The organism is Limnoraphis robusta BA-68 BA1, assembly GCF_034932365.1.
In the GTDB taxonomy this organism is placed as follows: domain Bacteria; phylum Cyanobacteriota; class Cyanobacteriia; order Cyanobacteriales; family Microcoleaceae; genus Capilliphycus; species Capilliphycus robustus.
Map to the genome: position 1 here is coordinate 1 of NZ_JAYGHR010000097.1, position 45,137 is coordinate 45,137.

A 45,137-nucleotide genomic window follows, 5' to 3' on the forward strand; every position below is an offset into this window, starting at 1 on the left:
TCTGCTTTAATGCTAATCGGTCTGAACCGGGAAACTATACCGGAAAAGTAGTCGGTTTAGACTTGGGTTTAAACTATTTCTACAAAGACACTAACGACAATGCAGCCATCTATCCCAAGTATTTAAGATCATCTGAAAAGCGAATTAAAAAGCTACAGCGACGACTATCTAGGAAGTTTGTCAAGGGTAAAAAGCCTCAATCAAATAACTACCACAAAGCAAGAAAAAGACTAGGAAAAGCACATTTGAAGGTTCAACGCCAACGCAAAGACTGGGCTGTAAAACTGGCTCGGTGCGTGGTGGCATCTAACGATGTCGTGGTGTACGAAGACCTCAAGATACAAAACATGGTCAAGAACCATCATTTAGCTAAGTCGATTTCCGATGCAGGTTGGTATCAATTCACTCAATGGTTAGACTATTTTGGAAAAGTTTGGGACAAAGCAGTGATTTCTGTTAGCCCACATTTCACTTCTGCCGATTGTTCTAACTGTGGTTTTCGGGTGAAGAAATCACTCAGCACCCGGACTCACAAATGCCCTAAATGTCAGACAGAAATTTGTCGAGATACTAATGCGGCATTAAATATTTTCAAGAAGGGCATGAGCATTTTAGGGGCTGAGTATAACAGTACCGAAGGGCATTCGGAAACTGCCTCGTTCGAGGAAACGCTTGGGGAGATTCCACCTCTGTTAATGAGGAGACATCCGACTTAATAAGTGGTGTTGATGAACCAAGAATTAGCAATAGCTAAGAATCCCCTTTCTTTAGAAATGGGGAGTATGTCAATAATCGCATGATTGCAGTTTAACCCACAACCGATGATCGAAGTCGAAAATCTGTGTAAGATCTATGGTTCAACCCCCGCCCTTCAGGATGTCTCATTTTCCGTGGAAGCCGGAGAAATCTTAGGATTCTTAGGCCCCAACGGAGCCGGAAAAACCACCACACTGCGAATTCTCTCCGGCTACCTCCCGGCTACCAGTGGCACCGCCAAAGTTGCAGGCTACGACGTTCACGAACAATCTCTGGCTGTGCGTCAACGGATTGGTTATCTCCCCGAAAACCCGCCGTTGTACCCGGAAATGAGCGTGGAGAGTTTCTTGTTCTTTGTCGCCCGGATCAAACGAGTCGTTGCAGGCGATCGCAAACAAAACGTCGAAGCCGCCCTAAAAAAATGTGGACTGTGGGAACGGCGAAAATCCCTGATTCGCAAACTCTCCAAAGGCTACCGTCAACGAGTTGGCATTGCTCAAGCCTTGGTACATGATCCACCTGTGATTGTTTTGGATGAACCCACCGTTGGCTTAGACCCGCGCCAAATCATCGAAGTCCGCAACCTCATTAAAAGCCTAGCTGGAAATCACACCATTGTATTATCGACTCATATTTTGCCAGAAGTCAGCATGACTTGTAATCGGGTAACGATTATTAACCGAGGCCAAGTGGTGGCAACCGGAACACCAGAAACCCTGATGGAAGAACTCACCGCCGGATCAGGCTATGAACTCGAACTCGATAGCGCAATAGATCCCGAAAAGTTAATCCTCCTCGAACAAATTCCCGGTGTGCGATCGCTACAATATCTTCCCGAACAACTCGAAGACCGCAGACAAATCCAAATTTTCTGTGAACCCAATACCGAACCCGGGCCAGAAATAGTCGCCGCTTGTGTCTCCTACGGGTTGAACCTCTATGAAATGCGCCGCACTCGCGCTAGCCTAGAAGATGTCTTCCTCGAACTCACCACCCAACAAGTTGCGGCATCACAGGAGAGTCTAGAACCGGAAGCGATATCTGAACCTATAGACGAAAAAGCCGATGCAGTAGACAATAATCAACTAGACGATGAACCCGACTCAACCCCTTAACGAACGATTATGCTTGTCACCCTCAGCAACCTGATGGCAATCTATCGCAAAGAACTCCAAAGTTACTTTGCCTCACCTCTGGCTTATGCGATCGCTGGAGTGTTTTGGGTGTTGACGGGATATTTCTTTGTTGCCGTTTTGTTAGGGCCGGATGGTCTAATTCAACAAGTCGCCCTGCGCGATCAGTATGGCATTACTGACCCTCCCATTGACTTACCCTACGAATTTCTACAAGTCTTTTTGCGGTTAATGGGTTCAATGTCGTTATTTGTTCTGCCGATGTTGTCAATGGGACTCTACGCCGAAGAACGCAAACGGGGAACGTTGGAACTTTTGGCAACATCTCCGGTGACAAATTGGGTGGTGGCAACGGGAAAATTACTCGGGGTTCTCACCTTTTACACGACGATGATATTACCCTTAATGGCATTAGAAGCCGTCGCCCTAAGTGTGGCGGAACCGCCGATGTCTCCGGCTATTTTCCTGACTGCCCATGCGGGATTAATTTTACTGGCGGCTGGGGTGCTATCGTTGGGAATGTTCATTTCTTCGTTAACAGAAAGTACAATTTTATCGGCGATCCTCACGTTTGCGTTAGTGTTGTTTTTGTGGGTGATGGATCTGATTGGTAATAGTTTGGGTGGCAACTTCGGCAGTGCTTTAGCCCATTTGTCGCTGATTTCCAACTACACGAACTTGATTCGAGGCGTTTTAGATAGCAGTAGTATTATTTTATTTGGCAGTTATATTATTTTAGGCGTATTTCTCACCGCTCAGTCCATTGATGCCTTGCGCTTCCAGCGTTATTAAACCATGAAAAACAAAACAGCCGTCAGTTGGAAGTTCTTAAAATACACCTTTTGGCTAGGCCCTATCCTGATTATTATGGGCTTATCAGCCGGGTTTGTTTCGGGAAGTTGGCAACCTGTTCCCTTGGGTTTAATGATTGCGGGAGTGGTGATTATTGGGTTGTGGTTTTTGTTTCGCGTCTATTTTCGTCAAGGCGATAGTCTCAAACATCCCTACTGGAGTCGTCGTTCTACACAAGCCGGAACCAATGCTTTTGCGGCGACGGTTTCTGCATTCGTCATTGTTGGGTTAATAAACTTTCTTGCCCTTCGTCATGCAGTCCGTCTCGACTTAACCGAAAACCAACAATTTACCCTTGCCCCGCAAACACAAACGCTGTTAACAAATTTAGAACAACCTGTTAAAGTATTAGTGTTTGATCGCGGTCAAAATCCCCAAGCTAAAGAACTGTTAGATCGCTATAGCCGCCTCGCCCCCGAAAAATTTAGTTATGAATTTATCGATCCCCAAATGCAACCCGGAGTCGCCCAAGAATATGGGGTGAGTGAGTTTGGGGAAGTTTATATTGAGTCGGGAAAGCAACGCCAGTCTCTCCCAAAAGAAGGTTTAGAAGTTCTCAATGAAGTCAAACTGACGAACGGTATTGAACAATTAAGCAGTAGCCGTACTCCGAAAGTTTATTTCCTTGAAGGTCACGGTGAACGTCCGTTAACGGAAGGACAAGGCGGTTTACAAAATGCAGTTAATGCTCTGGCTGAGAAGAATTTTATCATTGAACCGCTCAGTTTAACGCAACAAGCGACGATTCCTGAAGATGCGGATGTGATTGTCGTTGCAGGGCCACAACGTCAACTGTTTAAAGGGGAAGTTGAAGCCTTAGAGACGTATTTAGATCAAGGCGGTAGTGTATTATTAATGATAGACCCGAAAACCGATCCGGGATTAAATCAATTCTTAGAAAAATGGGGCGTTAAAATTGATGATCGCCTCGCTATTGATGCAACCGGAAGCGGTCGGTTAGTTGGACTCGGGCCTACTGTTCCGATTGTACGCGAATATGGGGAACATCCGATTACTCAAGCGTTTAATAATGGCATTTCTTTTTATCCTTTAGCCCGTCCTGTGGAAACTCGCACGATAGAAGGGATAACAGAAAGTCCTCTGATTTGGACAGAAGCTGAAAGTTGGGCGGAAACAAACCTAGCCAGTCGCGAGTTAGAATTTAATCCCGATAGCGATCGCAAAGGGCCGTTATCCTTGGGAGTAGCGTTAACCAAACCTGCATCCGAACCCACTCCAGCCGCGCCTAAACCCACACCAACCCCTACTCCTGAAGCAGTCACCCCAGAAAAGCCAACAGAAGCGACACCAACCCCTACTCCTGAAGCAGTCACCCCAGAAGCTTCTGAAACCCCAGAAGAAACCGCCCCCTCAGAAGCAAGGTTAGTCGTGTTGGGAAATTCTCAATTTGCGACAAATGGTTGGTTTGAACAGCAACTCAATGGGGATGTGTTCATCAACACGGTGACTTGGTTAAGTAAACCCGATCAAGGTACCCTGTCTGTTCGTCCTAGACCTGTTACGAACCGTCGAATAGCGATGACACCCGTTTTAGGGCGTTCAATCAGTTGGGTTGCTATCATTATCTTACCGCTCTTTGGGTTTGTCACCGCAGCAATTTTATGGTGGCGACGAAGATAGAACAATTATCGCCAAGTAGCAGCGCCCCGAGTCCCAAACCGCAACGGCACCCAAACCAAAAACGGATAAACAATAAAAGCAGTTGACATACTCCCCGCATTAAAATGACGGGGATTCTGAACTCAAACAACAGTTGCAGCGAATACCTGTCTTATACCGTCTAATTCAAGAGTCGATGCCCCAACTCTCTTGATATTTAAAGAGGCATTTTCATCACGTCCGTTAACACTTGAACAGGACGGACAACGCCATTCTCTAATATTTAATTCCAGTTTTTTCAGAACATGACCACAGTGGAAACAAGTCTTAGAAGAAGGATACCACTGGTCAATAAAGACGATTAATTTACCTTTTTTCAGGCTAACCCATTTCAGTATTTCAATAAATTCACCGAAGGCTAAGTCACCTATTTTTCGCCCCCAAAGCCTTTGCATTCCTTTTAGGTTTAAAGTCTCGAAGCAGAGTACATCAAACAGGTCGGTGAGTTGATGAGCAAGTTTCCAGAACCAGTCACGGCGGCGGTTTACAACTTTCTCATACTGGCGAACAAGATGCTTTCTCGCTTTCTCCCAGTTATTAGAACCTTTCCGTTTTTTAGACAAACTTCGAGACGCTTTCTTAACATCGTTGATGGCTTGCTTGAAAAACTGCGGCGATTGTATTGAGAACCCTTCTGAACAGGTTAAAAACGTCTTTATCCCGAAATCAAATCCCGCGATTTTACCCGTCGAAACAGATGAAGAACAAGGAAGAACGGATTCACTTATCTGTTGGCAGCCAAGATCTGTGCGACCCACAGACAACTTAATCCGTTTTTCGATTTCATATCCGTTTTTAGTCTCTGACTTGATTTCAGCGTGGTTACTGTTATCGACAACAACCAATAAAAACATCTCACCAAGAGGTGTTCTCTTTACCGTTACAGTTTTGACTTTTCCCTCAATCGGTTGAGAATCCCAGAATTGATAGACTTTACTACCAATCTTGATTCTGTTACCACTGAAAAATTTGTATCCAGCTTGTTTTAGAGTGAATGATTTGTACTTCTTAACCTTCTTGAAATTAGGCGGTCTAACTCCTTTCTTGTTGTGTTTGAAGAATAATTGATAGGCTTTTTCAATGCGCTGACAAATATCTTGAACAGCTTGAGAACCTACTAATTGCCAAAACTTGTTACGTTTTCTTAATTTGGAAATATGCTTTTGAAGATCTGCACAGTTCAAGTGTTTGCCCCATATCCGGTAGTACCGTTTATGCAAGGCAACACAGTGATTATAGATAACTCCTGCTGCATTGATAGTGAGCTTGAGATATCTATTTCGCTTGTGTTGATAGAACTTAAACTTAAGTGTCTTCATAGTTTTATGATGATAACATGAACTGTAGGCTATTACAATCTATTAACATGAAATCGACATATAGACACTTTAACCACGCCGTCGGAAATGCTACTGTGCATTTGGCGCAATTCCTTGCCGCCGAAAGAGGTTATTCTATAGAAACGAACCATTAAAGCTGAGATGTATAGAGGTTTTACAGTCGGTCGAAGAACGATAATAAATGGGCTATCAAAGCAATAGAGGTCGCTTCAGATAATCTTCACCTTCTTGTAGAATATGATCCACACCATTCAATTGCTCAAGTTGTTGAAGCTTTTCAGGGTAGAACGTCTCGATTTCTTAGACAAGAATTCCCAGAATTGTTAAAACTGCCTAGCTTGTGGACTCACTCTTATATGTTTGATACTACTGGGAAAATAAGCAGCAAAAGAATACTTGAATATATCATTGTCTTGCCAAGTCAATTAATGATGCGGGTTGGTATCAATTCAGAAAATGGTTAGAGTATTTTGGAAGCAAGTTCGGTCGGGTAACAGTTGCTGTTAACCCTGCTTATACCTCCCAAACCTGCTCTAATTGTGGTGCGATTGTTAAAAAATCTCTATCAACTCGAACTCATATTTGTCAGTGTGGGTGCGAGTTAGACAGGGATCATAATGCCGCAATTAATATTCTGAATTCAGCTTTGAGTACGCTAGGGCATAGCGGAACTTGGATCTTAGATCAAAACGCTACCCTTCGGGAACGCCTGCGGCGAACAGGAGATTTGTCCTCTACTGTGATAGGAGAAATCCTGCCTCAGCAAGTCGAGTCGTAGAATGAAGAATCCCCGTCGTTTACGACGTGGGAGTGTCAAAAATTGTTATACTCTCTCCTATGGGATCTCTCAATGATTCTAGCTCAACTGTCAGTTCCGTCAATTCGGTTCAACTTGTATACAGTCACAGCCGAAAATTTGATCAATAGCAATGAGCAGAGAGCGTGTTTACAACTTCTTTGTGTCTTTGTGTCTTTGTGGTTAAATCAGGCTTGATCCTTGTCAAGATACCAGCCCTCACTGCGTATATTGTCAACACCTTAACCCCCACGAACCCTTTTATTTTAAATTCCGCAAAACTATAATGAAGTTTCAACGATCTACTTTAATTTTAATGCTGATAGCCCTGGGTTTAGGCGGATATGTTTATCTTTTTGAAGTGCAACAAACCGCTCAAAAACAAGAAATTCAAGCGATAGAAAAGCAAATTTTTTCGTTTTCCCGAGATGATGTCAAATTCTTAACCGTAAAAACCCCCGAACAAACGGTAATAGTTGAACGAATTTCTGACAGTGAAAACCCCCAAGAATCGCCCTGGAAACTGACCCAACCTGTTCAAACCCCAGCTAACCAAGCAACGGTAGATTTTTTATTAAATCAGTTAGTAACCGATCAAAGTATTCCTGAAGAACCCAATATCGGCTTGCGTCGTCTGACAATTTCCCCAGAAGAATTACCCCAATATGGTTTAGATAATCCCCAACAAATCGTCGAAGTTAAACTAAAAAACGAAGAAATATATCAACTGATTATCGGCAAAAAAGACTTTAGTGGTCGTTCAATTTATGGGAAAACTAATACATCCGAAACTGAAGAAAACCTCTCGATTTTAGTGATTCCCGAAGGGATTATGTCCGCCATTGTTCGCCCCTTAGACGAGTGGAAACTTGCTGAAACTCAACCCCAAGAAACCGAAGTCAAATCTCCACCTGAAAACTTACAAACCCCACCTCAAACGCCCGTTGAAGCGACGCCTGTACCCCAAACCAATCCTTCAGAACCCAATAACCCAAATCAAACGGTACCGCCCCCTTCTACGGCTGCACCTGAACCCCAAACCCCAACTCAAACCCCAACTCAAAACCCCTCTGCCAACCCGGAATCTGCCGAAACTGAAAATCAGCCCTAATTAAACAATTCCACACATTGATTAAACCAATTTTCAGCACCGTCACTGATTTGATTGGGACTAAAAGAATGAGAATATTCTTCGATATTTAAAGCTTGATTAGAAACATTCATTTCCCAACCACTCACCCCTTGATCTCCGATGACGGGATAAGCGTAGGTGAGATTTTCAATTTTACGAGTTGCTGACTGATAACTTCCTTGAAAACAAGCCCCAATATCCGAATCTTGGAGATAAACCAACCCTCGAACTTGGTCATTTTTATCCCGCAAATAAACAATATATTCCGCCCCAATTTCACTGGGTGAGGGGGTTTGACCCCGGAAATTAACTTGAGACGTTTCTCGTTGAAGTAAAGGTGTTTTTACAGGAGTTGCGAAAGACATCTCAGGAACAACAATCAAACTTAAGACTGTTGTCGCCAGAGTCGCAAAGATGCTAGAAGAATAAAGTTTTAACTTCATATTAATGTCCCCGATGAGTGGTGACATCTATAACAACAACTTGGGAATGAGCAATTCCTGAGAGGAAATTAGAAAAGACGGTAAACCCATCCCTTCGGCGGGTTGGAGAGAGTGAGAACCGGGAAAACGGGGTGAAACCCATCAGAAACAGACATAATTACGGAACCCGCCCCTACAAATGTTCACTGAATATGGTATCCTCCAGTTCAGATTGCAAATTTGCTCATAACCATCTTTTCCTAGAGGATTTTAGATGAAACGCAAACATTTGGTTTGGCAGGGAATGACGTTGTTAGTTGGTACAATGTTCTTCGGAACAGCTTTAGCCCGAGAACTGTCCGAACAAGAAAAAACAGTCGTTTGCAGACTCAAAGAGGTGGTGAACGAAGCAGGGAGAGACGGTTATGAGTTGATCTTCTGGCCGGTGGTTCGTAAAGGGCCTCCGAAAATTAGCGCTCCTCTAACGGTTAAACTAGATCCATCCGTTGAGTATCTGTTTGTGGGCTACTGCGATGAAAATTGCAGTGATGTTCAACTCAAAATCTCTAACCTGTCTGGAGACGAACTCGGTTCTGAACAGGATACCTTATCCGTGCTAACCTTTGAACCGCCCTACACCGATGACTACGAGTTAAGTTTGCGAATGACAGACTGTAGCACCGAAGAAGGATGTGTCTTCGGTTTGGGAATTTTAGCGCCCAAAGGTGCGGCTGTCCCCTTCGCCTCTCGTTTACCGCCAGAGTTAGCCCAGTTTGAGGTCTGTAAGCCTTAATTTGACCGAGAATCAAAGAGCGCAAGCCCCTAAATTCTATTTATGGGGATAAGCCCAAGTGCGAATTTATTCGCCGTCAGACTTCCTTCTGATTTTGAATGTATTGCTTAACTATTTCTAGTGGCGCTCCACCAACAGTAGCAACGAAGTAGGAGTTAGTCCAAAGAGTTGGAAGCCTTGATTTGAGCTGCGGAAATTCCAGCCTTAAGTAACGGGAGGTTGCGCCTTTAAACCTTTTAACAGCCTTGTGAATGCCAAACTGGGGGTCTACCTCAATGAGCAAATGTACGTGGTCTGGCATTATCTCCATCTCAAGGATGTCTACCTGTATTTCTTTGGCTATTTGCTCAAGTAATTCCTTGAGTCGAGTATCCACACCATCAATCAATACTGGGCGTCTATACTTGGGAGTCCAAACAATGTGATATTTGCACGAATAAACGACGTTCCTATTCGACTTAAAATTCTTCATAAAACTCCGGAAAAATAGATAGCCTTGATGTGTATAATTAATTATACAGATATAAGCTATCTAACCAGGAGGTGATTCAAGAGTGTTGGTGCTGGAGTATAAAGCAGTCGTGAAGAAGGCACAGCGCATAGCTATTGATGAAGCTATTCGTACCTCACAGTTTGTTAGAAACAAAGTGCTGAGATACTGGATGGATAATCGAGGTGTCGGCAAAAAAGAGATGTACCAGTACAACACTCAGTTACGTGCAGAGTACACATTCGTTGCAGAACTCAACTCCCATGCTTGTCAAGCATCTGTTGAGAATGTAGAACGTGCAATCAATCGATTTTTCGACAATTGCAAGAAAAAGAAGCCTGGGAAGAAAGGGTACCCTCGGTTCAAGAAAAATACCCGTTCGGTTGAGTACAAGGTTTCTGGCTGGAAATTGCATTCATCCAAGCGTCGTATTAATTTCACCGACAAAAAAGGTATTGGTGAACTCAAGTTGTTAGGAAAGTGGGATATTCACACATTCCCCGTAGATCTAATCAAGCGAGTTCGCATTGTACGAAAAGCTGATGGCTACTATGTGCAATTTTGCGTCAAGGTTGATAATCAGCAAGATGCACCAAATACTAATACAGAAGTCGGTATTGATGTTGGACTAGAATACTTTTATTCCGACTCTTCCGGCAATCACGAGGAAAATCCTCGGTTTTTACGCAAAGCCGAGAAGAATATCAAGCGCTCTCAGCGTCAAATTTACAAGAAAAAGAAGGGGTCAAGCGGACGGAAAAAAGCTCGTGGTGTTTATGGACGCAAGCATTTAAGAGTAACTCGACAAAGAGAAGAACACGCTAAGAGACTGGCGCGTAACTTATGCCTAGCAAACGCTAAGGTTGTCTTGGAAGACTTAAATGTAAGCGGACTGGTGAGAAATCACAAGCTAGCCAAAAGTATTAATGATGTTTCTTGGTATCAATTTCGTTGCTGGCTTGAATACTTTGGGCAGAAATTTGGTAGAGAAGTAGTCGCAGTTCCACCGCATTTCACTAGCCAAGAATGCAGTAAATGTGGTGCTAAAGTTCAGAAAACTTTAAGCACTCGCACTCATTCTTGTCCACATTGCGGATACGTTGAACATCGGGACGTGAATGCTGCCAAAGTAATCTTAAGTCGTGCAAACGCTACGGGTGGGCAACCCGGAAGTAACGCTAGTGGAGTTGTTGTCTCTATCTCTGTTGGTCGCAAGACCTGCAAAGGCAAGCAACGACAGTGAAGCTAGAATCCCCGCGATTCTATCGCTGGGGAGTGTCAAGATCCTTGAAACAATAATACAACTCCTGCGATCGCAATCATTGCCCCTAATATTGCTCTGAGGCTCACTCTATCTCCCAGACTCGCCGCAATCGGTAAAACAAACAGAGGACTGGTAGAACTGAGCGCTTGAGCAATCCCCGCAGCCGTGAATTTCAAAGCCGTTTGTTGCAACCAAATTCCCAAGTATGTGCCTAAAAAAGTTGCCAGTCCGATGACTAAAAATGTTCGTCGAGACTGCAAGGGTTTTAAGATTAAATCAAAGTTTTGGCGGTGAATTAACAGCCATAAAAATAAGATAACGGTTCCACCCGATAACCGTAATAAGGTACTCCACAACGGGCTAATTTCAGTTTGCGTCAGGGCGACGTGCGATAAAATGACACCCACCGCTTGACAGATTTCTGCTAATAACCCAAACAACAACCCGCGTCGTAAATGAGTTGAACCGACAACACCATCTCCGACTCGTTCAGTTACCACCCAAGCCACGCCTAAAACGGTTAAAATAATCCCAAACCAAGCCGAAAGCGGGAGTCGTTCTTGTAGGAAAATAAACGCTAAAATTGCCGTTAGGGGCGGGGCTAACGTTTCCATCAACAGCGCTCGTCTTGGCCCCAAACATTTCAACGTAGTAAAATAAGCACTGTCTCCGATGGCAATTCCAATGATACCACTCAGCAGTAATAAACCGACGGTTGTTAATTCAATATCAGGGAATAGACTGCCTCGCAGGATAATCGTTAACAGAAAGAATAGAATCGCCATCACGCCTTTAATTAAGTTTAATCCAATGGCGGAAATTTTCTGTCCGGCTTGACTATAAACTACCGAAGATAGCGACCACAAAAAAGCTGCCAATAAAGCTGCAAATTCACCCCGAAAGTTTGTTAAAAGAGAAAGTTGAATCATCTAAAATGCTTGAACACAATTAACGCATGATAACAGGTTCAGAGAAAATTGGTTAGACCACAAAGAGACAAAGACACAAAGATTTTATCTTGGTGATCTCCCTGTGGAGCGTGTTTTTTATTCTTTTAATTTAGGGTTTTAGATAAAATTTTTCAATTATTCTCTATCTCTATCTTTTTATAGAGGATTTTCCAAAAAACTGAGTTAAAATGAAAGAGTCACTGTTGTTTCTGAACGCAATACGGATGGTAAACTATCAAGAAATAGAACCAAAAATACCAGCTTTAATTGAGCAGAAGAAACAGGTAAAACAGTTTGAAAAGAGCTTAAAAGATATCTATTTTATTAGTGGATTGGGTGCAGATAGACGGGTATTTAAACGATTAAAAGTAGAAGGATATCAGCCTGTTTATGTTAATTGGTTAGAACCTAAAAAGGGGGAGTCAATTGAAGATTATGCTCAACGTTTAACGTCTCAAATTAAATCAGATCATCCTATTTTAGTGGGTCTTTCTTTTGGGGGTATTGTTGCGGTAGAAATTGCTAAACAGATTAAAGTTGAGAAAGTGATTCTTGTTTCTAGCACGAAAACTCAGTCGGAAATTCCACCTTATTTTAAAGTTTTTAGAGGGTTTCCAATTCATCGAATCTTTCCGTTTAAGAGTTTATTTTGGGCATTGTATTGGATACTGTTTTGGTTTTTTAGTATAGAAACCGTTGAGGAACGTCGGTTATTGAGAGCAATTTTGCGAGATACAGATGCAGGTTTTATGAAATGGGCAATTCACAAAGTTGTGACTTGGAAAAATAAAACAATTCCTGATAATTTGTATCAGATTCATGGGCTAAATGATCGCATTTTTCCCAAGCGTTTTATTGACGCGAATTGCTGGAAAGAAGGGGGGCATTTTATGATTTTGAATAAAGCGGTTGAAATCTCGAAACTGTTAGAAGAGATTATTAACCGCAAACCGATCATCCCTAACAATTAGAACAAATCTCATTAAAGCGGCTGTATTTCTATCCAAATTCCGGTTTCTTCTGTTCCTGAAACATATTCAACGGTTAAGCGGGGAAGACAACTTAAACGATCATCCATTAACACCCCCGCCCCGTTTAAAGTGAGTGCATCTAAACAAGCACCCGCCATGTTATCTAAATCAGAATTGGTGCGATGATTCCCAAAAAAACGAATGGCAACTGCCGCTTTTTGTAGGGGAAATTTATGCTTAGATCGCAACTGAGACATCTGACGATATAGCTCGATTTCCGCTCGATTTCGCCATTCTCGATAACGATTGGGCATATAGGTGCCATTTGAGGTGACACGGGGACGAGCCTTTGGAACAACCGCTCCGGGAATACAAAACCGAATGATATCCGCAGTAGAATGAAGCTGAGAATTCGCTTGAATGGGTGTAAAATCAACATCAATAACGGATTCAATCTCAGGGGTAGCTGGGGCGGGTGACTGTTGAAGGCTAATACTTTGAGGAACAGCTTCAGCAGAGGGTTCTAAATGTTTAATTTCCTCTGGTGCGATCGCTTCTGGAACAACAGTCAATTCAGAAAGCAGACGAGGAGAAGGAAGCCAACTCTCGGGTTTTGGGGGTAATACGGGCTGTTCAATATAGTCTTGAACTTGAGAATATTTACCCGCCATTCCCATATACATCTGAGCCGTTTGTTCTGTGAGATTACACTGCGTCTTCAGCCAATTTCCCCACTCAGTCGCAGAAATTACAGTTCGAGCTTTGATCAACACAGCCCCGGCATTGCAAGCATGAATCAGTGAGGTTTTGGGAGATTGAATGCAAAGCTGATGTTCTTGATGAATGCGAGTCGCCAATTGATCAAGTTGATCGGGTTTTGGGAGAGTCAAAATAGAATCCGTGAGCAAGTTTAGTGGGCTGTTCACATTAAAAGAAAACTCTATCCCTAAAGAAATAACATCTGAGATTTAATTGCGGAATGCAACGATGAATTTTAGGTGTTTGAATCATCCATCCAATATTGCAAATTTTGAGTTTCGAGATTAGACTTCACCAATACACCGGGTTCACTTTGAATCGGTAGAACATCTAGCTTATCGGTTTGAGCGCAATATTTCAAGTCATCATAGCATTTTAACCCAGCAAGACGCCTGCCATGACTGGCTGAGTTCAGCAGTTGATAGAGTTGATCTTGCCACTGCAAATAAAGTGAAATCGCCCCATAAACTTCGTCATTGCCTGCGACATCATCGACAGGATAACCCATTTCTGTGATCAAACTATTGGCAATTGCGCCTGCACAAACCGTATCCTCTAAAGAATAGCTTCCTTCCCAACCTGAACCCAAAATCCAAACCGTTTCAGGCTTTTTCGTCATCAGATACTCAACAACGGCTTGTCGATTAACCAAAGCAGACGTGATCACCACCGGAGCATTTTGAACCCGTTGTAAAGCCCGAGTGCCGTTGGTTGTGGTCATAAATAATCGTTTTCCGTTGACCATTTCCGGCGTGCAGTCGAGGGGAGAATTTCCCAAATCACAGCCTGCGACTTTCTGGCCTCCGCGTTCACCGACTCTCACGCGCTTGTCAGCCGGCCATTGTTCGCTGACTTGCATTAACACTTCTATGTCGCTAAAAACCTGCACCGCTTCAGCCCCAGCATTCAGCGCCGTTGCAATTGTTGTTGTTGCCCGTAGAACATCGACGACAATCGCGCATTCAGGCATATCTGTCGGGGTAAGTTCGGGAGTGTGATAAACAAACAGCTTCACAGTGATGACCGTTATAAGTAAACTTGCCGATTATCTATTTTAGGGTTTTTTGACCGAGTTTAACTTTTATTTTTGAATGGTTCTATGAAATCCTTAAATTTGCCTTTAGGGGTTGACCATTTGGAATTTTCCATTTACAATAGAGTAAATAGTAAAATCAGGCTAGTCATGTCATACCTAAAGCGATGGGAATCCCCACGCCGCCAGGGAAGAAACGATAAAGGAAAAGGCGGTTCAGCTCGAGCAAAACAACTGAAGAAACGGCAGCAAGTTCTGCGAAACAAACTAAAGCCCGACCAGGGCAATCCAAGCAAACCAGAACAGCTAGGGAAGGGAAAATCAGAAAATCCCTTCCCTTTATTTTTGGGATTATATTTAGGAATCAACCTGAATATTCGGACAGATAGTCTGCGCCGCTTGTTGAAATGAAGGTTGATCTTGCCATTGATCAAGTAACTCAACTAACTCCCCTTTGAGGGTTTCTAAAGCGGCAATTTGCTGATTAATCGCATCAACCTTCGCTTCTAAACAGTGCTTCACCTCCCCACAAGGCAACTCACCCTGATCGCGAATCTCTAAAATTTCTCGAATTTCACTCAAACTCAACCCCAAAGATTTAGCCCGTTTAACAAAACTCAACCGCGTTAAAACAGAGGAATTAAACAGGCGATATCCAGACTCAGATCGTTCAACCGTCGGAATGAGTAAACCAATCTCTTCATAATAACGGATGGTTTTAACCGATAAACCCGTTTGACTGGAAACTTCACCAATTTTGAGGAGTTGATTGTGGGTTGTAGAAACCATGAGAACAAATTTTAAAACTCACCAGCCAAGTTGCCAATTCTCCTTTTATATTAGTAAGGCGGACGCTTCTGTTTGGGAGTCAACATCGGCAGAGGAGCTCGAGAAGAACTCGGAGGAAGATAATATTCTGGTGCGGCTTCTGGTGACTCGACTTGAGAACCTTGGCTTTGCCACCATCGAAGCAAAACTGCAATACCAACTGTTCCCACTCCAAAACCCAATAGTGACCAAGTTGCGCCGACTCCGCCAATCACAGCATCAACCGCTCCCACGGTAATCATAAAACTGACAACTGGCTCTCTACGATAAGCGGACTTAAACATCCGTAGCCATAATGCGTTCATCTGTGCTGATTCTACTCTCTATTATCGTTATTTTCTTTAACTTTTGATGGGCATCCGCAATAAAGTCTACTAGCCGACTTGCTGAAATTCATCTCAACTGATTCAAACTTCCCTTGGAGGTTGTCAAAGCAACTTCCCCCGTCTGAGTAGAGGAAGTTGCCCCTAGATTAACTCAAGCCGAGCCAGGATAGCAACCCTTGTCCGGTAAAATATTCAACAGCGAGTGTGATGACAAAACCGACCATCGCGGCGCGGCCATTTAAACGTTCCGCATAACGATTAAATCCAAATTTCGGTTCTTCTAAGTTGGGGGTAGTTGTCGGTTGTGTTTGTGTCATAGATGTTTGATTGTCCTGCACGGGTCTTACTTTAATTGTAATCCTTCTCAAAAGAAACGTTCTCAGTTGACTTGTGCTGAGAGTCTCCGCCATAGTATACATGAAGCGGACGATCACATCACTATCTAAATTGGAGGTTTTGATTTATGGCAACCGACTCAGCAACGCTTCTCGCTCTTGATTTTGATGGGGTTGTCTGTGATGGTATGATTGAATATTTTCAGACAGCATGGCGAACCTATTGTCGTATTTGGTCGCCTTCTGATCCCGTACCGACAAATGATCTCGCCCAAAAATTCTATCGGACTCGCCCAGTCATCGAAACAGGTTGGGAAATGCCTATATTGGTGCGAGAATTGGTCAAGGGAACGTCTGAAACCGAGATTTTGCAAGATTGGCCGACGATTGCTAAACAGACGATTACCGAAGAAAATTTAGATCCGAAAACGTTATCGACTCAACTCGATAGTATCCGTGATCAATGGATTTTCGAGGATTTACCCAGTTGGTTGTCTTTACATCGGTTTTATCCAGGAGTGATTGAACGGGTCAAGTTATTTTTAGAGTCTTCTTTACAGCTTTATATTATCACAACGAAAGAAGAACGGTTTGTGCGATCGCTTCTCGAACAAGGAGGGGTGAATATGGCAGAAGGGACGATTTTTGGCAAAGGGGAAAAACGTCCTAAATATGAAATTTTGCGAGAGTTATTGGCAACAATTAAACCGACTCCTAATATTTGGTTTGTTGAAGATCGACTCAATACCTTACTGACGGTTCAACAACAACCCGATTTGGGCGATGTGCGTTTATTTCTGGCAGACTGGGGTTACAATACTCAAACGGAACGAGATTCTGTCAGCGAATATCCGCGTATTCAGCTTTTATCTTTGTCTGAGTTTATAGAAGACTTTTCGGCTTGGGGATAACAAAACCTCAGAAGTTGCCTGAAAGATCAATTTTGTTCTATGATTAAACTCATTACCTGTTTTCAAGTCCTCTGAAAACCTATGCTTGATCTGACAAAACTCGCCCTACAAATGCAGGGAATGAGTCAACACATGAGTCGGGAAGTCGAAGCCGCCCGTAAACGCTTAGAGGTGGCTGAAAGCTTATTTGAAGCGGCTAAACCCCATCAAAGTGAGTTAGTTGCTCATCAGGAAAATTTAGGAAATCGTATTTTATTTAATGCAGCAAAGCCTGTGGAACCGATAGATACTTGTTCCTATATTCCCGTTCCCCCAAAAGTTCATACGGTATTCGCTACAGATGGTTCTCAAATTTCACCCAGCGCTCACGAAATTGCCTATTGTTATTTGTTAAATGTTGGTCGGATTATTTTATATTATGGTCAGAGTCGTCATCCGGTTTTAGATAGTGTTCCCGAAATTTATTATCAACCAGAAGATTTATATATTTCTCGTCAATGGGGAATTAGAACTGAAGAATGGATGGGCTATCGGAGAATGGTTTCAGAAGCCGTTATTTTAGCAGAAATTGGAGAGCATTTATTAAAAACATCAAGTCAATTAACCACCCCAACCTTAGCAATGGTAGATGGTTCTTTAACTTATTGGTTTCTTGAACAACTTCCCTGGGAAGCCCGCAATTTAATCTTAGAACCGATATTAGACGCTTGGGAGAGTTTACGGTTAGCCGGAATTCCGATATTAGGATATGTGAGTGCTTCTCGCAGTAGTGAAACGGTGTCTTTTTTGCGGTTAGAAGCTTGTCCTCACCCCGAACCCAACTGTATTAAATATTGTCCGACGGTGGGAATTATTGATAGCCAAGGTTTTTCTAAAAAAGCACCCTGTCAAGGGGTTGAACCGTTGCGAGATACAGTGGTTTGGGCGTCTAAATTACAACCCGGTCAACGTAGTCCGTTATGGCGATCGCAAGCTAAAATATTAGATCTGTATGATGGTCATCAAGTCTATTTTTGTTATGTGAATGTCGGAACAGAAATCGCCAGAATTGAAATTCCCGCTTGGGTGGCTGAAAATTCCGAACAGTTAGAATTAGCATTAGGAATGATGATCGCCCAAGTTAAAAAAGGCTATGGTTATCCCGTAGCGTTAGCAGAAGCCCACAACCAAGCTGTTGTCAAAGGAGGCGATCGCACTCGTTTTTTTGCAATGTTAGAACAGCAAATGATTAAAGCTGGAATGAAAAATATTGGAACCTCTTATAAAGAAGCCAGAAAACGGGGAAGTATTGCTTAACTTCGTGATGCGAGAATCACATAGTCATCAAGTGTATAGCTAGAATTGTACTTAACGCCTAAATACTCTCTCATTAATTTTCCCATGTAGGTTTGAGGGGGTAAGTTAGATCTAGCAAATTTAGCAAACTCACTCCCCTTCATTGTACTTCTTTGAGGGGTAGAAGTCAAATATTTGTACCAAACTAGATTTAACTCCATTTCCCGAAGCATTTTTTCAACTAACTCTTGTTCTTGAATGGGATCTTCACAGCAGTTTAAGTTATTAATTTTCCAGAGTTTTTTATCTTGAATGATCAGTAAAACATAACCTCCGGGTTTTAGGCAAGATTTGAATATATCTTTGTATTTGAGATAAGCAGAGTTTCGGCTTTCAACTTCATAAAACCAACAATGAGAAATCACAATAAAATCAAAAAAGTCTTTAGGGATTTTTTCAAAGTTCGCGTTTTCGTCAAATATATCCGTTGTATCAAAACGAAAATAAGCATTCGTTGCATTTGACTGTTGCTCAATATATCTTCGCCAAAATTGCAAACCTCTGTACTGAAATATATCTTGTTTTTCTAGGGAATAGTAAGCTACCTGAATCGGAGAAAATGGAGTATAAAGATAGCTACTTCGTAAGAATAAATCTAAACCATAAGCCATTGTTCCTGGGCCAGCAGCAATATCTAAAATGTTGAGATGTATCGGTAACAATCCAGATTTATAGATTAAAAACCAAGCTAAATAACTACAGTATACATTTTCTAGAAAATAACGAATAAAGTAAATATGGGGACTGAGTTCATAGCTATAGCTTGGATCTTTTCCTCCTTTTAAACTATTCAGATCTTGCATGGCGTCCTTTAACATCGATTCAAAATTATTTCTTTTTCGACGAAGTTGTTCAAACTCACCTTGAATAAAGTTAGCGAGACTAAGTTCAAAATTATCAAATATTTCGTGAACAATTCCTGTACATTGAAGCAATCCTGCATCATGTTCAATTAATTTTAATTTTTGCCAAATATCATTGATAAAATATTGTTCTTTAGATAAAAAGAGTTGATTCTTTCCTGGGATATAATCAAGATAACTTGATTGATTTAACTGTTTAAGCGTTTCTTCTAATTCTTGCTTTAACTGCTTGATATTTTTGTTTTGTTGATTGATTTTATAATGTAAGTTTAACTTGTCTCGATAAAGCTTTTCTTGCCAAGAAAGCTGTTCTCCTGATCGTTTAGCTTCTCGAATTATTTGTCGAGCTAAATCTTCATTACCTTGCTTTAAAGCCGCACAAAATTTTCGTTTTCGCCACCAACTCTTCAAAAAATTAATCATAGCCAAATCCTGCTTTTCCTTCAAAAACCTCTACATCACAAAGCAGAGCTTTTAACTTGTCAATAAAACTATTATACTTGTCCGGTTCATTGTCATACCACCATTTATATTTTTCTTTAAGGTTGACAGCTTCTTGACGGGTGCTTGCGGCTATAACTGATTCTTTTCTCGCAGCATGAAACGCTTGAATGACGACTCGATCAACGATTTCTAGTTGATAAATAAACTTGGCTTCATCTTCTTCTAAAATAGGAAGTAGGGGTGTAATTGTTACTGAAAATCTAGTTTGATATTGTTGATTGCTGGGAATATTATATCGAAGTTTTCCAATCGCTTTAAGTCGGGCTGGAATACTGGGTGTTCGAGGTTCAAAATCTTTCCGAACTGACTCACTTCCTGTCGGAATACTCATGTTAATTCGTAAGGATTTAAACTGTTGGAGTAAATCTATATCTCTGACAATCATTGGACTACGAGTTTGAATCACTAAAATGGGTTGATAGCGAATCATTACCGATAATAAACCTCTAGTCAGTTGAGTTTTAGATTCTAGAGGTTGATAAGGATCTGTGACGCTACTCATATAAATTGTTGGCGGTTTATTCGGATGACGTTTATACCATTTTTCTAACTCTTTTTCTATCAGTTGAACCGCATTTTGTTTAACAATTACCCAATTTCCCCAATCCTGACGCATCTGATTATTGGGACTAAATGCTGCGGCATAACAGTAACTACACCCATATTGACAGCCTCGATAGGGATTAAGAGTAAAGTCATAAGAGCCAATATATCCTGTTGCTTTATTGAGTATCGTTTTAGAATTTTGGTTAGAAACAGTTGCATTGCCAAACTTTTCTTTGACGAGAGGAGTATCTTGTTGAATCAATTTTTCTTGATTGTCCACTGTTTTCCTCCTCAAAATCATTAGCTATACTCCCTTTTAGATTAGCATAATATTTCTTCTTGGGTATCAAGTCAATCGTGACATTTTTTTTAGATTGTAAATAATTTTAATTAAACCTCAAGATAATTTCTTGAGCTTTTTATGGTATACTCAAAACAATTCCTCGAGTCAATACAAACATCTTGATTAAGGTTGATGTCAAAATGGCTGATAGTTTAGTTTACTGATTTTGTCAAATTGTGATGTTTATTGTTACTGAAAGTCTGAATATTTGGCAACAAATCGCTTTAGTTGCAGTTTGGTTAGGCGTTATTTTACTCCTTGCTGAAGGTTTAAATCGTTTGATGTCTGTGGAGGCGGAAGTCTCCCGAAAAGTGGTTCATATTGGCACGGGAAATGTTATTCTACTGGCATGGTGGCTGAATATTCCCGCTTGGATTGGCATTTCAGCAGGGGTAATTTCTGGGATTATCGCTCTAATTTCTTATAAATTTCCGATTTTACCGAGTATTAATAGTGTCGGACGCAAAAGTTTAGGAACGTTTTTTTATGCGGTGAGTATTGGTGTTTTAATCGGCTGTTTCTGGCCCATAAATCAACCTCAATATGCTGCTTTAGGGATTTTAGTGATGACTTGGGGTGATGGACTTGCGGCTGTCATCGGTCAGAATTTCGGACGACATCGCTATGAAATTTGGGGAATTCAAAAAAGTTGGGAAGGTTCTCTAACCATGTGCTTAGTGAGTTATCTTGTTTCTAGCTTAATTTTATTCACAGTACAAGGAAATATTTGGCAAACTTGGGTTATTTCTGTGATTGTTGCAGTTATGGCTACAGCAATGGAAGCGTTTTCTAAATTAGGCATTGATAACCTAACGGTTCCTCTCAGTAGTGCGGCGTTAGCTTTTTTTCTGAATCAATATTGGCCGGGATAATCGAGAATTTAAACCCAATTCTTTAACCAAGCTCAAATAATCGTTGTAATAGGATGTAGGGTGTACCCCAAAATCAGCTTTCCCGGTTAACTCAGCTTTTGCACAGAGTCAGGCTGAATCAGGCGTTTTTGACCCCGACCAAAGGCATATACTACAAATACTGGAAAAATCAGCCGCGTCCATAGCCCAAAAGTACCATGAATCCCTTCAAGAGAGTAAATCTCGCTTATGCAGGTGCTAAGAAACAGAAACCCAAATCGTGAGGTTTGGGAATCCCCTTCGTTTACGGAGGGGAGGATGTCAAAATCCATCAGGTTAAAGATTTTTGGATTAAATTGGAAATATGAGATTAAACAGGGCATAATCTTTAGGTATCTTTGCTATCTCGACCGTTGAATTCAGTCAATACAGGTTTTTGAGGGGGTGAAGTCGGAAAGGAAAAAGGGGGAATCTCACGGGGAACCCTGGGCTGATGTGGCATCCATCTCGATACCTAAGTGTTTAGCTAACAGATTTCACGAATTGATCGTGATAGCTTCAGAAAAAGGGTTAGCCCGTCTCGCTTGTTTGACTTCCAACTTCAAGTACAGACTCCAGCAGATTTCTTGCTCGGGGAGATGACGTATCCATCGGAAAAGTGCAGATGAACTTGTCTTTAAAACAACTCACAGTATACTTGGCTCTACTCTCAATCGGTGGTGGCACAGGATGGTTAGGAAATCGCTACCTGCAAGCGAGAAACCTGACTCACAACTCCCCCGCAGTTCCCGTGGTTCGTCAGTTACCTGTGAACACAGAGCCTTTGGTTGCAGAAAATCGAGTCGTTGAACGCAGTAGTTCAAACTTTATTGCGGAAGCTGCCGAAAAGGTCGGCCCGGCGGTTGTGCGAATTGACGCGGCTCGTCAACTCTCCAGAAATGAGCCAGGATCTCTGAATAATCCCCTGTTTAAACGGTTTTTTGGTGATCAACTCCCGCAGTCTGATGAACGGGTACGACGGGGAACGGGTTCAGGCTTTATTGTTGCGGCCGATGGTCGCCTGATTACGAATGCTCATGTGGTTGATGGCGCAAATACGGTACTGGTTACTCTCAAAGATGGTCGCACTTTTGAAGGCAAAGTTAAAGGGGTTGATGATTTAACCGATGTAGCGGCGATTAAAATTGATGTCAAAGATTTACCGATTGCTCCGATGGGTAGCTCTGAGCGGATTGTTCCGGGACAGTGGGCAATTGCCATCGGCAATCCTTTAGGATTGGATAATACTGTTACAGTTGGGATTATTAGTGCGACTGGTCGAACGAGTTCTCAAGTGGGGATTCCCAACAAGCGAGTCCGCTTTATTCAAACGGATGCGGCGATTAATCCGGGGAATTCGGGTGGGCCGTTATTGAATGATAAAGGACAAGTGATTGGGGTGAATACAGCAATTCGAGCCAATGCACAGGGGTTAGGATTTGCCATTCCGATTGAAACGGCTGTCAGAATTGCTAATCAGTTATTTGAAAAAGGCAAAGCGGATCATCCATTCCTTGGAGTTCAAATGGTCGAGTTGACTCCGAAAATTAAAGAAGAAATGAGTGAACAGCTTGAAGTGAAGTTGATCAAAGACCGAGGGGTATTGATTGTGAGGGTTGTGGAAGATTCTCCTGCGGCTAAAGCCGGGATTTTAAAAGGAGATATCCTGCAAAAAGTTAGCGGTATTGCGGTTACAACACCTGCTCAAGTTCAAGAAGAAGTCCATCAGAAGGCCGTTGGCGAGGAATTAGCGCTCGAAATTAACCGAGAAGGTCAAGTTCAAAACCTCAAACTCAAAACCACTGTTTTTCCCGAATCAGCTTTGTCTGGAGATTGAAGGATGGGCAGATTTCAAACGTTAGAGCGGGAATGGGATGTCAACTATCCCCGCTTCTGATGCTTACTCCCGTTTTTCCCGATGTGCGGAATTGGGAATTGTTGAAGAAATATCACCGAAACTTTCATCAAGCTGCATCCGTTGTTCCATTTGACGCAGAAAATACCCCGTCATCATCGCCGAGGCTAACAAACTTGCGAGGTTGTCCCGGCTGGTTGTAATTTGTACATCAAAGTCATCTGAGGGTAAAACACCAATCAATCCCTGTACATTTCTCGAGATAATTTCCTTGATTTCTGGGCTAGCTGATTGAGCGATATGAGCCAGAAGGTCTGGATGTTGATGTTGTAAATAACTCAGCAAAGCGTTTTCCGCAGTTTCGTTACCATTGGATTTGATAAAGTCGGAGTAAAAGACCATGAGGTGATTCCGAATGTCTGGCTTCTCTACTTCTAGTTTAAACCATAGCGCAAAAAGTGGTTAAAAAAAATAGGAAAAAATTTTGATGCGGGGGTTAAATTTTACAAGAACCAACCCAGCAGACCTAAGCTAGAGTTGATTTGAAGCAGTCTTTGAGTGATCAGCGACTCAGTTGCTATTCTGAGCTTCACAGCTACCGCTCAAGATTCTGTCAGATGCTAGGAAAATAGCATAGCAGACTCTATTTCATCTGCACAAAGAGTATCAACCCGGATTTTTTTCACTTCAGTTGGATTAATTAATGATCGAGTCAGGAAGTGAAGTATAGAGTCTCAGACTTGTCCAACACCAGATCCGATCAGACTCAGCCTCATGTTACCTTAATCTGTAATTACTGTTCTTGTAATGACTTACCATGAAAAATATTTTGATCGTAGAAGATGATCCTGATATTAGAAACAATCTCAAGGAACTCTTAGAACTTGAGGAATATTGGGTTTGGGAAGCGCGTTCAGGAGTTGAAGGATTACAGGTTTTTCAACAAGAATCTATCGATCTGGTGATTTCTGATATTATCATGCCGGAGATGGATGGTTTAGAGTTCTGTCGTCAGATTCGCAACAGTCAAACGGGGAAGTTAACGCCTTTTATTTTTTTGTCAGCAAAAGGTGAATTGTCAGAGCAAAAAAAAGGATATAACTACGGGGCTGATGAGTATTTAGTTAAACCTTGTAGCCTGGAAAAATTAAAACTCAAAATTGAAGCTTTATTAGAGCGAACTGAACGCATTCACCGAGAAATTGCTGGCTTACTCCAAAAATCGACTGTGCCTTTGACAGAATCACCGCCACCCCGTGAAAATATATCTCAACATCAAAATATATCTCAACATCAAAAACCTGAATCTTTCTCTCAATTCAAAAAGTTAATTCTCACCACGGCTGAAGAACGGGTCTTTTTTGAAGTGATTCAAGGCTACACGAATAAAGAAATCGGTGAACATTTATTTATTAGCGATCGCACCGTTCAAGCTCATCTGCGAAATATTCTCCGTAAACTCAATCTTAAAAATCGTTCTCACCTTGTTCGTTTTGCCTTTGAAAAAGGCTATAAACCTCAACAAAACTCGGTCAATTTCTAAAGAATCAAACGATTTTGTGTTTATCCCCTGTTCAAATTGAATCCAGTTCTAGGGTAAATATTGCGCCTTTGGGATGATTATCGGTCACTGAAATTGTCCCTCCATGAGCTTCAACTACCATTTTACAAAACGCTAAACCTAACCCCGTTTGAGAAACATTTTTCATCAGGGTTCCGACTTCATATTTTTCAAAGATACTGGTTCGCAATTCTTCACTAACTCCCGGCCCCGAATCTATCACTTTAATTTTCGCTCCGTTTGGGTCTACAGACTCGGCTATGAGGATAATTTTACTCCCGGACGGAGAGAATTTTAAGGCGTTAGAAAGTAAATTATCAAGTACCCGTTGAAATAGAGGCAGATCGACGTTAATTGTACGGGGTTGTTGAGGAATATCACTCAGCAACTCAATTTCTTTGCTGCTGGCGAGAGCGGCAAAATTTTCAACAGCAGAGCGACAGATTTCACCCAGATCAATACCAGAACGATCCAAAACCATTTTACCGGATTCCAGTTTAGCCATCGTTAGCAAACTATTAATTAAACCGTTTAGTCGTTTAGAAGCCTGTAAAATTCTATCGGCTTTTTCCTCGCGCTTTTCCGGGGAGAGTTTGGGATGTTTGAATAACTGGGTGTCAAAAATAATAGAAGTGAGAGGATTTCGCAGATCGTGAACGATCATATTCACCATATCTTCGCGCATTTGTAGGAGAGATTGCTGTTCTTTGAGCAAGGTTTGTAAGTGGTCATATTGTTTTTTTATCCGAATCATCGAATCCAATCTTGCTCGCAATTCCACACTATTAACCGGTTTACTTAAAAAGTCATTCGCTCCGGCTTCTAAACAAATTACAAGGTCTTTTTTTGAACTCAAAGCCGTGATCATAATAATCGGTATGTGTTCCCATTTTGGATTGGCTTTGATGCGCCGACAGACTTCTATGCCATCGAGTTCCGGCATCATCACATCCAGCAAAATAACATCGGGTTCTAGAGTATCTAATCGTTCTAAAGCCTTGACTCCACTATTCGTATAATGCAAAAGATAAGTGTCCTCATCGAGGAAAGTTTCAATGACATCAAAATTGTGGGGTTCATCATCAACGACTAAGATAGAAGCTGTACTATTCATGGTTCGAGTGAATATAAAGTTTGTTATAGAATTTGTCTATTTTTGAGAAAAGTTAGATTCTAATTATAGTTTAGCAAGTTTTGAATCATACCGAGCAATTTTTTTAATTTTAACGGTTTGGTCATCAATTCATTGGCTCCGACTTCCCGACATTTTTCTAGATCTTCAGTCATCGCCAATGCAGTCACGGCAATAATTGGAACTTGGCTCAAAGATGGGTCAGTGCGAATTTGACGAATAGCTTCTAGTCCGTCCATTTCCGGCATCTGAATGTCCATTAATATCAAGTTTGGTTGATATTTTTTGGCCATATCAACGGCTTCTCGACCGTTTTTGGCAATGATTAATTGATAGTTATAGCTGGTTAAATAATCGTAGATCGTATCAATATTAGCCTGATTATCCTCTGCTAATAAAATCAATGAAGAGGATTTTTTAGGTGGGTTTGGTAAATCGATACTCAAGGTTTGAGAAGCAGAAACAGAGGTATTTTCCTCGGAGATAGAGACTTGATTCTGATGGGAATAAGGAAGATAAATGCTGAAACAACTCCCCCCACCGAGTTGACTGCTAACACTGACTTCACCTTGATGTAATTCTACAATTTGTCGCACCAAAGCCAGTCCCAAACCGGTACCGGTATATTGACGGTTGAGGCGACTATCAAGCTGAACAAAGGGTTTAAACAGTTTCTCAAGATTTTCTGAAGCAATACCAATCCCCGTATCTTTGACAGAGATTTTTAGGGAATTTGTCTTTTCGGTTTCCAATTCGGCGATTAAAGTAACTTCGCCTCCTTCCGGTGTAAATTTCATCGCGTTACTGAGAAGATTAATGAACACCTGACGGATTCGCCGTTGATCGAGGGAAATCTTTTGATTGAGTTCTGGAGCAATTTCTGTTGTCAGTTTAATCTGTTTTTTAATTGCTTGTTGACGCACAAAAATCAAACTGTGTTCGAGCAGTTCTTTGAGGGAAACTGAACTGATTTCGAGTTCGAGTTTTCCGGCTTCTATTTTGGATAAATCCAGAATATCGTTAATTAAATCGAGCAAATGTTGGCCGCTAACTTCAATAATACTGATGGCTTTTTGTTGAGCGGGATTGATCGAGCCAAAAACCTCCTCTTGTAAGCCTTCTGACATCCCAATAACTGCATTTAAAGGTGTTCGTAATTCGTGGCTCATATTGGCTAAAAATTCGTCTTTAGCTCTGGTTGCTCGTTCTAATTGGAGATTAGTTAATTCTAAACATTCGTTGGTTTGGCGCAATTCTTTTTCGGCTTCTTTGCGTTCGGTAATATCTCGACAAACACAAATTAAGTTTCCATCTTCTGTGAAAGTGAGAGATAATTCTTCAACAAATGTACTCCCATCTTTGCGCTGTGCTGTGGCTTCCCCTCGCCAGTGACCCTGCTGCATTAAAATTGGAAATACTTCTTGTTCTAAGCGTTGAAGTTCGGCTTTTGAATATAACTGTTGCCAACTTTTACCGACTACTTCTTCCGGGTGTTGATAGCCAAATAGTTTGAGATGAGCTTGATTGAGATAAGTATAGGTGTCTCCCGATAAAATCGCAATACCATCAATTGCAGCTTCTATCGCTGCTAATTTTTGTTTGAGGGTTTCTTCTATTTTTTTCTTTTGAGTAATATCGTTACGAATGGCTAGATATTGAGTTGGTTTTCCGCTACTATTGAGGAAGGGAACAATGGTAGAATCTACCCAATAATAACTACCATCTTTGGCTTTGTTTCTGATTTCACCCCGCCAGACTTCTCCTCGGGAAATGGTTTGCCAAAGATCGGTAAAAAATTCTTTTGAATGATAGTGAGAATTAATTAGGCTATGGGTTTTACCGATTAATTCCTGTTGAGAATATTGGGAGATTTCACAAAAGCGATCGTTAGCATAGTTGATCGTTCCTTTCTCGTCGGTAATGGCAACAATAGCCGATTGATCCAAAGCGGATTTAAAATCTGATAATTCTTTGAGGGTTTTCTGTAGTTTTTTATCCGCTTCTTTGCGCTCGGTAATCTCCCTAAAAATTCCATCACTTTGGAGCAGTTTACCTTTTTTATAAACTCCGTTTAAATTGCCTTCTACCCAGATTTTATTTCCATTTTTGGCGATCAGTTGAACTTCCAACTTTACAGCAGAAATACCATTAATTATAGAGTTTAAAACCTGTTGGCACTGAGAATGACAAGATTCACAATCGGGATGAATAATATCAAAAATAGATAAGTTTTCCAGGTCTGCTTCAGTATATCCGAGAAAATTTCGCCATGTTTTGTTCACAAATAAAATTTGTCCATCTGGCGCAACACTCTGAATTAAGTCCGGCGCATTGTCAAAGAAATTTTGTAGTCTGGCTTCTCTTTCTTGTAATTCTTCGGTTCGCTGTTGGATTTTTTCTTCTAGTTGTTGGTTGAGTTGACGAAGGTTTGCTTCTGCTTGTTGTTTTTCTTGAAAAAGTTGAGCTTGATGGATGGCGATCACCAGTTGTTGCGCCACATTATCTAAGAAATCAATCTCTGTATTTTGCCATTCACGAAAATTATCGCATTGATGTCCGATTAATAATCCCCACAATTTATCGTTAATAAAAAGCGGAACAATTACACAAGCTCTTACTTGATTATCTTCTAAAAAGTTTACATAACAATCGGGATATCCAACCTGATAAATATTAGAAATATAATGTATTTTCCCATCGGAGTAATAGGATATCAAATCTTCTTGAAAACAATCATCTTGAATCACAATCCCCAGAATATTATTCCAATTTGAAATAGATTCGGCAACAATTTTACCCCGAGAACCCGAATAAAGCTGACAGACCACCATGCGATCGCAATCAAGAAACTCCCTAATTTTTGTTACCGTTATTTGCAGGATATTTTCTAAATCCAAAGTGGCTCGAATACGACTGGTAATCTGAGTCAGCAGTTGTTCTCGTTTCACGGAATTGGTCAAGTCTTGGGTGCGCTCTTTAACTTGGTGTTCAAGTTCCTGATTGCGAGTGACAATCAATTCTAATTTCTCGGCTTCTAGATAAGATAATTTTTTCTCTAAAACTTCAACTAACTGATAAACTTCTAAAGGATTAATGGCTTGTAATAACGTGGTTTGAGTCACAATTCCAAGTAAAAATCCCTCCTCAGAAGTGACAACAACACGACTCACCCCTTTTCCGTACATCAACATTCGGACATCCCAGAGAGAATCATTGACACCCACAGAAAAAACCGGAAAACTCATCACGGTTTTGGCTTGGATTTTATCCAAATTTAAACCTAAGGCTTGAAACTGTACGATATCTCCTTCGGTCACTAAACCAACCGGAACTAGACCTTTTGTTTGAGTATCTTCTCTCGTTTTTTCTTCTACAAGAATCACCGAACTAACCCGATGAGTCGCCATAAGTTTAGCCACATCTCGCACGGAACAAGTGGGTGAAGCTTGGATAGTTTGAGTCATCATTACTTCTGCAACCCGTCGCAGTCGGAGTAAATGAGCGGGACGCAAAATTTGGTGTAGGGTAGCGTGACTGAGTAAACCAATAATTTCTTGATGATCGTCCAAAACGGGTAGATGGCGAATGCGATGACGCTGAAATAAGTTTAAAATTTGAAACAAATCTGTAGCATCAGACTGTCGCAATGTGATAATATTTTTGGTCATTACATCCCCAACAGTTTGACGGTGAAATTGAACCCCTTTCGCACTCAAACGTACAATATCCCGTTCTGTTAAAATACCGACTAATTCTTTCCCCTCCACAACGAGAAGACAACTGGCTTTAGCTTTTGTAAAGAGTAGGTTAGAATCTCGTTCTATTTCATCCAAAGAACAAGTAGATACATGGCTACTCATTAAAGTCAGAGCATCACTGATGGTTGTTTTTGGTGTGACAATTAAAGGATTGCGAATCAGTGCTTGTTCCCAGAGTCCATCTTCCAAAACTGAGTTAGATAACATAGCCAGTTCCTGTAAAAAAAAATAAAATAAAGTCCTATCGCTGTCGAGAAGTTGCTCGACCCCAATTATAGGGGTGCTGAGTCTTCTATTTTTAGAATAAACTGTTTAACTTTATTTAGCCACCGTGTAATTACTGAACTTTTCAAAATTTTTTAAACATTAATAAAAACTTAAAATGATTTCCAAGCCAAAAAAGGAGATGAAGTTTTTTTCATCCCCAAGTGTTTGTATTGAAAAATTTTATTCAGCTTCGTAACTTTAGATGACTTCAGTTATAGTACAGAGAAGCTAGAATCATCTACGGTTCCACTGATGAGCGGATCGCTAGAAGTTGGATCGCTAACCGTTGCATCTAATAGCGGATCGCTCGTACCAGTGCTAGAATCATCTACGGTTCCACTGATGAGCGGATCGCTAGAAGTGGAGTCGCTAACCGTTGCATCTAATAGCGGATCGCTGCTAGTAATCGATGAATCAGCAGTAATCAAACTGGTATCATCAGTGGTCGGATCACTAACCGTCGCATCTAATAAGGAATCACCCGAGGTTGAATCACCAACCGTCGCATCTAATAAGGAATCACCCGAAGTTGGATCACTAACTGTTGTATCTAGTAAGGAATCACCCGAGGTCATCGTTTCACCCGTCAGAGGATCATTAGAAGAGAAGGTTAGAGACATCCGCTAAACCGCTAATATTTTTATAAGCTAAAAAGCCAGCTATTAATCTACGCTAAATGACGGATATATATAAGCGATTTAGCTGATCAAACATAAAAACCCGATGCGCGCTAAAGTTACCGGGTTTTTGGGGAGACTTCAGTTTAATAACAGTGGATTATTTCAGCTAAAATAAGGAGAAGCTAGAATCACTGACAATTCCATTGACGAGCGGATCACTTGTAGCTATCATGGGATTATTTACTGTTCCTTCCAATAGCCGATTGCTTGTACCCATTACAGTTGGAATACTGACAGTTCCCTCTAAAACTAGATTACTCATCGCCATCATTGGATCAGTAAAAATTAGACTCGTATCAATCGCCATCGGATCACTCACTATCATCTCTAACGCAGGTTGATTAATCGGAGTGATAACAGTCGCATCACCGACAAGATTAGGAGGGATAATCCTCTCACCTGTTACGGGATCAAAAACTCCTTCCGGGTTCATTTGAAATTGACTATTGATCAGATGATTAACTTGATCAACAGTTTGATTGATAATCGGATCAATTTCACCAATCAGTTGATCAATTATTGAGTCTGTGTTTTCATTTAAGCCTTCATCAAGAATATGACTGACTTCCTCCATCATATTACCGATACTCTGATGAAGACTATCCATGATTAGATTCATCGTTCCCCGAAGATTTTCAATCAGACTATTAGGAGTCAAGACGTCAACAGGTTCAGCAGTCTGTAAATCATTCGGTAATACAGCCGTCAAAAATGAAGTTTCCATAGCGATATCTCCAATCTTTTGTGAATGTAATTGTTTTGTAGGTCTTTTTAGACTTTTATTTCAAAGTCTGAACTTCTAAAAACTTTTTGACTGATAATCACATCATAGTTAGAACAAAAGCCTAAAGACATCAGCATATCTGCCAATTTATCTAAGCGAAATGGCTAGCTTTTGTTAACTCCTAACGTTTTATATGAAGCTTGTTAAATCACCCTGAACAATTCTACTTTTTTGAAAAAAATAGAACGATCTTACTTTTAAGTATACCTATTTTCCGTTCAATTTTTTATCCGGTTCATCCTCCCCCTTGATCGGAAAACTCAGAGAGAGTTGTTGGGGAAGTTGATCCACCTGAAAATATTGATGAAACTTTTTCGTGACTTGTAACCAATAGGAGCGAGTTTCTTTCTGTTTTCGCTTCTGAACAAATCCTAATTCAACTAATTCTTGAACCTGTTGATAAGCCCCTGAACCTCTGAGATCAATCAGATCGGTTTGAGTAATTCCTTCATTCAATGCGATCGCAGCCAAAGTTCTTAACGCTCCTACACCTAACTCGGGCTGTATCAAAGTATCCATCAGCTCCCCGTAGGTTTGGCGTAATTGTAGCGCGTAATATCCCTTCTGTGTTTCTACCACTTCTAACGCACTTTCTCGATGAGCATAGTCTGACATGAGTTGAATTAAAGCATCTTCGACTTCCCCGCGATCGCATTTGATTAATTCCGCCATATCGGTTAAGGAAACCGGTTCACCTTTGAGATACAAAATGGCTTCTACTTTGGCTAAAATGCTCATAATTTCAGAAAAATGAAGATCAATCTAGAATCGCTTTTCAAGGAAAATCTTGAAATTGACAGAGGAAATCAAAATTTTCACTCAACAGGAATCTGAAAGCAAGTTACAGATGACTTACCCCAAACCTGCTAGGAATCAGATGTCAGATAATACCATACTGTTTCGCTTGATGATGGGATGTGGGGTGTAAAGAGGGGCGAACTTTCAATCAATTGGGGAATTCTTGAGCAATCCTACAGGGACAGCTCTAGTTAATCTAGATAGATTTTAAACTTGACCAAAATATCTTCTCAGTTTAAATAGAATCCTGTAAAAAACCCTAAAAATTGTAACCGGAATCTAGGATTTTGACGATTGAGCTAACTTGCGAGCGCGAAGGGCTTCTAAATGTTGTTTGAGTAAAGTAATTTGTTCAGCCTTTTCTTGTTGTCCATACAACTCACTTGCACTGAGTAAATTGACAACACTATTATCATCTTGACGCAGATTTGCATAGGCTAAACCGCGATTGTGGTAAGCTTCAGCAAGCGTCGAAACCTGTTGAATGGCTCGAGTGAAGTAATCAATCGCTTGACGATAATTTTTTTGTTGATAGGCATTATAGCCCTGTTGAAACTGAACCGACGCTTCTGTTCCGGCTTCTGAGTCGGGGACGCTCAGAGGTAAAGGAATGGCTTGTTCAAACAAGATAGAAACACTACCCGCACCCCAGTAAGCATAAGTCATCACAGTGATTCCAACACCCGCAACAACAGCAACCAATATAAACCAGGTTAAAAAGCTCGCAATCTCCATAGGGCAGGAAATCTCAGGTTAATAACGACTCAAAGATAATAGCATTTTCAGAATGTCGGGGGGGTTAGGTGTCAGGAGACTCTCAACAGTGACCAGTTCTCAAAATTTGCTGTAGAATGACCCATAATAGGACAAAGAGGAATTGGATATCATAGTAAAATCTATCCACCCAACCTCTGATTCGTGTGAGGAGAGAGAGTAATGTCAGACCGTTCAATCAAAGCTTGGCTGCTAAGTCCGGCTATTTTAAGCGCAAGTTTGATCGCCTCATCGGCGGCGATCGCAGAAGTCTCTGTTACCTCAGAGACAGAATCAAAAATCTGGGAAATCGCTACAGAAGCTACCCCATTGACAACAACGTATCCTGAACTCACCGTATCAGAGCCGTTGGAACAGTTAGCTCAAGTTCCTGTTAATCCTCATAGCGGTAGTGTAGGCGGACAGCAAAACCTCAGTCAAGTACAGGTTTCTGACTTAGACTCTGGGATGAATGGGGCTGATCCGGTGAATGTCAACTCTTCTCAACAGCTTAATGAATATTTTCGAGAAGGTCGAAATTCTCAGAAAAAACAGCAAGTCACCTCTGTTTCTCAGTTGTCAGACGTCCAACCAACAGACTGGGCGTTTCAGGCGTTACAGTCTCTCGTTGAACGCTATGGCTGTATTGCAGGATATCCAGATGGAACTTATAAAGGAAATCGGGCTTTAACCCGTTATGAATTCGCCGCAGGGGTTAACGCTTGTTTAGAACGCATTAACGAACTAATTGGTGCGTCTACCGCCGACTTGGTAACACGCGAAGATCTGGCTAAACTGCAACGGTTGATGGAAGAATTCGCGGCGGAACTGGCGGCGTTGCGCGGACGAGTCACAGTTCTCGAAGCCAGGGCTGCTGAACTTGAAGCCAACCAATTCTCCACAACCACTAAATTAAGAGGGGAAGTCATCTTCTTTATCGGAGATACTTTTGGCGATCGCGCAGAATACACCACAGTAAGTGGCCCGAACGTTGATGATGAAGAAGACCCGACTCAAGCCTATTTCGGCTATCGGGCGCGTTTAAACTTCGATACAAGCTTCACCGGGGAAGATTTACTGCGAACTCGTTTGCAAGCACGAGATGTTCCCAACTTGAGTCGCGAAAACCTGACGAATACTTTAATGAGTCGTCTCGGTACCGATGGCGGTAGCGAAGATTTTACCCTCGATGACCTTTATTATCGTTTCCCGATTATGAACGGTAAAGGTCAGGTCTATTTCGGTGCGAAGAGTTTAGACTTGGATGATATTCAAGATCCTCTCAGCCCCTTCCAGAGTACAGGTGGCGGTGCGTCCTCTCGTTTTGGACGGTATAACCCCACAACCTTCCGTGGCCCTGAAGGAACAGGTTTAGCGTTGAAGTATCAATTTAACGATAAACTGCGAATTAACTTGGGTTATTTAGCCAGCCAGGATGATGCTCCCAACCCAGAAGAAGGTCGAGGTTTGTTCAATGGAAGTCACTCCGCTTCTCTTCAACTCCTCTACGAACCTTCAGACGCCCTGGCGTTTAGTTTGGAGTACAACCGTCGTTACTTCCGAGAAGATGATGTCAGCGTTAGTGGCGGAACCGGAAGTTTCCTCGCTAACCGACCCTTTGGAGATACCGCCACCACAACCGACAACCTGGGTGTTCAAGTTAACTGGCGAGTCGCTCCGATCTTTGAAGTTGGCGGTTGGTTTGGTGCAACTTGGGCTGATGATAAAGGCGGTGGTGGGGGTGATGACCTTGATGCAACCATCATCAACTTTGCGGTGACGTTAGCATTTCCTGATCTGCTGAAAGAAGGCGATTTAGGCGGTATTATCGTGGGGATGCAGCCGAAAGTGGTTTATCACACCCTTGAGCGTTTAGAAGAAGAAAAAACCGGAATTCACATTGAAGCGTTATATCGTTTCCAACTGAGCGAATACATTGCTTTAATTCCGTCGGTTTTCATCGTGACTGACCCTGAACATACGGATGAAAACGATACGATTGTCGTGACGACGTTTAGAACTCAATTCCGTTTCTAAAACACGTTACTCACCACTAAGACACAAAGACACAAAGATTCTCTCTTGGTGTTCTCTGTGTCTTTTTGGTTTTTATTGATAAAAAAGGGTCTATTTATATTGATTAAAGACGATTAAAAATATTAAAAGTTCCCGGAAAAAGATCCTGTTTTATTCCCAAAAAATTGAAGAATAGCTAGAGAAGATCTAACCGCTCAATAGAACCAGAGTGAATCCGAGGAATTTACAGGGATGTAAGCGTGATTAAACGCCTATTAAACCTGAACTGAATTGGTTTTTAACTCCCGCTCTATTGTCCCTTCTCCTCACTGCAAAAAGGTCATCAAACTCAGTTTTTTCGTGTGAGGAAATTCGACGTGTCTAGAAAATTTTTGTCTTCCTGGTTACTCAGCCCAATTCTTTTGGGTATCACTGCAATGATCGCATCGGGAGCGATCGCAGAAGAATCTCCAAGCGCTTCTGAAAATCCCGATATTGCCGATGCTAATTCGGTTTCATCTCCTGAACAATTGGCTCAAGTTCAAAACTCCAATACCTTCGATCAATACACTTCTGAAAGTCAAACACAAGCCCAAGTTACTTCTGTTAATCAACTCTCAGACGTTCAACCGACGGACTGGGCGTTTCAAGCCTTACAATCTCTTGTAGAACGTTATGGTTGTATTGCGGGTTATCCAGATGGTACATTCAAAGGAAATCGCGCCTTAACTCGCTTTGAATTTGCCGCCGGACTGAACGCTTGTTTAGATCAAGTGACCAACCTTTTAAGTAGTGCAACGGCTAATTTAGTGACTCGTGAAGATCTCGCTTTATTGCAGCGTTTACAAGAAGAATTTGCTGCGGAATTAGCGAGTATTCGCGGACGAGTTTTGGCTTTAGAAAGCCGCACGGCTGAATTAGAAGCGAACCAATTTTCCACGACAACTAAACTCACGGGAGAGGTGATCTTTCAGGTGGGGGATACCTTTGGCGATCGCTCATTATATAATGTGGCAGGTGGCCCTAACACGGATGATAGCGATGACCCGACGCAGACTTATTTCGGCTATCGGGCGCGTTTGAACTTCGACACCAGTTTTACTGGGGAAGACCTACTGAGAACCCGTCTAGAAGCCAAGGATATCCCCAATTTAAGCGATGTGGGTTTGAATAATAGCCTGATGACGCGCACGGGTACCGATGGCACCACAGACGGCTTTGAATTGGATGATTTGTATTATCGCTTTCCTCTGGCCAATGGTCGCGCCCAAGTCTATGTCGGGGTGAAAAGCCTAGACTTAGACGATATTCAAGATCCCGTTACGCCTTTTCAAAGTACCGGGGCGGGGGCGGTATCTCGGTTTGGACGTTATAACCCCACAACCTTCCGAGGACCTGAAGGAACGGGTGCTGCGGTAAAATATGCCTTTAATGATAAGGTACAGGTGAATGTCGGCTATCTGGCGAGTGATGAAGATGCACCGAATGCCAGTGAAGGTCGAGGCTTGTTTAATGGCAGTCAGACGGCTTCAGCCCAGGTGTTATTTGAACCCAGTGATCGAGTCGGTATTGCTGTAGAATATAACCGCCGTTATTTCCGTGAGGGGGATGTAAATGTTAGCGGCGGAACCGGAAGTTTTATTGCGAACCGTCCGTTTGGAGATAGTGCAACCAGCAGTGATAATTTAGGCGTACAAGTCAACTGGAAACTGTTAAAAAACTTTGAACTGGGCGGTTGGTTTGGTTCGAGTTGGGCGCAGCAAAAAACCAATGGCGAAGATGAAGCAACGATTCTCAACTGGGCGGTTACACTTGCATTTCCAGATGCGATTCGTGAGGGAGATTTAGGGGGAATTGTTGTCGGAATGCCGCCGAAAGTTGTTGATCACGATATTAACAATTTAGAAGATCGGGATACTTCTATTCATCTTGAGGCGTTTTACCGCTTTCAACTCAATGATAATGTGGGGATTATTCCGGGATTTTATATGGTTACAGATCCCGATCACAACAGTAACAATGATACCACTTGGGTCGGAACATTGAGAACTCAATTCCGCTTTTAAGGCATTGTACAAGACTGACAAACTTGTTCAGTTATCAACTCGGTTTCTGGTGGCTTTTTCCATTGAGAAACCGGGTTTTATTCCGTCAAATCAAGACCGGAATATTTTCTCTTCGTGTCTTTGTGTCTTTGTGTTTTTTGATCCGGCTTTCCGAAGGAATAAAGATCTTTTTAACGCCGAGCATCCGAAGATCACGACTGATTGCTAAACTCGCAAACTTGGCACGGACTCAAACTCACTCAAATAGCTTTTGATTGAAGTCGAAAAAACGGGCTTTGAGGCATGATCAGAAGAATTTTTGATTCGATGTGAAAAAGCCTGATTGTTCATCCAATCTCCCAAATTAGGCATTTCTTGCTTACAATGAGGGCAATACCAATAAATTTGGGAATGACGGACGTGACGGAGTAAGGTAGATGAGCAGCAAGGACAGTTATTCATGATTGGTGCTTAATTAAACTTCTGATTTTATGAGATCGTAAATTGAACAATTAAAGACTTTGATGATTACTCACTTTCCTGAGAAAAATCAGTCTTTAAAATCTCCTTAAACAGAAGGTATTCTTCAACCGAACTTTCCGCTAATAATAAGGTTTTAGCGGCCGGACTCAGCCTCAATTGATCTTGAGATGTAAGCTGAAAATCTTGTTCGAGAATCAATTGACTATTTTTCAGTTTGGAGAAAGCCAATTGTGGCGCTAACATTTTTAAATCGAGTTCGGGCATGAGATAATCAGGATGCTGCAAAATCCACTGATAAGTTCGAGGGTCAGTCTGGGCTAGGTGATCAACCGCTTTCGCTAAAACTCTCTCAATATCAGTTGGACTCGGCAAACTGAGCAAAAAGTTTTTCAAAATGTTAAGCTTGGCTTGGCTTTGAACCTGGAGGACATCAACCGCAATATCAATATAGGACTGATCCTCTTGAGGCTGAGACTGGAACAAAACAGGTCGATAATTCGTTAATAGAGAGAAGGGATTCAATGTCGTTTTAGATGGCTCAATATTGCTCGGATCGAGTGGACGATTCCCAGAGTAATCAGGTTTCTCAATCCTTAAACCCATAGTCATAAAAATCGCCTCAACCCTTGCATTCTTAAGGTACTTTTCAAGCCTAGCGAATCAATGTGAGGATTTTGTGAGATCAAAAGCCCAAAAAATTTAAGTTTTTCTTAACAATATCAGGTGAGGTTAATCCGTCCACCCCAAGAAAACTCGAATTTGATTGACTAAGTTTTGCGCCTGGAAGGGTTTAATAATCACGCCACTCACTCCTAAATTGAGATATTCCTGCTGTTCACTACTTTTGGCTTTTGCGGTTAATAAAATAGTCGGGATGTGCTGAGTTTGAGTCTCAGCCTGTAACTTTTTAAAGGTGGCCGGCCCATCTAAATTGGGCATCATTACATCCAATAAAATCACATCGGGTTGTTGAGCGATCGCCTTTTCTAAGCCTTCTTGTCCAGAAGAAGCAGTAATCACATCCCATCCGGTGATCGCTTCTAGAGTAATTTGGATAATATCACGCACGCCATCTTCATCATCAATCACCAAAACACGTTTATTATTCATCACTTTTTTCCTCTATCTTTACCGGAATACTAAAATAAAAGCAACTTCCTTGATCGAGAATGCTTTCTACCCAAATTTTACCGCCATGTTGTTCAACGATGCTGCGACAAATTGCTAGTCCTAAACCCGTTCCTCCTTTTTGACGAGAGTCGGACGCATCAATTTGGTGAAACCGCTCAAAAATACTTTCCATTTGATCGAGCGGAATTCCTCGACCTTGATCGCGAACAGAAAATAAAACACTTGCAGTCGGAATATTACTGACAAATTCTCTAAATTCCGCTTCTACACTCAACTGAATCGTCGCTTCACTCATCGAGAATTTTATCGCATTACTAATTAAATTCGTCAACACTTGAATCATCCGATCGCCATCCGCTTCAAACTCAATATCTTGGGGGAAAATCTCCAAAATAATCCCGACTCGATTTGCCATCACCTGCATTTGATCTTGAGCAACCCGCAATAAATCCGCCGCATTGACTCGATGTTTAACCAGTCTAATTTTGCCACATTCTAAGCGTTCCAACTCTAGAATATCATTAACCAGTCTGACTAAGCGTTCGGTACTTTCAGCCGCAATTTTAATCACCTGTTGTCCTCTTGGAGACTCAGGTGCAACTAAACCTGTTGATAATAGATTCAGAGCGCCATGAATTGCCGTGAGAGGGGTTCGTAATTCGTGACTGACAACAGAGATAAACTCATTTTTCATGCGTTCTATCGCATAGCGTTCGGTAATATCTTCGCCGATGCTCATCGTACCAAGGGCTTCTCCTTGTAAACTTTGTAAGCGGGTGTTATTCCAAGCAATAATTTTTTCTTCTCCCGATTTCGTAATAATAGTATTCTGATAATAGGTATGGAGTTGATGATCAAGGATTTCGTTAAAAAATTCACGAACTTGAGATCTTTGAGACGCGGGTAAAAACGTGATAAACCAATCTTGTCCTAAAATTTCCCCTTGAGTATATCCTGTCAACTCTAAGAAAAAAGGATTAACATAGTCAATGGTTCCTTGTTCATTTAAACCCACAACTGCTAAACGGACATTTTCTAATAAAGAACGCCAACGTCGTTCAGATTCTTGTAAGGTAGCTTCAGCTTGTTTGCGATCGTTAATATCTGTAATTGACCCCACAAACCCTTTAATATTACTATGAATATCCGTTTCGGCGACAGCTTGACCAAAGACCCAAGTGATGCTTCCATCTGCTCGTTGAAAGCGATATTCTAACTGAAAGGAACAGTGATCGCGCACGGCTTGTTCCCAAGCTTGAAATACGCCATCTCGATCATCAGGATGTAAGGCTTTGATCCAACCTTGACCTAATGCTTCTTCGGGTGAAAGTCCGGCAATTTGACACCATCTTTCATTGACATATAAACAGTTTCCCGCAGCATCCCGGCGAAAAATTCCTACAGGTGAAACTTCTGTTAGAGTAGCATAACGTCGTTCACTTTCTCGCAGGGCGGTTTCAGCCTGTTGACGTTCTTTCATCGCAGCAACCCGTTCACTAATATCACGTAAAATAGCGGTGTAAGTTTTGGTATTTCCGAGTAGCAATTGGGAGATAGAAGCTTCTGTTGGAAATTCGGAACCATCTTGGCGACGCCCATAAACCTCTAAACGTTCTCCACTATTATGGGTGGTTTGATATTTCCAATCAAATTCTTGAATATGTTGACGGTAAACGGAAAGAAAGCGTTGCGGAAGTAAAATGTCTAAGGGTTTATCTAAGACTTCTTCTGCTTGATAGCCAAATATTTTTTCAGCCCCTTTATTAAAGAGGATAACTTGTTGATCTTCATTGACCGAAATAATCGCATCATTAGCATTATCTAAAATTCCAGCTAAACGAGCTTCAGAAGCTAACAATTCTTCGGCTAAAATCGCTCTAGCTTCAATTTCGCGCTGAAGTTTTGCATTGGTTTTTTCCAATTGACTGGTGCGTTGTTCGACTAACTGTTCTAAATGATCGCGATATTGTTGCAATTCTACTTCGGCTTGTTTGCGATCGCTAATATCGTGATACACACCAATTACAGCAACCATTTGACCCTGATGATCAAAGATTGGGACAACAATTGTATCACAAATTCCCTGAGTTTTGTCTTGGCGAATGAAGGTCATCTCACTCAACCAATACCCCTGCTGTTCGATTTGTTTGAGCATCGATTGAGTAGGAATAGGAGTTCCTTCGGGATAATGAACTAAAGCCGAAGTTTGTCCGATGACTTCTGTTTTACAGTAGCCAAACATTCTTTCTGCGCCTGGGTTCCAATCAATAATTCGACCTGTTAAATCTGTCATAATCACCCCATCATAAATCTGCTCAAAAATCAGAGCGTGTCGTTGTAGGGTTTGTTCGGCTTGTTTCCGTTCAGTAATATCAGTCGCGATCAAGACGACAGTGGTGAAGATATTATTCACCCAAATCGGAGCAATTTGAGCGGTATAGACGCGAATTTCTCCATTGGGATTCGTCATCACATATTCAAGACTTTGAACCTGTTGTTTAGTGAAGACTTGCTCAATAATCGCGCTAATAGTTAACTGGTTTTTACAGGGAAATAAATCAATAAAAAGCTCCCCTAAAACCTGTTCTTGAGTCATCCCTTGAGCCGTGCGATTGGCGAATAAAATACGACCCTTGCTGTCTAACTCATAGATATAAATCGGTGCATTAGAAGTGATTGAATGTAAACGTTGAGCGAGAGTTCGATAACGAAATTCACTGTCTCGTAGAGCCGCTTCAACTTGTTTACGGTCGTTAATATCGATCCAGTAGCCAACAATTTCTAGGAGTTTACCGCGTTGGTCTGTGACTAACCGTAGTTCATCTTGTATCCAGTGATAAGTTCCATCCCCATGTAAAAAGCGGTATTCATAACGATGTTGTCCCTGTTCAAAAACGCGAGGTAATTCCGCAAAAATGCGGGGTGCATCTTCGGGGTGAATGTGTTGCGCCCAAAAGCCTGTATCTGCAAATTCTTGACTTTTGTAACCTAAAACCGACTGCACATTATCGCTGATAAAAGTCGCCCCCTCATGTCCCGAAGCCGGACTCGAATAAATAACAATTGGACTGGAGATAATCAGGTGTTGCAGTCGGGCTTGAGCCATTTGTAACTGCTCTTGAGTCAGTTGACGTTCGTTGAGGTCTTGTAGTACCCTTTGATTAGCATTTTGCAGCGCTTGAACGTAGAGGGCGAGTTGTTGTTCAAGTTCGGTTTGAATGGTTTGTAATTGCTCAATTTGGATGAGAAATTGATCGGTTTGACCACCGAGTAAAATTGCCATTCCCCCAATGATGACCAGACTAGAACCAGCTTGAATTAAACTAATTGAAGTTGCACAAATAAAAGTCAGATAGGCAATGTAGGCGAAAAGAAATGTTATACTAAGTAGAGCAGTTTTCAGTCCTCCCCAACTGGCGATTAGAGCAATTGCAGCCATTAGCCCTAAAAATTTTTCGCTATAAGGTTCTCCCGTCAACTCAAAAACTTCTAGAAAAATGATGAAGACCAGCGAGAGGATTCCTCCAATCCATACAGGAGGTTTGAAGTTTAATACAGGAGACCAAAGTGACGGGGAAGAAAACATCGCTATGTTTACGCTCAAGTTAGGATAGGCACTTTATCCTATAGACAAATCAATAATACTGGTGCTACAGATCTTGATTCTAACGTAATTTTTTACCAAAATTGCCGCACACGCCCCTACCTTCAGGTATGGGGATATAAGGCTCTTTCTAATGCTATAATAACTCTACTGGCAGGGTATTCAACCAGTTGAAAAACCCTGCATCTAATCGATGCAATGAACCTTGAAAACTTAAGGTATGGGGTTCTTGCCAGGAATGCTTTGGCAAGATAAAATCTTAAAGCACCAAGTACAGAGAATCAAACATTTTTTTCTCAAGTACGGTAGGGCATACCGAAACTATCTCTGAAATGGGATGAACGACTGGGGAGACGAACCCCTCTGGAGTAAGTTAGGAAACTAGCTTGCTGTAAGGGTTGTCAATGAATCAGTAATCCAAAGCCGTGAGGCTTGGAGAATCCCCTTTCTTTAGAAATGGGGAGTATGTCAAGAAAGTAATCGCGCAGGCAACTGGTGATCAGTTGTACTTTCCGTGTTCAATTGGAAGACATTTGCCGCAGTTGACTTCGTTCGAGACAATTGAGAACCCGTGCAATCAGTTCCGGTTCAACGAGGGGTTTTTGAATATAGTCATCAGCCCCCGCATTCCAGACTTGCTCTACGATTTGACGATTGCGATCATCACAGAGAATAATAATCGATAAATCTTGCCAGTGCGGCTCATTACGAACCACTTGACAGAGTTCAACACCGCTTAAATGAGGCATTGTCAGATCTAAAATTAGCAGATCGGGGGTGGATTTTTCTAAAGTTTGCCAAAATTGTTGGGGGTCATCAAGCAGAATCAGGTGAAATCCCCAAGGTTCTAACACCATTCTGATCCGATCTAAAATCTCCGGTTCGTCATCAATAATCAGAATTTTGCCTTGGAGTGGAGAAGCCGGATACAATACCCGCGTCATCGCATCAATCACTTGTGAAGGTGAGATCGGTTTTTGCAGAAATCCCCGTCCCCCTAAACGGGCGACTTTGACGCGATCGGCAAAGCTTTCTTTAGCGGTAAACACCACAACAGGTAAAGGCTTAGTATTAGAGTTGAGTTCTCGCAGGAGTTCAAACCCCGCTTCTGTGGAGTCGGGAAAACTCAAATCCAATAAGACAATATCGGGCGGATTATCTTGAATCAATTTTCGCGCCTGTTGGGGAGAAATAGCAATTTCAGTCTGAATTTGACGGGCGATCGCAACAGTCGCAATTCCTTCGGCGAGGGCGAGATCATCATCAACGATTAATAATCGAGGCGTGGAACAACCCGAAAGTTCCTCATAATCAGCAGTTGGCAAGGGTAATGCAGGAGGAACGGGCGTTGCAGGAGTCAGACTCAGTTGACTGTTGAGATCGACAAGCAAGGTTGACAGTTGTGCGATCGCTTCAGAAGACAGTTGAGTTTCAGCATTCAACATTTGTTCGATTTCACGACAGTGTTGAGAAGCTTGATTAAACCCAAAGCTTCCGAGAGAACCTGCGAGGGTGTGAGCCTGTGAGAGCGCTTGTTGGAGTAAGCTATTATCGAGATCACCTGCTTGTAAGGCTTTGGTGGCTTGTTCGAGAACGGAAATTCGGGTGAGATAGCTTTCTCGGTGTTTTTTCCAGATGGCGCTTAAATTAACAGTAGGAGAACTGCTGACAACGGAAGTGGGTTCAGGTAAAGCCAGTGCATCGTTCGGGGTTGAGGCGGATTTGAGTCGATATCCTAACCCATAAACGGTTTCAATCCAATCACTTCCGGCGCCTGCTTGTTTGAGTTTTTGTCGTAAGCCTTTGATTTGGGTTCGCACAGCCGATTCTGAAGGCGGATCATCAAAAGACCAAAGATGATCGAGTAAGGCACTTTGACTGAAAATACGCTCGGGATGACGCAGAAATAATTCTAACAGTTCGTATTCTTTGGCGGTAAGTTTGAGGGGGGCGTCGCAGTAGGTGACTTGACAGTTTCCGGGATCGAGTTGAATTCCGCCCCATTCTAAAATCGGAGGTAACGTGTTGTTCCCCCGACGCAATAAAGCCCGAATTCTTGCTAATAGTTCGGACATTTCAAACGGTTTGATCAGGTAGTCGTCAGCGCCTGCGTCGAGTCCTTCGACTTTTTGAGAACTGCTATTTTCTGCCGTCATTAATAAAATAGGAGTGCGATCGCCTTGACTGCGTAGGCGTTTACAGAAGTTAATGCCATTGAGTTTGGGAAGCAGTAAATCCAGCAAAATTAAATCATAGGTTAATGCTTCTGCCAATTCCCAACCCATTAAACCATCACTGGCGAGATCAACGACGTAACGTTGACGGGTGAGTGCGTCTTCGAGTCCTTGTGCTAGCCCTCTGTCATCTTCTACCAGCAGAATTCTCACTTAGACCGATTATCCTCCCTCTGATGGTTGTCAGCAGTCTGTGACTCACAGATCAATGCGAAGTTCTGAAAATGTCTTTAGATCCTGAAAGCTCAAGCTTGAGCGGTGATTCGGTTTGCTTTTTAATTATAGGCTGTACTGCTTTATAAAACTGATATAACGCGGTATAAACCGTGTTAATGTTTATTTCCTGCATCACCCCGGACTGTCAGCAGCACCCGGTCAGACAGGCTTTTAACCAAGAAGCCCTCGGCATAACCTTCTAAATTTAGGCTGGCATTCAAATCACGGTCAATGCTTACACCGCAATTTAAACAGTTAAAAACTCGTTCTTTCAGTGGCATTTCTTGAACGTGACCGCAACTTGAACAAGTCTTAGTTGACGGATAAAATCTGTCAGCAAAAACTACGCTTGAACCATACCACTCAGACTTATACTCAACTTGGCGACGAATTTCATAAAAAGCAGAATCAGCAATAGCACCCGCTAACTTATGATTTTTTAACATCCCAGAAACATTCAAGTCTTCTAACCCGATGACTGCGTGGTTTTTGCATAGCCATGAGGTTAATTTTTGAATTGTATCTTTGCGAATGTTGACAATTCTTTGATGAGCTTTTGCGAGTTTCA

Annotated in this window: 38 protein-coding genes and 2 pseudogenes; 17 read left to right on the forward strand and 23 right to left on the reverse strand. The window is 41.8% G+C overall.

Going from position 1 to position 45,137, the window contains the following annotated elements; all coding sequences use genetic code 11:
* The 4 genes from VB836_RS27670 to VB836_RS27685 all read left to right on the forward strand — a co-directional run.
* Positions 1-716: RNA-guided endonuclease InsQ/TnpB family protein (locus VB836_RS27670; RefSeq protein WP_323224403.1), on the forward strand; the 716-nt coding region annotated here is incomplete at its 5' end.
* 105 nt (positions 717-821) lie between these two features.
* The gene (locus VB836_RS27675) at positions 822-1,871 is read left to right on the forward strand and encodes an ABC transporter ATP-binding protein (RefSeq protein WP_323224405.1); all 1,050 of its coding nucleotides are present in this window, start codon (positions 822-824) and stop codon (positions 1,869-1,871) included.
* Positions 1,872-1,880: 9 nt separating this feature from the next.
* Positions 1,881-2,681, forward strand: coding sequence for an ABC transporter permease (locus tag VB836_RS27680; protein WP_046279469.1), 801 nt, complete (start codon positions 1,881-1,883; stop codon positions 2,679-2,681).
* Positions 2,682-2,684: 3 nt separating this feature from the next.
* Positions 2,685-4,382, forward strand: coding sequence for a GldG family protein (locus tag VB836_RS27685; protein ID WP_323224408.1), 1,698 nt, complete (start codon positions 2,685-2,687; stop codon positions 4,380-4,382).
* A gap of 122 nt (positions 4,383-4,504) precedes the next feature.
* On the opposite strand, the gene VB836_RS27690 is transcribed toward VB836_RS27685, so the two are convergent.
* On the reverse strand, positions 4,505-5,740 hold the full coding sequence (locus tag VB836_RS27690) for an RNA-guided endonuclease InsQ/TnpB family protein (RefSeq protein ID WP_323224411.1): 1,236 nt from the start codon (positions 5,738-5,740) through the stop codon (positions 4,505-4,507).
* 47 nt (positions 5,741-5,787) lie between these two features.
* Here VB836_RS27690 and tnpA (VB836_RS27695) point away from each other — a divergent pair.
* The 3 genes and pseudogenes from tnpA (VB836_RS27695) to VB836_RS27705 all read left to right on the forward strand — a co-directional run bounded on the left by tnpA (VB836_RS27695) (position 5,788) and on the right by VB836_RS27705 (position 7,668).
* A pseudogene (gene tnpA / locus VB836_RS27695) lies at positions 5,788-6,225 on the forward strand (IS200/IS605 family transposase).
* Positions 6,168-6,539 (forward strand): annotated as a pseudogene (locus tag VB836_RS27700) (RNA-guided endonuclease InsQ/TnpB family protein); the annotation flags it as partial. The pseudogenes tnpA (VB836_RS27695) and VB836_RS27700, both read left to right, overlap by 58 nt.
* A gap of 304 nt (positions 6,540-6,843) precedes the next feature.
* Positions 6,844-7,668: a DUF4340 domain-containing protein gene (locus VB836_RS27705; RefSeq protein WP_323224415.1), complete on the forward strand. Its 825-nt coding sequence runs from the start codon at positions 6,844-6,846 to the stop codon at positions 7,666-7,668.
* Here VB836_RS27705 and VB836_RS27710 read toward each other — a convergent pair.
* Entirely contained in the window at positions 7,665-8,132 is a 468-nt protein-coding gene (locus VB836_RS27710) for a hypothetical protein (RefSeq protein ID WP_323224418.1), read from the reverse strand. The two genes, VB836_RS27705 and VB836_RS27710, sit on opposite strands and share 4 nt — an antisense overlap.
* Before the next feature lie 253 nt (positions 8,133-8,385).
* Between VB836_RS27710 and VB836_RS27715 the strand changes: the two genes are divergently transcribed.
* The gene (locus VB836_RS27715) at positions 8,386-8,904 is read left to right on the forward strand and encodes a hypothetical protein (protein WP_323224421.1); all 519 of its coding nucleotides are present in this window, start codon (positions 8,386-8,388) and stop codon (positions 8,902-8,904) included.
* A gap of 76 nt (positions 8,905-8,980) precedes the next feature.
* Here the strand turns inward: VB836_RS27715 and tnpA (VB836_RS27720) are convergent, their stop codons facing one another.
* Entirely contained in the window at positions 8,981-9,376 is a 396-nt protein-coding gene (gene tnpA / locus VB836_RS27720) for an IS200/IS605 family transposase (RefSeq protein WP_323224424.1), read from the reverse strand.
* A gap of 88 nt (positions 9,377-9,464) precedes the next feature.
* On the opposite strand from tnpA (VB836_RS27720), the gene VB836_RS27725 reads away from it, so the two are divergent.
* Entirely contained in the window at positions 9,465-10,637 is a 1,173-nt protein-coding gene (locus VB836_RS27725) for an RNA-guided endonuclease InsQ/TnpB family protein (protein WP_407659780.1), read from the forward strand.
* 35 nt (positions 10,638-10,672) lie between these two features.
* Here the strand turns inward: VB836_RS27725 and VB836_RS27730 are convergent, their stop codons facing one another.
* On the reverse strand, positions 10,673-11,587 hold the full coding sequence (locus VB836_RS27730) for a DMT family transporter (protein WP_323224428.1): 915 nt from the start codon (positions 11,585-11,587) through the stop codon (positions 10,673-10,675).
* Positions 11,588-11,832: 245 nt separating this feature from the next.
* Here VB836_RS27730 and VB836_RS27735 point away from each other — a divergent pair, with 245 nt between their 5' ends.
* Positions 11,833-12,579 carry an alpha/beta hydrolase gene (locus tag VB836_RS27735; RefSeq protein WP_323224430.1) on the forward strand — a complete coding sequence of 249 codons (747 nt, stop codon included), beginning with the start codon at positions 11,833-11,835 and terminating at the stop codon, positions 12,577-12,579.
* 11 nt (positions 12,580-12,590) lie between these two features.
* Here VB836_RS27735 and VB836_RS27740 read toward each other — a convergent pair whose 3' ends face one another.
* The 5 genes from VB836_RS27740 to VB836_RS27760 form a co-directional block, all read right to left on the reverse strand.
* Positions 12,591-13,505 carry a RusA family crossover junction endodeoxyribonuclease gene (locus tag VB836_RS27740; RefSeq protein WP_323224432.1) on the reverse strand — a complete coding sequence of 305 codons (915 nt, stop codon included), beginning with the start codon at positions 13,503-13,505 and terminating at the stop codon, positions 12,591-12,593.
* Positions 13,506-13,573: 68 nt separating this feature from the next.
* On the reverse strand, positions 13,574-14,353 hold the full coding sequence (locus VB836_RS27745) for a 2-phosphosulfolactate phosphatase family protein (RefSeq protein ID WP_046282023.1): 780 nt from the start codon (positions 14,351-14,353) through the stop codon (positions 13,574-13,576).
* A gap of 375 nt (positions 14,354-14,728) precedes the next feature.
* Positions 14,729-15,160 (reverse strand): heavy metal-responsive transcriptional regulator, encoded by a 432-nt coding sequence (locus VB836_RS27750; protein ID WP_046282021.1) that lies wholly within the window; start codon positions 15,158-15,160, stop codon positions 14,729-14,731.
* Positions 15,161-15,210: 50 nt separating this feature from the next.
* Positions 15,211-15,504, reverse strand: a complete 294-nt coding sequence (locus VB836_RS27755) for a hypothetical protein (RefSeq protein ID WP_323224434.1) — start codon at positions 15,502-15,504, stop codon at positions 15,211-15,213.
* Positions 15,505-15,671: 167 nt separating this feature from the next.
* A complete protein-coding gene (locus VB836_RS27760) occupies positions 15,672-15,842 on the reverse strand; it encodes a chlorophyll a/b-binding protein (protein ID WP_046282019.1) in 171 nt (56 codons plus the stop codon).
* A 146-nt stretch (positions 15,843-15,988) separates the two neighbouring features.
* On the opposite strand from VB836_RS27760, the gene VB836_RS27765 reads away from it, so the two are divergent.
* Positions 15,989-16,771 (forward strand): HAD family hydrolase, encoded by a 783-nt coding sequence (locus tag VB836_RS27765; RefSeq protein ID WP_323224437.1) that lies wholly within the window; start codon positions 15,989-15,991, stop codon positions 16,769-16,771.
* Between the two features lie 81 nt (positions 16,772-16,852).
* On the forward strand, positions 16,853-18,067 hold the full coding sequence (locus VB836_RS27770; protein WP_323224440.1) for a DNA double-strand break repair nuclease NurA: 1,215 nt from the start codon (positions 16,853-16,855) through the stop codon (positions 18,065-18,067).
* On the opposite strand, the gene VB836_RS27775 is transcribed toward VB836_RS27770, so the two are convergent.
* Positions 18,064-19,392 (reverse strand): PspA/IM30 family protein, encoded by a 1,329-nt coding sequence (locus VB836_RS27775; RefSeq protein ID WP_323224442.1) that lies wholly within the window; start codon positions 19,390-19,392, stop codon positions 18,064-18,066. The genes VB836_RS27770 and VB836_RS27775 overlap by 4 nt on opposite strands.
* Positions 19,385-20,299 (reverse strand): SPL family radical SAM protein, encoded by a 915-nt coding sequence (locus tag VB836_RS27780; RefSeq protein WP_323224443.1) that lies wholly within the window; start codon positions 20,297-20,299, stop codon positions 19,385-19,387. The genes VB836_RS27775 and VB836_RS27780 overlap by 8 nt, the downstream gene beginning before the upstream one ends.
* 242 nt (positions 20,300-20,541) lie before the next feature.
* Here VB836_RS27780 and VB836_RS27785 point away from each other — a divergent pair, with 242 nt between their 5' ends.
* Entirely contained in the window at positions 20,542-21,234 is a 693-nt protein-coding gene (locus VB836_RS27785; protein WP_323224445.1) for a diacylglycerol/polyprenol kinase family protein, read from the forward strand.
* A gap of 643 nt (positions 21,235-21,877) precedes the next feature.
* Complete coding sequence (locus VB836_RS27790; protein WP_323224447.1) at positions 21,878-23,089, forward strand: HhoA/HhoB/HtrA family serine endopeptidase; 1,212 nt, start codon at positions 21,878-21,880, stop codon at positions 23,087-23,089.
* Between the two features lie 63 nt (positions 23,090-23,152).
* Here VB836_RS27790 and VB836_RS27795 read toward each other — a convergent pair whose 3' ends face one another.
* Complete coding sequence (locus tag VB836_RS27795) at positions 23,153-23,509, reverse strand: DUF760 domain-containing protein (RefSeq protein WP_323224449.1); 357 nt, start codon at positions 23,507-23,509, stop codon at positions 23,153-23,155.
* A 415-nt stretch (positions 23,510-23,924) separates the two neighbouring features.
* Here VB836_RS27795 and VB836_RS27800 point away from each other — a divergent pair, with 415 nt between their 5' ends.
* Positions 23,925-24,650 carry a response regulator transcription factor gene (locus VB836_RS27800; RefSeq protein WP_323224451.1) on the forward strand — a complete coding sequence of 242 codons (726 nt, stop codon included), beginning with the start codon at positions 23,925-23,927 and terminating at the stop codon, positions 24,648-24,650.
* Positions 24,651-24,681: 31 nt separating this feature from the next.
* On the opposite strand, the gene VB836_RS27805 is transcribed toward VB836_RS27800, so the two are convergent.
* The 6 genes from VB836_RS27805 to VB836_RS27830 all read right to left on the reverse strand — a co-directional run bounded on the left by VB836_RS27805 (position 24,682) and on the right by VB836_RS27830 (position 32,822).
* On the reverse strand, positions 24,682-25,782 hold the full coding sequence (locus VB836_RS27805) for a hybrid sensor histidine kinase/response regulator (RefSeq protein ID WP_323224453.1): 1,101 nt from the start codon (positions 25,780-25,782) through the stop codon (positions 24,682-24,684).
* A gap of 59 nt (positions 25,783-25,841) precedes the next feature.
* Positions 25,842-29,765, reverse strand: a complete 3,924-nt coding sequence (locus tag VB836_RS27810; protein WP_323224456.1) for a PAS domain S-box protein — start codon at positions 29,763-29,765, stop codon at positions 25,842-25,844.
* Positions 29,766-30,037: 272 nt separating this feature from the next.
* A complete protein-coding gene (locus tag VB836_RS27815) occupies positions 30,038-30,445 on the reverse strand; it encodes a hypothetical protein (RefSeq protein ID WP_323224458.1) in 408 nt (135 codons plus the stop codon).
* A 166-nt stretch (positions 30,446-30,611) separates the two neighbouring features.
* Entirely contained in the window at positions 30,612-31,229 is a 618-nt protein-coding gene (locus VB836_RS27820; RefSeq protein ID WP_323224459.1) for a hypothetical protein, read from the reverse strand.
* A 267-nt stretch (positions 31,230-31,496) separates the two neighbouring features.
* Positions 31,497-32,027: an SMC-Scp complex subunit ScpB gene (scpB, locus tag VB836_RS27825; RefSeq protein WP_323224461.1), complete on the reverse strand. Its 531-nt coding sequence runs from the start codon at positions 32,025-32,027 to the stop codon at positions 31,497-31,499.
* 339 nt (positions 32,028-32,366) lie between these two features.
* Positions 32,367-32,822, reverse strand: a complete 456-nt coding sequence (locus tag VB836_RS27830; RefSeq protein ID WP_323224463.1) for a tetratricopeptide repeat protein — start codon at positions 32,820-32,822, stop codon at positions 32,367-32,369.
* Between the two features lie 201 nt (positions 32,823-33,023).
* On the opposite strand from VB836_RS27830, the gene VB836_RS27835 reads away from it, so the two are divergent.
* Entirely contained in the window at positions 33,024-34,877 is a 1,854-nt protein-coding gene (locus VB836_RS27835) for an iron uptake porin (RefSeq protein WP_323224465.1), read from the forward strand.
* 356 nt (positions 34,878-35,233) lie between these two features.
* Positions 35,234-36,922 (forward strand): iron uptake porin, encoded by a 1,689-nt coding sequence (locus VB836_RS27840; protein ID WP_323224467.1) that lies wholly within the window; start codon positions 35,234-35,236, stop codon positions 36,920-36,922.
* 507 nt (positions 36,923-37,429) lie between these two features.
* Here the strand turns inward: VB836_RS27840 and VB836_RS27845 are convergent.
* From VB836_RS27845 to VB836_RS27865, 5 genes are all read right to left on the reverse strand, one after another.
* Positions 37,430-37,993, reverse strand: coding sequence for a hypothetical protein (locus VB836_RS27845; protein WP_323224470.1), 564 nt, complete (start codon positions 37,991-37,993; stop codon positions 37,430-37,432).
* 120 nt (positions 37,994-38,113) lie between these two features.
* Positions 38,114-38,494, reverse strand: coding sequence for a response regulator (locus VB836_RS27850; protein ID WP_323224472.1), 381 nt, complete (start codon positions 38,492-38,494; stop codon positions 38,114-38,116).
* Complete coding sequence (locus tag VB836_RS27855; RefSeq protein WP_323224475.1) at positions 38,487-41,993, reverse strand: PAS domain S-box protein; 3,507 nt, start codon at positions 41,991-41,993, stop codon at positions 38,487-38,489. The genes VB836_RS27850 and VB836_RS27855 overlap by 8 nt, the downstream gene beginning before the upstream one ends.
* Before the next feature lie 644 nt (positions 41,994-42,637).
* The gene (locus tag VB836_RS27860) at positions 42,638-44,506 is read right to left on the reverse strand and encodes a response regulator (RefSeq protein WP_323224477.1); all 1,869 of its coding nucleotides are present in this window, start codon (positions 44,504-44,506) and stop codon (positions 42,638-42,640) included.
* Positions 44,507-44,682: 176 nt separating this feature from the next.
* Positions 44,683-45,137 (reverse strand): RNA-guided endonuclease InsQ/TnpB family protein (locus VB836_RS27865; RefSeq protein WP_323224479.1); only part of this gene is annotated, 455 nt, incomplete at its 5' end.

Coding starts and splice junctions, on each gene's coding strand:
- VB836_RS27785 (WP_323224445.1), top strand. CDS start 20,542: ATGTTTATTGTTACTGAAAGTCTGAATATTTGGCAACAAATCGCTTTA.
- VB836_RS27790 (WP_323224447.1), top strand. CDS start 21,878: ATGAACTTGTCTTTAAAACAACTCACAGTATACTTGGCTCTACTCTCA.
- VB836_RS27755 (WP_323224434.1), bottom strand. CDS start 15,504: ATGAACGCATTATGGCTACGGATGTTTAAGTCCGCTTATCGTAGAGAG.
- VB836_RS27675 (WP_323224405.1), top strand. CDS start 822: ATGATCGAAGTCGAAAATCTGTGTAAGATCTATGGTTCAACCCCCGCC.
- VB836_RS27810 (WP_323224456.1), bottom strand. CDS start 29,765: ATGTTATCTAACTCAGTTTTGGAAGATGGACTCTGGGAACAAGCACTG.
- VB836_RS27765 (WP_323224437.1), top strand. CDS start 15,989: ATGGCAACCGACTCAGCAACGCTTCTCGCTCTTGATTTTGATGGGGTT.
- VB836_RS27835 (WP_323224465.1), top strand. CDS start 33,024: ATGTCAGACCGTTCAATCAAAGCTTGGCTGCTAAGTCCGGCTATTTTA.
- VB836_RS27690 (WP_323224411.1), bottom strand. CDS start 5,740: ATGAAGACACTTAAGTTTAAGTTCTATCAACACAAGCGAAATAGATAT.
- VB836_RS27715 (WP_323224421.1), top strand. CDS start 8,386: ATGAAACGCAAACATTTGGTTTGGCAGGGAATGACGTTGTTAGTTGGT.
- VB836_RS27705 (WP_323224415.1), top strand. CDS start 6,844: ATGAAGTTTCAACGATCTACTTTAATTTTAATGCTGATAGCCCTGGGT.
- VB836_RS27680 (WP_046279469.1), top strand. CDS start 1,881: ATGCTTGTCACCCTCAGCAACCTGATGGCAATCTATCGCAAAGAACTC.
- VB836_RS27760 (WP_046282019.1), bottom strand. CDS start 15,842: ATGACACAAACACAACCGACAACTACCCCCAACTTAGAAGAACCGAAA.
- VB836_RS27710 (WP_323224418.1), bottom strand. CDS start 8,132: ATGAAGTTAAAACTTTATTCTTCTAGCATCTTTGCGACTCTGGCGACA.
- scpB (WP_323224461.1), bottom strand. CDS start 32,027: ATGAGCATTTTAGCCAAAGTAGAAGCCATTTTGTATCTCAAAGGTGAA.
- VB836_RS27815 (WP_323224458.1), bottom strand. CDS start 30,445: ATGTCTCTAACCTTCTCTTCTAATGATCCTCTGACGGGTGAAACGATG.
- VB836_RS27850 (WP_323224472.1), bottom strand. CDS start 38,494: ATGAATAATAAACGTGTTTTGGTGATTGATGATGAAGATGGCGTGCGT.
- VB836_RS27820 (WP_323224459.1), bottom strand. CDS start 31,229: ATGGAAACTTCATTTTTGACGGCTGTATTACCGAATGATTTACAGACT.
- VB836_RS27800 (WP_323224451.1), top strand. CDS start 23,925: ATGAAAAATATTTTGATCGTAGAAGATGATCCTGATATTAGAAACAAT.
- VB836_RS27845 (WP_323224470.1), bottom strand. CDS start 37,993: ATGACTATGGGTTTAAGGATTGAGAAACCTGATTACTCTGGGAATCGT.
- tnpA (WP_323224424.1), bottom strand. CDS start 9,376: ATGAAGAATTTTAAGTCGAATAGGAACGTCGTTTATTCGTGCAAATAT.
- VB836_RS27730 (WP_323224428.1), bottom strand. CDS start 11,587: ATGATTCAACTTTCTCTTTTAACAAACTTTCGGGGTGAATTTGCAGCT.
- VB836_RS27735 (WP_323224430.1), top strand. CDS start 11,833: ATGGTAAACTATCAAGAAATAGAACCAAAAATACCAGCTTTAATTGAG.
- VB836_RS27750 (WP_046282021.1), bottom strand. CDS start 15,160: ATGGTTTCTACAACCCACAATCAACTCCTCAAAATTGGTGAAGTTTCC.
- VB836_RS27770 (WP_323224440.1), top strand. CDS start 16,853: ATGCTTGATCTGACAAAACTCGCCCTACAAATGCAGGGAATGAGTCAA.
- VB836_RS27805 (WP_323224453.1), bottom strand. CDS start 25,782: ATGAATAGTACAGCTTCTATCTTAGTCGTTGATGATGAACCCCACAAT.
- VB836_RS27685 (WP_323224408.1), top strand. CDS start 2,685: ATGAAAAACAAAACAGCCGTCAGTTGGAAGTTCTTAAAATACACCTTT.
- VB836_RS27795 (WP_323224449.1), bottom strand. CDS start 23,509: ATGGTCTTTTACTCCGACTTTATCAAATCCAATGGTAACGAAACTGCG.
- VB836_RS27830 (WP_323224463.1), bottom strand. CDS start 32,822: ATGGAGATTGCGAGCTTTTTAACCTGGTTTATATTGGTTGCTGTTGTT.
- VB836_RS27775 (WP_323224442.1), bottom strand. CDS start 19,392: ATGATTAATTTTTTGAAGAGTTGGTGGCGAAAACGAAAATTTTGTGCG.